Genomic DNA, 55,667 nt, shown 5'->3' with positions numbered 1-55,667 from the left:
TAACGCTGACTTTGATGGTGACCAAATGGCAGTCCACGTTCCGTTATCCGCAGAAGCACAAGCGGAAGCGCGTCTACTTATGCTAGCAGCACAAAACATTTTGAACCCGAAAGACGGAAAACCAGTCGTTACGCCTTCTCAGGATATGGTTTTAGGAAACTACTACCTTACACTGGAACGTAAAGGCGCGTCAGGAGAAGGTACTTCATTCCGTGATGCGGATGAAGCACTAATTGCTTATCATAACGGTTTCGTGCATCTTCATTCACGTATCGCTATTCAGGCAAGGTCTTTGAATAATCCTACTTTCACTGAGGAACAGAATGCAAAACTTCTTATAACGACAGTCGGAAAAGTGATTTTCAACGAGATTCTGCCGAAATCGTTCCCGTATATTAACGAACCGTCAGACTTCAACTTGCAAATTGAAACGCCAGACAAGTATTTTGTATCTGGAACTGTCAATATAAAAGAGCATGTTGCTGAACAGGAACTAATTGAACCGTTTAAGAAAAAAATCCTTGGAAATATCATTGCGGAGATCTTCAAACGTTTCCATATTACAGAAACGTCAAGAATGCTTGACCGCATGAAAAATCTTGGATTCAAATATTCTACTCGTGCAGGAATTACAATTGGTATATCCGACATTGTCGTTCTACCTAATAAAGATGATATCTTGCATGAAGCACAAGCAAAAGTGGATAAAGTGTTACAACAGTTCCGTCGTGGTCTCATTACAGAGGAAGAGCGATATGATCGCGTTATCTCTTACTGGAGCCATGCCAAGGATGTAATCCAAGACAAACTAATGGACTCACTTGACCACTCAAACCCGATTTATATGATGAGTGACTCGGGTGCCCGGGGTAACGCGTCAAACTTTACGCAGCTTGCTGGTATGCGTGGTCTGATGGCCAATCCGGCCGGTCGAATCATTGAACTACCAATCAAATCGTCATTCCGTGAAGGTCTGACAGTGCTTGAGTACTTCATCTCAACACACGGTGCTCGTAAAGGACTTGCGGATACTGCTCTTAAGACAGCCGACTCAGGTTACTTGACACGTCGACTTGTCGATGTTGCACAAGACGTAATTGTCCGTGAAGATGATTGTGGTACAGATCGCGGATTGGATATCGGAGCACTTATGGATGGAACGGAAGTAATCGAAGGTCTAGATGAACGTATCGAAGGCCGTCACACGAAGAAATCGATTTATCATCCTGAAACAGGCGCTTTGATTCTTAAACGAGATGGCTTGATTACTGCTGATGCAGCTCGTGCCATTTTGGATGCGGGACTTGAACAAATAACAATTCGTTCTGCGTTCACATGTAATACGAAACACGGCGTTTGTAAATTATGTTACGGCATTAACTTGGCAACAGGTGAAACAGTCGAGGTTGGTGAAGCGGTTGGTATTATCGCTGCACAATCTATCGGTGAGCCGGGTACACAGCTTACAATGCGTACGTTCCATACAGGTGGAGTTGCAGGGTCCGACATAACACAAGGTCTTCCACGTATCCAGGAAATTTTCGAATCGCGTAATCCTAAAGGGGTTGCAGTTATTTCGGAAATCAAAGGTCAAATCATTGAAATTGATGAAATACGTGAAGGTCAGAAAGAAATTACGATTGAAGGCGAAGTAGAAACGCGGAAATATCTGACGCCATACAACGCCCGTCTTAAAGTTGACGTCGGTGATATGATTGACCGAGGTGAAGTCATAACAGAAGGTTCTATCGATCCGAAAGAACTGATTGTTGTTAAAGACGTCGTTACCGTTCAAGTCTATCTCTTGAAAGAAGTTCAAAAAGTTTACCGTATGCAGGGTGTTGAAATCGGTGATAAGCACATTGAAGTAATGGTTCGCCAAATGCTTCGTAAAGTGCGCATCATCGAAGCAGGGGACACGGATCTATTGCCAGGTTCACTACTCGACATTCACCAATTCTCAGATGCGAATGCGGAAGTACTTAAAGTCAATAAAATTCCAGCGACTTGTCGTCCTGTTATTCTCGGTATTACGAAAGCTTCACTTGAAACGGAATCCTTCTTATCAGCAGCATCATTCCAAGAGACAACTCGTGTCTTGACAGATGCAGCTATTAAAGGGAAAACGGACGAGTTACTAGGCTTGAAAGAAAACGTTATTATCGGGAAACTTGTTCCAGCTGGAACAGGAATGCAGCGTTACCGTCATATTGTAATGGAACAAGAAAAAGAAAAAGCTACAACTAAGTAAGTTATGATTCTGTAACTTAAACTGAAAACGGGGGAATACGAAAGTAACTCCCCCGACTTTTCGTTTATGTGTTGACAGTTTACCTTACAGGTGATAAAATACAAAAGGTTGATAGTTGGATGTCTGTACTTTGGAGGATATGGAAATGTCTTATGAAAAAGTCGAGCAGGCAAAGAAGACAATCATTGGTACAAAGCAGGCAGTGAAAGCAATCCGTGCAGGGATAGTGATAGAGATTATTATTGCGCAGGATGCAGAAGAACGGATTATTGCTCCAGTAATGGAGGAAGCCAAACTTCGTGACATTCAAGTGACGTATGTTGATTCGAGAGATAAACTCGGAAATGCATGTGGCATTCAAGTCGGTGCAGCTGTGGTTGCGATTACTGATTAATAGTTTTTGTGCATTGAAGCACAAAGACTTTGTTTTTACCCCAAAAATGAACCACCTGGATGTGTGGTCTTACAAAAAGAAGTTCGAAAGGAGGAAAAACCGATGCCTACAATTAATCAATTGGTCCGTAAACCACGTAAATCAAAAGTGACGGGATCTAAATCACCAGCACTCGGAAAAAGCTATAACAGCTTCAAAAAGTCAATGACAAACGTAAACTCACCACAAAAAAGAGGTGTTTGTACGCGTGTTGGCACAATGACACCGAAAAAGCCAAACTCGGCTCTTCGTAAATATGCACGTGTACGCTTGACTAACCAATTGGAAGTCAATGCATACATCCCTGGTGAAGGCCACAACCTTCAAGAACACAGTGTTGTTCTACTTCGCGGAGGACGCGTAAAAGACTTACCAGGTGTTCGTTACCACATCGTTCGTGGAGCACTTGATACAGCTGGTGTAACTGGCCGTATGCAAAGCCGTTCTATGTACGGAGCTAAAAAACCTAAAGTTAAAAAAAGCTAATTAAAATAATCATGATTGATGGTTATTTAAGCGAAATCGCTTAAAAACCTTGAAAGGAGGAATACAACATGCCACGTAAAGGCCCTGTTGCAAAACGTGACGTACTTCCGGATCCGATTTACAATTCGAAGCTCGTTTCACGTCTTATTAATAAAATGATGGTTGACGGTAAAAAAGGTACATCTCAAAAAATCCTCTATGGTGCGTTCGAGCTTGTGAAAGAACGTTCTGGAAAAGATCCACTTGAAGTATTCGAAGCGGCACTTACTAATGTAATGCCAGTTCTTGAAGTTAAAGCACGCCGTGTAGGTGGAGCAAACTATCAAGTACCAGTTGAAGTACGTCCTGATCGCCGTACAACTCTTGGACTTCGTTACCTTGTTAACTACTCACGCACACGCGGAGAAAAAACAATGGAAGAACGTCTTGCGAATGAAATCCTTGATGCTTCTAACAACACTGGTGCTTCTGTGAAACGCCGTGAAGAAATGCACAAAATGGCTGATGCTAACAAAGCATTCGCTCACTATCGCTGGTAAGATTCAGCGATTCATTACTACTCTAATCCGAGACGGAAGGAGATCATATCATGGCTAGAAAATTCTCCTTAGAGAATACACGTAACATTGGTATCATGGCTCACATCGATGCTGGTAAAACAACAACGACTGAGCGGATCCTTTATTATACTGGTAAAATCCACAAAATCGGGGAAACGCACGAAGGTGCATCTCAAATGGACTGGATGGAGCAGGAGCAAGAACGCGGAATTACAATCACTTCAGCTGCTACAACTGCTGAGTGGAAAGACCACCGCGTAAACATCATTGATACTCCAGGTCACGTAGACTTCACTGTTGAAGTTGAACGTTCACTTCGTGTTCTTGATGGAGCTGTAACGGTACTTGATGCTCAATCGGGCGTTGAACCGCAAACAGAAACAGTATGGCGTCAAGCGACTAACTACGGCGTACCACGCCTAGTTTTCGTAAACAAAATGGACAAAACTGGTGCTGATTTCCTTTATTCAGTAGGTACACTTGTAGACCGTCTTGGAGCAAACGCTCATCCAATTCAATTGCCGATTGGTGCAGAAGATACTTTTGCAGCAATTATCGATTTAGTTGAAATGAAAGCAGTTTTCTATGAAGATGATACAGGTTTAAATGCTGAAACAAGAGAAATCCCAGAAGAATATCGTGAGCAAGCAGAAGAATACCGTGAAAAGTTAATTGAAGCGGTTGCTGAATTCGATGAAGCTCTTATGAACAAATTCTTGGATGAAGATGAAATTACAAACGCAGAAATCAAACAAGCGATTCGTAAAGCGACATTGGCTGTTGAGTTCTATCCGGTTGTATGCGGAACTGCTTTCAAAAACAAAGGTGTACAACTTGTTCTTGATGCTGTTATCGACTACCTTCCATCACCACTTGACATCCCACCTATGAAAGGTACAGATCCTGATACTGATGAAGAAATCGAGCGTCACTCAGACGACAGCGAGCCTTTCTCGGCACTTGCATTCAAAGTTATGACGGATCCTTATGTAGGTAAACTGACATTCTTCCGTGTGTATTCTGGAGTTCTTCAATCAGGATCATACGTACAAAACTCTTCAAAAGGTAAGCGTGAACGCGTAGGACGTATTCTACAAATGCATGCGAACTCTCGTGAAGAAATTTCTGAAGTACATTCAGGAGAAATTGCTGCTGCAGTTGGACTTAAAGATACAGGAACTGGCGACACACTTTGTGAGGCTGGTGCACTGATCATTCTTGAGTCAATGGACTTCCCGGAACCAGTAATTTCACTTTCTGTTGAACCGAAAACAAAAGCCGACCAAGATAAAATGGGTATGGCTCTTGCTAAGCTTCAAGAGGAAGACCCGACATTCCGCGCACATACAGACCAAGAAACTGGAGAAGTAATCATTGCTGGTATGGGTGAGTTGCATCTTGACGTTCTTGTAGACCGTATGCGCCGTGAATTCAACGTTGAAGCTAACGTCGGAGCTCCGCAAGTATCTTATCGTGAAACATTCCGCGCTTCGGCGGAAGTTGAAGGTAAGTTCGTGCGTCAATCCGGTGGACGTGGACAGTTTGGTCACGTTTGGATTGAATTCTCTCCTAACGAAGAAGGAAAAGGATTCGAATTCATTAACAACGTTGTCGGGGGATCAGTTCCACGTGAATATATTCCTGCAGTAGAAGCGGGTATCCGTGATTCACTTAATAATGGTGTAATCGCTGGTTATCCTTTGATCGACATTAAAGCTCGTCTATTCGACGGTTCTTATCATGATGTCGACTCAAACGAAATGGCATTTAAAATCGCTGCATCTATGGCGTTGAAAAATGCTGTATCAAAAGTTAACCCAGTTCTACTTGAACCAATGATGAAAGTAGAAGTTCAAATTCCTGAAGAATACATGGGCGATATCATGGGCGATGTTACATCACGCCGTGGCCGTGTAGAAGGTATGGACGCTCGTGGTAATTCACAAGTAGTTCGTGCAATGGTTCCACTTGCTAATATGTTTGGTTATGCAACATCTCTACGTTCTAACACACAAGGACGCGGAAACTTCTCAATGTCATTCGATCACTATGAAGAAGTGCCGAAATCAGTTGCAGAAGAAATTGTTAAGAAAAACAAAGGCGAATAATTTTTATTTTAGCCTGCTATCCATTAAATTAATGAATAGATAGATATGGGATGTTAGAGGGGGCCCCCTTTAGCACCTATATCTATATAAAAACAAAAAAACTTTTATATTTCGAGGAGGATTTCCATAATGGGAAAAGAAAAATTCGACCGCTCCAAGCAGCATGCTAACGTTGGTACAATCGGTCACGTCGACCATGGTAAAACTACACTAACTGCAGCAATCGCAACAGTTCTAGCAAAAAGACTAGGTGGAACAGCAGCATCTTATGCTGACGTTGATAACGCACCTGAAGAAAAAGAACGCGGTATTACAATCAATACTTCACACGTTGAGTATGAAACTGCAACTCGTCACTACGCACACGTTGACTGCCCAGGTCACGCCGATTACGTTAAAAACATGATCACTGGTGCAGCACAAATGGACGGCGGAATCCTAGTTGTTTCTGCAGCTGACGGCCCTATGCCACAAACACGTGAGCACATCTTGCTTTCACGTCAAGTAGGTGTTCCACATCTAGTTGTCTTCATGAACAAATGTGACATGGTTGATGACGAAGAGCTTCTTGAGCTTGTTGAAATGGAAATTCGCGACCTTCTTTCTGAATATGACTTCCCTGGCGATGACATTCCTGTCATTAAAGGTTCTGCTCTTAAAGCGCTTGAAGGCGACGAAGGCTATGAAGATAAAATTATGGAACTTATGGCTGCTGTTGACGAGTATATCCCAACACCACCACGTGATACTGAAAAACCATTCATGATGCCTGTTGAGGACGTATTCTCAATCACAGGACGTGGAACTGTTGCTACTGGTCGCGTTGAGCGTGGAGTAGTTAAAATCGGTGATGTTGTTGATATCATCGGTATCGTTGAAGAACCAAAAGCTACTACTGTAACAGGTGTAGAAATGTTCCGTAAACTTCTTGATTATGCAGAAGCTGGCGACAACATTGGTGCACTACTTCGTGGGGTATCACGTGATGACATCCAACGTGGGCAAGTTCTTGCTAAACCAGGAACTATCGTTCCACACACGAAATTTACATCTGAAGTTTATGTTCTTTCAAAAGAAGAGGGTGGACGTCATACTCCATTCTTCTCTAACTACCGTCCACAGTTCTACTTCCGTACAACTGACGTAACTGGTGTTATCGAACTTCCTGAAGGCGTAGAAATGGTTATGCCTGGAGATAACATTGAAATGACAATCGATTTGATTGCTCCAATCGCTCTTGAAGAAGGTACGAAGTTCTCTATCCGCGAAGGTGGACGTACTGTAGGCGCTGGCGTTGTAGCAACAATCCTTAAATAATTATTTCTTAAAACCGCCCTTTGTGGCGGTTTTTTTTTATTGCCTAGGAAACTATAAAATCTCGTTAAATGGACAAGCTAAGACATAAGGCTTATTCATTTGGCCCTTGACTCTGGTGCTGCGCTAAAAATTCATTGACAGAAGAAATAACCTCTGCTATCTTAATAACTGTGCTTCATCACTTTAGCTGGATAAAGAAACAAATCATAGGGGGAATACAAATGAATGCAGTTATTATCGCCATAGTCGTTATGTTGGCTTTAAGTTTATTACGGGTGAACGTTGTATTAGCCCTAGTTGTAGGTGCGATTGTGGGAGGATTTACAGGAGGCTTATCAGTTGATGAAACGATTGTCTCGTTTACTGGTGGTCTAGGTGAAGGAGCAACAATTGCCCTTAGTTATGCATTACTTGGTGGATTCGCGGTAGCTATATCGAAGACTGGCATTCCTCAATTGCTTGTTGAAGCTATGTTGCGGATTGTGAAGAAAGAGGGGGAGCCTGATCGTACAGCACTAGGAAAAGTACTGATTGTCTTAATGCTTCTAGCGATGGCCATATTCTCGCAAAATCTTATTCCAATCCATATTGCATTTATTCCTTTATTGGTGCCACCGATTATACATGTCTTAAATATGTTGAAAATAGATCGTCGTCTGATCGCCTCTGTTCTGACATTCGGGTTAACAGCACCATATATCTTGCTTCCATATGGATACGGATTCATCTTCCATGAAATTCTTGCTAAGCAAATGGCGGCAGCAGGTATGGTGATTGATATGGCGGACATACCGAAAGCGATGGCACTTCCTGTTCTTGGTCTGTTCGTAGGACTGCTAATTGCTATTTTCTTCTCTTATCGCAAGCCGAGAGAGTATGTGGACAAGCAATTAAAAATCACTGAAGAAGTGGTGGTTGTTAAAACACGTAATATCATCTTTACAGTACTAGCACTTATTGGCACACTTGCTGTACAGATACCGACACAGTCTATGATTGCAGGTGCAGTGACCGGGATTGCGATTCTGTATATTACGGGAGCACTTAAGTGGAAAGATGCTGATGGTTTAATCAATGAAGGAATGCGAATGATGGCATTCGTAGGATTTGTCATGATTACAGCAAATGGATTTGCTGCTGTGCTTCAAGAGACAGGAGATATTGTTAAGTTGGTGGAATACTCGAGCACTGCTCTAGGGGATAATAAGGGGATGGCAGCATTCGCTATGTTACTTGTCGGGTTAATCGTTACAATGGGTATTGGCTCATCATTTGCAACAATCCCAATTATTGCATCGATTTTCGTGCCGCTTAGTATGGCATTTGGATTCAGTCCGTTAGCCATCATTGCACTTGTTGGGACAGCAGCGGCTCTCGGTGATGCTGGTTCGCCTGCATCTGACTCTACGCTTGGGCCAACTGCGGGACTTGATGTCGATGGACAACATAATCATATATGGGATACATGTGTACCGACATTCATTCACTACAACATTCCGTTGTTGTTGTTTGGTTGGGTAACGGTCATGCTCTTTAATTAAGTAGTCAATAGTCCGAGTTGGTACTCTCGGACTTGCAATGAGTGAGAGAAAGAATTATAATAATAAAGTTGAGAAAAGAATTTCGCCAAGGCACTTGCGTTATTCTTTTTTTATGTGTATAATATTGAATGTTGGTCTTTGACTGCGATGAAGCGAGAGGTTGCCGACACACCAGGCCGCTTTGCCGTGGCATGTGTGTGGGAAATTTTCGTGGAGAATGTCTATAACAAAATAGGCGCAAGGGAGGGAAAATAATGGCAAAACAAAAGATTCGTATTCGTTTAAAAGCATATGATCATAGAATTCTTGATCAATCAGCTGAAAAGATCGTAGAAACAGCAAAACGTTCGGGTGCTAGTGTATCGGGTCCGATTCCACTACCGACTGAAAGAACTGTCTACACGATTCTTCGTGCGGTGCATAAATACAAAGATTCGCGTGAGCAGTTCGAAATGCGTACTCACAAACGTCTAATCGATATCGTTAATCCGACACCACAAACTGTCGATGCTTTAATGAAACTCGATTTACCATCAGGCGTTGACATTGAAATTAAACTTTAATCGATACTAAATAAAGCACACATTAATTCAGGAGGTGGACTAAATGACCAAAGGAATCTTGGGAAGAAAACTCGGTATGACGCAAATTTTTGCTGAAAACGGAGATCTTATCCCGGTAACAGTGATTGAGGCTGGACAAAACGTTGTTCTTCAAAAGAAGACTACGGAAACAGACGGCTACGAATCAATCCAAATCGGATTTGAAGATAAACGCGAAAAGCTTGCTAACAAACCTGAAAAAGGGCACGTTGCAAAAGCTGATACTGCACCTAAGCGCTTCATTCGCGAATTCCGCGAATTAGACGTTAGTGGCTACGAAGTTGGTCAAGAAGTCAAAGTTGATACTTTTGCTGAAGGCGATATCGTCGACATCACAGGTACATCAAAAGGTAAAGGGTTCCAGGGTGTTATCAAGCGTCACGGATATTCACGCGGACCTATGACCCACGGATCACGTCATCACCGCGCACCAGGTTCAATCGGATCTGTTGACGCTCAACGTGTATTCAAAGGTAAAAAAATGCCAGGTCGTATGGGTGGCAAAACAGTAACAGTTCAAAACCTTGAAATTATACGAGTTGATCTTGAACGCAACTTGCTACTAGTTAAAGGTAACGTTCCTGGAGCACGCAAATCACTTTTACAAGTGCGCAGCGCTATCAAAGGAAACTGACTACTAAAGAAAGGAGGAAACAGGAATGCCTAAAGTATCCGTATTAAATCAGGCAGGAACTTCTGTCGGAGACATCGAACTAAATGAAGCAATCTTTGGTATCGTACCAAACGAATCTGTTTTATTCGAAGCATTGGTTCAACAACGTGCTTCATTGCGTCAAGGGAATCATAAAGTAAAAAGTCGCGGCGAAGTTGCTGGTGGAGGACGTAAACCATGGCGTCAAAAAGGTACAGGTCGTGCCCGTCAAGGTTCAATCCGATCACCACAATGGCGTGGAGGTGGTATCGTATTCGGTCCATCACCAAGAAGCTATAGCTACAAATTACCGAAGAAAGTCCGCAGATTGGCTCTTCTTTCAGCTCTTTCTACGAAAGTTCGTGAAGAAGATGTAATCGTTCTTGAAGGACTAACATTCGATGCACCAAAAACAAAAGATTTTATCAAAGTACTTGCTGATCTTTCGATTAACAGAAAAGCGTTGATCGTAACAGCTGACTTAGATGAAACTTTGGCTTTGTCTGCACGTAACATCCCTGGAATCAGTGTCGTAACAGCGACAGGTATTAACGTACTTGATCTTATCGGTCACGATAAACTTGTTATGACTAAAGCAGCAGTTCAAAAAATAGAGGAGGTGCTAGGTTAATGGAAGCACGTGATATTATAAAACGTCCGGTCATTACCGAGCGTACTTCTGAACAAATGGAATTCAAAAAGTACACTTTTGAAGTTGACACGCGCGCTAATAAATCATTTATTAAGCAAGCTATCGAAGAAGTTTTCGGTGTTAAAGTTGAAAAAGTGAACGTACAGAATTACAAAGGTAAACTTAAGCGTATGGGCAAGCATTCTGGTTATACGAACAGACGCCGTAAAGCGATTGTTACACTAACTGCTGACTCAAAAGACATCGAACTTTTCGAAGTCTAAGTTAAACAACTAATAGATATCTAATTATATGAAGGAGGGAACACAAATGGCGATTAAGAAATACAAACCTACCTCCAACGGACGCCGTAACATGACTACATCCGATTTTGCTGAGATTACTGCTGACAAACCGGAAAAATCATTGCTTGCACCGCTTAAGCGGAAAGGCGGCCGTAACAACACTGGTAGGATTACTGTTCGTCACCATGGTGGAGGCCACAAGCGCCAATACCGTGTCATCGATTTCCAACGCCGGAAAGATGGCATACCAGGACGCGTTGCTACGATCGAATACGATCCAAACCGTTCAGCTAACATTGCTCTAATCAATTACGTAGACGGAGAGAAACGTTACATTCTCGCTCCAAAAGGTCTTGTAGTTGGAGCAACTATTATGTCAGGCCCGGAATCAGATATCAAAGTGGGTAACTCACTTCCACTAGAAAACATTCCAATGGGTACTACAATTCATAACATCGAAATGAAACCAGGTAAAGGCGGACAACTAGTACGTTCAGCAGGAACTTCTGCACAACTACTTGGCCGTGAAGATAAGTATGTTATTGTACGTCTTCAATCTGGAGAAGTTCGCATGATTCTTGCTGTATGCCGCGCGACAATTGGTCAAGTTGGTAATGAGCAACATGAACTAATCAACATTGGTAAAGCAGGACGTTCACGTTGGATGGGTAAACGCCCAACAGTTCGTGGTTCTGTCATGAACCCTAACGATCACCCACACGGTGGTGGTGAAGGTAAAACTGGTATCGGTATGAAGTCTCCAGTAACTCCATGGGGTAAACCGACACTTGGTTATAAAACACGTAAGAAAAACAACAAATCCGACAAGCTTATTGTACGTCGTCGTAAGAAGTAATAGTAATGCACTGCGGTTCAATGATTGGACCGTAGTACAAACACGGAGGGAGGTTCCGACATGGGCCGCAGCTTGAAAAAAGGACCATTTGTAGACGATCATCTAATGAAGAAGGTCGAAGCACAAAGTGGATCTGAGAAAAAACAGGTTATCAAAACATGGTCACGCCGTTCAACAATCTTCCCGACATTCATCGGAATGACAATTGCTGTATATGACGGACGTAAACACGTTCCCGTCTATGTAACTGAAGATATGGTTGGTCACAAACTTGGTGAATTTGCACCTACGCGCACATACAGAGGTCATGGCGCCGACGATAAGAAAACAAGACGTTAATTGAGAGGAGGTTATTCTGATGCAACAAGCAAAAGCTACTGCCCGCACAGTCCGTATTGCCTCTCGTAAAGTCCGTTTGGTCGTTGATCTTATCCGAGGCAAAAAAGTCGGTGAAGCTATCGCGATTCTACGCCTGACGCCAAAAGCGGCTTCTCCGGTTGTAGAAAAAGTTTTGAAATCAGCGATTGCAAATGCTGAACATAACTATGAAATGGATGTCGAAAACCTATTTATCAGCGAAGTATTCGTTGATGAAGGTCCGACTATGAAACGTTTCCGACCACGCGCACAAGGACGTGCGAGCGCAATTAATAAACGTACGAGCCACATCACATTAGTGGTATCTGAAAAGAAGGAGGGATAATTCGTGGGTCAAAAAGTACATCCTAACGGTTTACGGGTCGGTATCATCCGTGACTGGGAGTCTAAATGGTACGCAGAAAAAGACTATGCGACTCTCTTGCACGAAGATTTGAAAATCCGTGAGTTCATCGAAAAACGTCTTGTAGAAGCTTCTGTTTCTAAAGTTGAAATTGAACGTGCTGCAAAGCGTGTTAACATCAGCATCCACACTGCTAAACCAGGAATGGTTATTGGTAAAGGTGGTACTGAGGTCGAAACACTTCGTAAAATGTTGAACGACATCACTGGTAAACGCGTTCACATCAACATCATTGAAATTAAACGTGCGGATCTTGACGCTAAACTAGTTGCAGAGTCAATTGCTCGTCAACTAGAAACTCGCGTATCATACCGTCGTGCACAAAAACAAGCAATCCAACGCACAATGCGTTCTGGCGCTAAAGGAATTAAAACACAAGTTTCTGGACGTCTTGGCGGTGCTGACATCGCTCGGTCGGAACATTATAGTGAAGGTACTGTCCCTCTCCATACATTACGTGCAGATATTGATTATGCACATGCTGAAGCAGACACAACGTTTGGTAAGCTTGGCGTTAAAGTATGGATTTATCGTGGAGAAGTCCTTCCAGTGAAGAAACAGAAGAACTCTGAGGAAGGAGGCAACTAATATGTTAATGCCTAAACGAGTTAAATATCGTCGTGTATTCCGTGGTAAAATGCGTGGTACTACAAAAGGCGGAGCAACAGTTCAATTCGGAGAATACGGTCTACAAGCTCTTGATTCGGCATGGATTACAAACCGCCAAATCGAAGCAGCACGTATTTCAATGACACGTTACATGAAACGTGGCGGTAAAGTATGGATCAACATCTTCCCGCACAAACCATATACAAAGAAGCCTCTTGAAGTACGGATGGGTTCAGGTAAAGGTGCTGTAGAAGGCTGGGTAGCAGTTGTTAAACCTGGTCGTATTATGTTCGAAATAGCAGGTGTATCGGAAGAAGTTGCGCGTGAAGCGCTTCGCCTGGCATCTCACAAACTTCCTATTAAAACTAAGTTTGTAAAACGTGAAGAAATCGGTGGTGAATCTAATGAAAGCTAATGAAATCCGTGACTTAACAACTGCAGAGATTGAGCAAAAGGTGAAATCACTGAAAGAAGAGCTTTTCAACCTTCGCTTCCAACTTGCGACAGGTCAATTAGAAAACACTGCACGCATCCGAGAAGTTCGTAAATCGATTGCGCGCATGAAGACAGTTATACGTCAAAGAGAAATCAGTGCAAATAACTGATGAAGGAGGTTGCAGCCATGACTGAGGAGCGTAACCAGCGCAAAGTATATACAGGCCGCGTTGTATCCGACAAAATGGATAAAACAGTTACTGTTATGATCGAAACGCAAAAGAAGCATTCTAAATACGGTAAACGTGTTAAGTATTCTAAGAAATTCAAGGCCCACGATGAGCTGAACGAAGCTAAAATCGGAGATGTTGTTCGTATAATGGAAACTCGTCCATTGTCAGCAACAAAACGTTTCCGTCTACTTGAAGTAGTCGAAACAGCGGTCATCATTTAATTAACGTTCGGGTATATAAATCCGGGAGGAGGTAGCCTCAATGATCCAACAGGAAAGTCGTATGAAAGTCGCCGACAACTCAGGCGCTCGTGAAGTACTTACAATTAAGGTATTAGGCGGTTCAGGCCGTAAAGTAGCAAACATCGGTGATGTAGTCGTTGTAACGGTGAAAAAAGCAACACCAGGTGGCGTTGTTAAAAAAGGTGAAGTTGTCAAGGCTGTTATCGTTCGCACGAAGAGCGGAGTACGCCGTAAAGACGGTTCATATATTACATTTGATGAAAATGCTTGTGTTATTATCCGTGACGACAAGAGCCCACGTGGAACTCGTATTTTCGGACCAGTTGCTCGCGAACTTCGTGACAGCAACTTCATGAAAATTATTTCACTTGCTCCTGAAGTTCTTTAATCACATGATAGTGCCAAATCAAGGAGGTGCGACAGAATGAATGTTAAAAAAGGCGATAAAGTTATGGTCATCACAGGTAAAGACAAAGGTAAAACCGGTGTGATCCTAGTTGCTTTCCCTAAAAAGGATCGTGTGCTTGTTGAAGGTGTTAACATCGTCAAGAAACATACGAAACCTAACCAGGAAAATCCTCAAGGTGGAATCATCAGCCAAGAGGCAGCTATCCATGTATCAAACGTTATGGTGATCGATCCTAAGACAGGCGAGCCTACTCGTGTAGGATACAAGATCGAAAATGGCAAAAAAGTTCGTGTTGCTAAAAAATCCGGAGAATTGCTGGATAACTAAGTAACGGATGAAAGGAGGTCCAACAGATGAGCCGTTTAAAAGAAAAGTTTAAAAGCGAAATCACTCCTGCTCTTATGAGCAAGTTTGAATATACATCAGTTATGCAAGTACCAAAAGTCGACAAAATCGTCATTAACATGGGTGTTGGTGATGCTGTTCAAAACACGAAAGCACTAGATGCGGCAGTGGAAGACTTAACAATTATTTCAGGTCAAAAACCTGTTGTCACAAAAGCAAAGAAATCAATCGCGGGATTCCGTCTTCGTGAAGGTATGCCTATTGGAACGAAAGTTACACTACGCGGTGAGCGTATGTATGAATTCCTAGACAAACTGATTGCTGTTTCGTTGCCTCGTGTACGTGACTTCCGTGGTGTTTCTAAAAAAGCATTCGATGGTCGCGGTAACTATACGCTTGGCGTAAAAGAGCAACTAATTTTCCCGGAAATTGATTATGATAAAGTTTCTAAAATACGCGGTATGGATATCGTCATCGTTACGACTGCAAACTCGGACGAAGAAGCACATGAGTTACTAACGCAGTTCGGCATGCCGTTCCAAAAGTAAATAAGAGGGAGGCGTAAACGTGGCTAAAAAATCAATGATTGCTAAACAAAAACGCACACCAAAATTCGCGGTACAAGCATACACACGCTGTGAGCGTTGTGGTCGTCCGCATTCGGTATATCGTAAGTTCAAGCTTTGCCGTATTTGTTTCCGCGAGTTAGCATATAAGGGACAAATTCCTGGCGTCAAAAAAGCCAGCTGGTAAACCCCTAAATTTGGGAAGGAGGTAAATGTAATGACAATGAGTGATCCGATCGCAGACATGCTTACACGCATTCGTAACGCCAATATGGTTCGTCACGAAAAGCTTGAAGTACCTGCTTCAAACATGAAAAAAGAAATCGCAGAAATCTTGAAACGTGAAGGTTTCGTACGTGATGTTGAATATGTCGAGGATAGCAAACAAGGTATCATCCGCATTTTCCTTAAGTACGGTCAAAATAACGAACGTGTTATTACTGGTCTTAAACGTATTTCAAAACCTGGTCTTCGTGTTTATGCTAAAACTAGCGAAGTTCCTAAAGTTTTGAACGGTCTTGGTATAGCCCTCGTTTCTACATCAAATGGCGTACTTACAGACAAAGAAGCACGCGCTAAACAAGTAGGCGGAGAAGTAGTAGCTTACGTCTGGTAATTCGTAACAAATGAATGGAGGTGCACTTGAATGTCCCGTATTGGCAAAAAGCCGATTGAGGTACCTGAAAACGTGACAGTTACTATCGCAGAAGGTAACTTCGTTACAGTTAAAGGTCCTAAAGGCGAACTTACAAACACATTTAACTCGGATATTAAAATTGAACAGGAGAACAACGTGATCACTTTGATCCGTCCTTCTGAATCCAAAGAACACCGTTCTATTCATGGAACGACACGTTCACTTATCAATAACATGGTGGTTGGCGTTTCAGAAGGTTTCGAACGCAAACTTGAACTAGTTGGTGTTGGTTACCGTGCTTCACTTCAAGGTTCGAAATTAGTGTTGAACATTGGTTTCTCTCACCCAGTTGAATTTACACCTGAAGAAGGAATTGAAGTTGAAGTTCCTGCTAACACTAAAATTACTGTTCGTGGTATCAACAAAGAACGCGTTGGTGCTCTTGCATCGAACATCAGAAAAGTACGCCCACCAGAGCCGTATAAAGGCAAAGGGATTCGCTACGAAGGAGAAGTTGTCCGTCGTAAAGAAGGTAAAACTGGTAAATAATGCCGCTTAAGGCATCTGGAAGGAGTGATCACGATGATTACGAAAAAAGACAAGAATGCTACTCGTAAGAAACGTCATGCACGCGTACGTCGTAAAATCAGCGGGACTGCAGCTCGTCCACGCCTAAACGTATTCCGTTCAAACAAGCATATCTATGCTCAGTTGATTGATGACGTGAATGCAGTAACGATTGTAAGTGCTTCTTCAATGGAAAAAGATTTCGGATCTGAATCCAAAGCAGACACTGCAGCAGCAGTAAAAGTCGGCGAGATGATCGCAAAGAAAGCTGTTGAAAAGGACGTTAAGTCAGTAGTATTTGACCGTGGCGGATACCTATTTCACGGCCGTGTGAAAGCTCTTGCAGACTCAGCACGTGAAAACGGTCTGGAATTTTAATTAAGAAGGAGGTATACATTTCATGCGTCGTAATGATCAGAATAAAAGCGAATTCGAAGAACGCGTAGTTACCATTAACCGCGTAGCGAAAGTTGTGAAAGGCGGACGTCGTTTCCGTTTCACTGCTCTCGTAGTTGTCGGAGATAAAAATGGCCGTGTCGGTTTTGGTACTGGTAAAGCACAAGAAGTTCCAGATGCAATCCGTAAAGCTATCGAAGATGCGAAGAAGAATTTAATCGTTGTACCAATGGTTAAAGGAACTACTCCGCACCTAGTGCTTGGACATTTTGGAGCAGGTAAAATCCTTATCAAACCAGCAGCTCCAGGTACTGGAGTTATCGCAGGCGGACCTGTCCGTGCGGTACTAGAACTTGCAGGCATCACGGATATCCTTTCGAAATCACTTGGTTCAAGCACACCAATCAACATGGTTCGTGCGACATTCGAAGGATTATCGAATTTGAAACGCGCTGAAGATGTTGCTAAATTGCGCGGTAAATCCTTGAAAGAACTGTATAGTTAAGGGGGGAAATGCAATGGCGAACAAACTTGAAGTCACCCTTACAAAAAGTGTAATCGGCTCGAAGCCAGCACAGCGTAAAACTGTGGAGGCGCTTGGACTACGTAAATTACACCAAATGGTCGAACATCAAGATAATGTTGCAATTCGTGGCATGATCAACAAAGTAGACCACCTAGTAACAGTTAAAGAACTATAATTACGATTTTTTGAATAAGGAGGTGCCAATGAGATGAAATTACACACTATGAAGCCTGCTGCAGGTTCACGTACTAAGCGTAAGCGTATTGGTCGCGGAATCGGTTCAGGTTTTGGTAAAACTTCTGGTAGAGGTCACGGTGGACAAAACTCCCGTTCGGGTGGTGGCGTACGTCTTGGATTCGAGGGTGGTCAAATTCCACTTTTCCAAAGACTTCCTAAACGTGGTTTTACGAACATCAACCGTAAGGATTATGCAATCGTAAACCTAGACACACTTAATCGTTTCGACGAAGGTACTGAAGTTACGCCTGAGCTACTAATTGAATCAGGCATCGTGAGCAATGCTAAATCAGGTATTAAGATTCTGGGTAACGGAATTCTTGAGAAAAAGATCACTGTCAAAGCTCACAAATTCTCTGCTTCTGCTAAAGAGGCAATCGAGAAGGCGGGCGGACAGACCGAGGTGGTTTAATGTTTCAGACAATCGCCAACTTTATGCGAGTAAAAGATATACGGTCTAAAATCTTTTACACACTACTGGTACTCATTGTTTTTAGACTAGGAACATTTATTCCAGTCCCAAACGTTGATGCAACTGCACTACAGCAAACTGATAATAATCTTATTGGCTTACTGAACGTGTTTGGTGGGGGTGCCCTTGCGAACTTCTCGATCCTTGCAATGGGAATTATGCCTTACATCACTGCATCTATCATCGTGCAATTATTGCAGATGGATGTCGTACCTAAATTTACTGAATGGGCGAAACAAGGAGACGTTGGAAGACGGAAACTTGCGCAGTTCACGAGGTATTTCACAATAATCCTAGCCTTTATTCAAGCAATTGCTATGTCATTTGGTTTCAACCAAATGTATGGTGGTACGCTGATAAAAGACGAAGGTGTTTCGACATACGTGGTTATCGCGATCGTATTGACGGCAGGAACTGCATTTCTTTTATGGCTTGGTGAACAGATTACAGCAAAAGGTGTTGGGAATGGTATTTCCATCATAATCTTCGCTGGTATCGTCGCAGCAATCCCAAATGCAGTCAACCAACTTTACGCAACTCAGATTCAAGATGCGGGCGACGCACTGTTCATTAAACTGGCAGTTATGGCTCTTCTACTCGTCTTGGTCATTGCGATTACTGTCGGAATTATTTACTTCCAAGAAGCACTACGGAAAATTCCGATCCAATATGCGAAACGTGTCACTGGACGAGGTCAAACGACTGCAGGCCAACAGACACACTTGCCCTTGAAACTTAATGCGGCAGGGGTTATCCCGGTAATCTTTGCTTCTGCATTTTTTATTACACCACAATCAATAGCGACCTTCTTTGGCACTAACAGTGTAACAACTACAATTACAAACGTTTTCGATTATACGAAACCGGTTGGAATGGTATTTTACCTGATATTGATCATTGCATTCACATACTTCTACGCATTCATCCAGGTGAATCCGGAGAATATTGCGGATAATTTGAAAAAGCAAGGCGCTTATATCCCGGGCATTCGTCCAGGACAAAATACACAAAATTACCTAACGAGCACTTTGTATCGATTGACATTTGTGGGGGCAATATTCCTCGCTACAGTGGCAATCATGCCGATATTCTTCATCAATATCGCAAACCTTCCACAGTCTGCGCAAATTGGAGGAACAAGTTTAATCATCGTCGTCGGGGTTGCACTTGAAACGATGAAACAACTTGAATCACAACTTGTGAAAAGGCATTACAAAGGATTCATGAAGTAATAATCACAAAGGTTCATCTCTATGTGATGTGAATATGAATGGGAGTGCAATACGTATGAATATCGTATTAATGGGTCTGCCAGGAGCCGGTAAAGGTACACAGGCAGACAGAATTGTCGAAAAGTACGGAACCCCTCATATTTCTACAGGCGATATGTTCCGTGCTGCTATCCAAGAAGGCACGGAACTTGGAGTCAAAGCAAAATCGTTCATGGATCAGGGAGCACTTGTCCCTGATGAAGTGACAATCGGAATTGTTCGTGAAAGACTAAGCAAATCCGATTGCGATAATGGATTCCTACTCGATGGTTTCCCACGTACAGTTCCACAAGCTGAAGCACTTGATCAGCTTTTGGCTGACATGGGTCGGAGAATTGAGCATGTTCTCAATATCCAAGTCGAGAAAGAAGAACTTATCGCGAGGCTGACAGGCCGCCGCATCTGTAAAGTTTGCGGTACATCCTATCATTTGCTTTTTAATCCTCCACAGGTTGAAGGTAAATGTGATAAGGATGGCGGAGAACTTTATCAGCGAGCCGATGACAATCCGGAAACTGTCACGAACCGTCTGGAAGTAAATATGAAACAAACTGCACCACTCTTGGCGTTTTACGATTCCAAAGAGGTGTTGGTAAATATCGATGGACAAAAAGACATCAAAGACGTTTTCAAGGATCTGGACGTAATTCTGCAAGGAAGCGGACAATAATCCTTTTCGAACTTAGATATTATACGCATTTTTTGGGCAGTATAGCATAGAAGCATAGAAGGACGTTTCAACGAGCTGCAAAAGCATATGATGCCCGGTATAACAACTAGATGGTTTTTAGCAGGGTTATGGTTCTGAAACATAGTAAATGCATTTTCTTGCTTTGGTAGGTATAATGGATTTCGTGGAAAGAACTGTATAACGTAACTGGGAACTCATCCACGGCATTCTGGACAGTCGTGTCCATTTCGACGCGATTTTCCATAACAAGAAGTCGAGGACGGACTTAAGGGAAACGGAATGTGGCAGACCTCTTTCGAACATCACTCATGCAATCCGGACATATGTTGAAGGAAGCTTTAAAGGCGACTGATGCCGCTCGATGGTGAGAACCTTTATTGGATATAGAAGGGAGACTGGGTTGATGGCGAAAGATGATGTAATTGAAGTTGAAGGAACCGTACTCGAAACACTGCCAAACGCAATGTTTAAAGTAGAGCTGGAAAACGGCCATACGATTCTTGCGCATGTTTCTGGCAAAATTCGTATGCACTTTATCCGTATTCTACCTGGCGATAAAGTGACAATGGAACTCTCGCCTTATGATTTAACACGTGGTCGTATCACATACCGTTTTAAATAAACTTTTGTAACTCCGGAATACTGAAGGAGGTTGGGTAAGATGAAAGTTAGACCATCTGTAAAACCGATGTGCGAAAAATGTAAAATTATTCGCAGACGCGGCCGAGTAATGGTAATCTGTGAAAATCCAAAACATAAACAAAGACAAGGCTAATTCTGAAGGAGGTGCACAATATATATGGCACGTATTGCTGGTGTAGACGTTCCGCGCGATAAGCGCGTAGTCATTTCATTAACTTACATTTTCGGAATCGGAAAAACAACTGCTCAAAAAGTATTGGCGGCAGCTGGAGTATCTGAGGACGCACGAGTTCGCGATCTTACTGACGCAGAGCTTGATAAAATCCGTGAACAAATGGACACGCTTAAAGTTGAAGGTGACCTTCGACGTGAAACTTCCCTTAACATCAAACGTTTGATGGAAATCGGTAGCTTCCGTGGTATCCGTCATCGTCGCGGACTTCCTGTTCGTGGACAAAACACGAAAAATAACGCACGTACTCGTAAAGGTCCTAAACGGACAGTAGCGAACAAGAAAAAATAATAGGTAAAGGAGGTATCTTCTTAACATGGCACGTAAACAACAAACTCGTAAACGTCGTGTGAAAAAGAATATTGAATCCGGTATTGCACATATCCGTTCGACGTTCAATAATACAATTGTTACAATCACTGACATGCAAGGGAACGCAATATCTTGGTCAAGTGCAGGTGCATTAGGCTTTAAGGGTTCTCGTAAATCAACACCTTTCGCTGCACAGATGGCTGCTGAAGCGGCTGCTAAATCATCTATGGAGCACGGTCTGAAAACTTTGGAAGTTACTGTTAAAGGTCCAGGTGGTGGACGTGAAGCAGCAATTCGTTCATTACAGGCTGCAGGTCTTGAAGTTACTGCAATCAGAGACGTTACCCCGGTTCCACATAACGGATGCCGCCCGCCAAAACGCCGTCGTGTATAATGGCTTCTTCTCCATATGATTGAGAAACACAATTTATGTCAACAATGATTGTGCGATTGCAATTTGCCGTCTATGAAAATCGATTTCAATATGGAACGGCCTATACATTGATGTTTTGAAGGAGGGTAAATGAATGATCGAGATTGAGAAACCGAAGATTGAAACAATTATGATCGCCGAAGACATCAAGTTCGGTAAGTTTATCATCGAACCACTTGAACGCGGATACGGAAATACGTTAGGAAACTCCCTACGTCGCATCCTTCTATCTTCACTGCCAGGAGCTGCTGTTACATCTATCCAGATTGATGGTGTGCTTCATGAATTCTCAACAATTGAAGGTGTCGTCGAAGACGTCGCATCAATTATTTTGAACGTGAAAAAACTGGCTCTCAAAATCTATTCAGATGAAGAGAAAGTGATTGAGATAGACGTGAAAGGCGAAGGAGTTATCACAGCTGCGGACATTACACATGATAGTGACGTAGAAGTGTTGAATCCTGAACTTCCTATCGCGACACTTGGTAAAAACGGTCACTTGCGCATGCGTATGTATGCTGTACGTGGACGTGGTTACGCACCTTCTGATCAAAACAAACGTGAGGATCTCGCAATTGGCGTTATTCCAATCGACTCTATTTACACTCCGGTTTCACGAGTTAACTTCCAAGTGGAGAATACTCGGGTTGGCCAAATGGCGAACTTTGATAAGTTGACACTTGATGTTTGGACAGATGGTAGCATCGGTCCTAAAGAAGCTGTTTCACTTGGGGCAAAAATCCTAACTGAGCATCTAAATATATTTGTCGGCATGACAGATGAAGCACAAACTGCAGAAATCATGGTAGAAAAAGAGGAAGATCAGAAAGAGAAAGTACTCGAGATGACTATTGAGGAACTTGACCTTTCAGTTAGATCTTACAATTGCCTAAAACGTGCAGGCATCAATACAGTTCTTGAACTTGCTAGCAAGTCAGAGGACGAAATGATGAAAGTACGAAATCTTGGCCGTAAATCACTTGAAGAAGTGAAAGCGAAATTGGACGAGCTTAACCTAGTGTTACGCACCGAAGATTGAGCGAATTTATAGATTGAAGGAGGGAAACTTCTATGGGATACAGAAAACTTGGACGTACAAGTTCACAACGTAAAGCAATGCTTCGCGACCTAGCGACAGATCTAATCGTACACGAACGTATTCAAACGACAGAAGCTCGTGCGAAAGAATTGCGTTCAGTTGTTGAGAAAATGATTACGCTTGGTAAACGTGGAGACTTGCATGCACGTCGTCAAGTTGCACAATTTATCCGTCGCGAACTGGTTACAGTGGCAGACGGTGAAGGCAACGAGAAAGAAATCTACGCAATCCAAAAACTTTTTGATAATGTTGCACCACGTTACGCTGAGCGTCAAGGTGGATATACACGTATCATGAAAATGGGACCTCGTCGCGGCGACGGAGCACCTGTCGTTGTAATCGAACTCGTTTAATATATACAATGGCAATTGATTAAATCTTCAAGGGGTGTGTCTGGCGTACCCAGAGCCGCACCCTTTTTTTAAAAATTTATACGACAACTTTAAAAGCTGAGTGTTACGATCGTCGGTTTATACCGTCTGGTCTAGCTCTACGCACCTCATCCGCGGTACCGGATTGAGCACCTGGTACCAGTCATAGATATGAGCGCATTTCTTCGGATGAGGTGCGCGCTTTTTTTTATCCAAAAATAATGTCCAGATTTTTCAATATATAAGTTTTTGACTAATATGATGTCTAGGCACCAGACGCACGGGTCATAAGAGGGCAAGCTAGGAAGGATTAAACTTGCTTTTCTTTTACGCCTTCCTTGGCAAAGAACGCCGCTTCGCCGGTCCCTCTGATGCCTGCCGCGGGCCTACAAGATGTAGGTCATGCAGCTTTTACCCCTGGAAATGGTGTTCTTAAGCTGCGTTCATTTGTGACGGTGCCTTGCGCATTTTTAAAAAGGATTCCTTGTCAATTGGCAGGGGATCCTTCGTAGTATACATAATGTGAATGTAGCCGGAGGTGGTAGGCGATGAAGGAAATTCTGTCGATGGATAATGTGTCTTATTCCTATGACTCTGAGGACGAGGTAGCAAAGAAAGCAGTCGACGGCGTGTCGTTTACGGTACAAGAAGATGAATGGATTGCTATTGTTGGCCATAATGGTTCCGGTAAATCGACACTTGCGAAATTGATGATTGGACTTTTGTTCCCAGAAGAAGGGGACGTTAACGTATTTATTGAAAAACTGACTGAGAACAATATATGGGAAATTCGTTCACGGATGGGTTTTGTTTTTCAAAATCCAGATAACCAGTTTGTTGGTTCGACAGTTCAAGATGATGTTGCATTTGCGCTAGAGAACAATGGAGTTCCCTTCGAAGAAATGGTGACTCGGGTTCATGATGCACTTGCGCAAGTAAACATGAGTGATTTCCTCGACCATGAGCCTCACCATCTCTCAGGCGGACAAAAGCAACGAGTTGCAATAGCAGGAGCGCTCGCTTTGCATCCAAAGCTTCTCATTATGGATGAGGCGACGTCGATGCTTGATCCACAAGGACGTAATGAAGTAATTCATTTAGTTGAAGAATTAAAGCGTAAGACGGGCCTCACGGTCATTTCCATTACACATGATTTGGAAGAGGCGCTGTTGGCAGATCGTATTATTGTCATGAACAAGGGGAAAGTTCTGACTGTTGGTACGCCGGAGCAGATATTTGCTCGGGGAAATGAACTTGAGGAAATTGGTTTGGACTTACCATTCGCTTTAAGAGTATCCAGTTTGTTACGTGAAAATGGGCTGGATCTTGTCGGTGAGCATATGACGGAAGAAGAGTTGGTGAATGAATTATGGACATCTCACTTCAGCAAGTAGGCTATTTGTATGGAAAAGATACTCCTTTTGAGAAAAGGGCATTGCAGAGTGTAGATGCGACAATACATTCTGGCTCTTATTCTGCAATAATTGGACATACCGGATCAGGAAAATCGACACTTCTTATGCATCTGAATGGTTTGTTAAAGCCTTCAGAAGGGATTGTGAAAATTGGAGATACGACAATTACTGCCGGTACGAAAGCGAAAGGACTGAAAGATGTCCGAAGGCATGTGGGTATTGTATTCCAGTTTCCAGAGCATCAGCTTTTTGAAGAGACTGTTGAAAAAGATATTATGTTCGGTCCTATGAACTTTGGTGTACCTGAAGAAGAGGCAAGGAGACGAGCGCATCAACTGATAGAATTGCTAGGACTTCCTCCAGAGGTTGCCCAGCAGTCTCCTTTCGATCTTTCGGGAGGGCAGATGCGCCGGGTTGCGATTGCGGGTGTACTCGCGTTTAAACCGTCTGTGCTCGTTTTGGACGAGCCAACTGCGGGACTTGATCCGCGGGGGCGGCTCGAAATTATGGAGCTTTTCAATCGTCTCCATGTGGAAGAAAAACTAACGACAATTCTTGTGACGCATAGTATGGAAGATGCTGCACGTTATGCGGACAATATTATCGTTATGCATAACGGAAGCTCAGTCATGTCTGGGACGCCTCAGGAAGTGTTCGCTGATGAAGAGAAGCTGACCTCCTTTAGATTAGGTCTACCGCGCTCAGTAAAGTTCCAGCGTGACATTGAGAAGTTAATTGGTCGTCCTCTCCAGGGACTGGCATTAACGGAAGCTCAGCTTGCGAAGGCAATTGCGTTTGCCGCTACGGAAGAAGGTGGCCGTTAATGTTGGAAAAGATGATTTTCGGACGCTATATTCCTGGCAATTCATTTGTCCACAAGCTCGACCCTCGTTCGAAGCTGTCATTTGTTTTTCTTTTCATCATTGGAGTCTTCCTTGCAAATAATACTGTTACGTACGCCGTGTTATTAGGATTTACGTTACTCGTTATTTTAAGTTCAAGGATTCGATTGTATTTCCTATTTAACGGATTGAAACCAATTCTTTTCTTGATTATTTTCACGCTACTCATGCATATCTTTTTTACGAAAGAAGGAGCACTTCTCGTCGATTGGAAGTTCATCAAGATATATGAAGAAGGGTTGAGGCAAGGTATTTTTATTTCCATTCGTTTTCTTGTATTGGTTTTGCTGACGTCTATCTTGACGTTGACGACATCGCCGATTTCAATCACGGATGGTATGGAAGACTTGCTGGGACCATTTAAGCGAATTAAATTGCCTGTTCATGAGCTTGCGCTGATGATGTCAATTTCCCTGCGCTTCATCCCCACATTGATGGATGAGACGGATAAGATATTGAAAGCGCAATTGGCGAGAGGTTCGGACATTAGTACGGGTTCTATTAAGCAGCGAATTCGTGCAGTCATTCCTTTGCTCGTACCTCTCTTTGTGAGTGCGTTCAAACGCGCTGAAGACCTTGCAGTCGCCATGGAGGTTCGTGGCTATCGTGGAGGCGAGGGGAGGACGAGGTACAGGCAGCTGAAGTGGCACTGGCGTGATACCACGATAATGGTATTGCTTGCTGTTCTAGTTGTCGTCCTCTTTCTGCTTAGGGCATAGGAGGTGGATACAAATGCAACGTGTTAAAGCAATTGTTTCGTATGATGGTACTCGATTTTCTGGATACCAGATACAGCCGGGAATGCGAACGGTGCAATTGGAAATTGATAAAGCATTAGTGAAAATGCATAAAGACAAGGAAATTTTTTCGGTCGCAAGCGGCCGGACGGATTCGGGTGTACACGCAAATGGCCAAGTGATTCACTTTGATACACCGCTGAACTTGCCGATAGATCGATGGAAGCTGGCGTTAAACGTCCTTTTGCCTACAGATATCCGACTGGTTGAAGTTGAATACGTCAGCGAAGATTTCCATGCGCGTTATTCTGCTATTGGCAAGACGTACGTTTATAAGTGGTCCTATAGCGAAGTGCATAGTCCGTTTGAGCGTGATTTTTCCGTTCATCTCGGTAGATCACATCCTGATATTGAGTTGATGAAGGAAGCTGCTGCCTATTTAATTGGGACGCATGATTTCACAAGTTTCTGTTCATCAAAAACCGCGACTTCCAATAAAGTCAGAACGGTGAGAATGCTGACACTCGAAAAAAAAGGCGATTATCTCATCATGACAATTGAAGGAAATGGCTTTTTATATAATATGGTAAGAAGCATTGCAGGTATGCTTCTTGTCGTAGGGAACGGCTGGAAAACGCCGGAAGACGTCAAGCAAATACTTGAATCTTGCAGCCGTAAAGCGAACGTTAAAACCGCGCCAGCACACGGTTTGTATCTAGATGAAGTGAGCTACAAAGACTAAGGCAACTTTTCCTAGCGTATTTAGAGGAATCGCTTGACTTAATGTGGAATTCGGTATAAGATGAGTAATGGTATTTCAATAACCCCACAAATAAGCCCCGGAAGGTAAACTTGTGTTTAGGGATAGAGAAAACGGGAACTAATAGAGATTCATTTAGGAGGATAAAATTATGCGTACAACATTCATGGCTAAAGGTCACGAAGTAGAGCGTAAATGGCTCGTTGTCGACGCTGAAGGACAGACGCTTGGTCGTCTTGCTTCTGAAGTTGCATCACTTTTGCGCGGCAAACATAAACCTACGTTCACACCACACGTTGATACAGGTGACCACGTCATCATCATCAATGCAGAAAAGATTCATCTTACAGGTAACAAATTGAAAGACAAAATTTACTACCGTCACTCAGGTTACACGGGTAGCATGAAACAACGTACGGCTCTTGAAATGCGTACAAACTTCCCTACAAAAATGCTTGAACTTGCAATTAAAGGAATGCTTCCAAAAGGTCCTTTAGGCCGTCAAACATACAGAAAACTTAACGTATACGCTGGACCGGATCACCCGCACGCAGCACAACAACCAGAAGTATTCGTACTTCGCGGTTAATTAAAGAGGAGGAAACAACTTGGCACAAGTACAATATCTCGGCACAGGCCGTCGTAAAAGCTCAGTAGCTCGTGTACGTCTAGTTCCTGGAGATGGCACAATTATCATCAACAAACGCGACGTAGAAGACTACGTACCATTCGCGACACTTCGCGAAATCATCAAACAACCACTTGTAATTACAGAAACTCTTGGAAGCTACGATATCCTTGTAAACGTTGATGGCGGTGGATACACTGGACAAGCAGGAGCAATCCGTCACGGAGTTGCACGTGCTCTACTTCAAGTAGACCCTGACTTCCGTCCAGCGCTTAAATCAGCAGGACTTCTTACTCGTGATGCAAGAATGAAAGAACGTAAAAAACCAGGTCTTAAAGGCGCACGTCGTGCACCACAGTTCTCAAAACGTTAATCTTTCAATTAAAAAAAGCCCTTTTCCATTCGTGGAAGAGGGCTTTTTTATGATTTTATCTTGAGAAGGCAGTTAGTTAATTAAGAAAATCACTTGACCTACAGTATATGGCAATTCATAATTAGAACTATTAGAGCATAACTGGATATAACTAGTTATATCCAGTTATAATAGACATGAGAAAAGGGAGGCTTAAGATGATGAAAAAGATTAGTTGTTTCCTTGTATTACTATGCTTGCTATTGATTTCAGTAGGATGTTCCAATGGTCAACAACCAATTGTCAGTGGTTCAGATGATGAAGTTGAATTAACAATTTCAGCCGCGGCCAGTTTAACAGATGCATTGAATGAACTGAAAACTAGTTTTGAAAGTGAACATTCGACCATTACCTTGTCGTTCAATTCCGGGGGCTCAGGTAAATTAGCGCAACAAATCGAGCAAGGTGCACCCTCAGATGTGTTCCTATCGGCAAGTAAAATAGATATGGATAAGCTGCAGGAGGGAAATCTGCTACTTGAAGATACACGACTAGATTTTGCTACAAACGAGCTGGTGTTAATTACGAATAAAGAAAAACCATTCAATTTGTCCTCATTTGAAGATATAGATCCATCAACTATTGATCATTTTGCTATCGGCGAGCCAGAAAGCGTGCCTGTTGGCCGTTATTCGAAAGAAGTACTTGAAACATTGAAGCTTTGGGAGCCGTTACAAAGTAAGTTGGTTTTGAGTTCGGATGTACGCCAAGTTCTGACACATGTTGAAATGGGCAATGCGGATATTGGCGTTGTGTATGCCAGTGATGCATTGATTTCAGATAAGGTAAAAGTAGTGGCTACGGCTAAACCTGAATGGCATGATCAAATTGTTTATCCGGGGGCCGTCATTGCCGACTCGAAGCACCCTGAAGAAGCGAAAGCATTTTTAGCGTTTCTCGCAGGCGAGCAAGGCAAAGAAATCTTGAAGAAATACGGATTCAAGTAAGTAGAAAGAGGGATGCATGTGAATGAGACGGATTATACGCCATTACTTTTATCGTTAAAAGTAGCGGGCATCTCCACTCTTTTCGTTTTTATAGGAGGAGTCTTCTTCGCACGAATACTGGCACGCAAAACGTTCTTTGGAAAAGGGTTTATCGAAACGTTATTCCTTTTGCCACTCGTTTTACCTCCGACTGTCGTTGGGTTTGGATTACTGATACTTTTTGGGAAGAATGGGTTTATCGGAAGTTGGCTATATTCCGTGTTCGGTATTCAAATCATTTTCTCATGGCTTGGCGCGGTTATAGCTTCAATTGTCGTCTCATTTCCTTTGATGTATCAAAGTGCAAGTGCGGCTTTCGAAAACTTGGATTCAAAGTTGGAGAATGTGGCTAGAACAATGGGAGCTTCGGAGTGGCGTGTTTTTTGGACCATTTCGTTTCGTCTTGCTTGGCCGGGTCTTCTTGCTGGTTTAGTCCTCTCTTTTGCAAGGGGACTCGGGGAATTCGGGGCTACGTTGATGTTGGCGGGCTATATTCCTGGAAAAACAGATACGATTCCGATGGCCATCTACTTTGCGGTAGAATCCGGGCAAATGGAGAAGGCTACCTTTTGGGTAGTTATTATCGTTACTTTAGGATTTAGTACAATCATGTGGTTAAATTGGTGGAGCAGGCGGAACATGCGTCGCTATAAAAATGACAATGGATAAGAGGATGATTGTATGCTCGAAGTTCACATCAAAAAAAAGCTACCTCACTTTTTGTTGGATATTGAATTGAAGGTAGAAGATGAAATTCTTGTTTTATTTGGACCCTCTGGATCCGGGAAAACATCAATCTTAAATAATATAGCAGGGTTGGACAAACCCGACGCAGGATATATCAAGTTAAATGGAAAAACGTACTTCAGTGAAGGAGGCAAACCGCTACCGACTAAAAACAGAAACATCGGCTATCTCTTTCAGGATTATGCACTTTTCCCTCATATGATTGTGGAAAAAAATATTGCCTATGGAATGAAAAAGAAAAAAGAGGGTGAGCCCCCGTTTCGGATCGAACACTTAGTAAGCGTGTTAGGGATAGAGCATTTGTTACAAAAATATCCCCACCAAATTTCTGGCGGAGAGAAGCAAAGGGTTGCACTGGCGCGTGCCTTAGCAACAGAACCATCCATTTTATTACTTGACGAGCCTTTGTCTGCGTTAGATCATGAAACGCGGATTGAGTGCCAGGACGAACTGTTAAGACTCCATGAGATTTGGCGAATTCCGTTCATTATCGTTACGCATGACATGAATGAGGCGGAGAAGCTTGGAGATACAATCCTGTATCTTGAAAAGGGGTCGGTAATAAAGACTGTCGATAATTTGCATAAAAGGATAGCTGTTTCAAATTGAAAAAAGTTCCTCCCTTCAACTGAGTCAAATCGTTGAAGGGAGGAACTTTTTTAGACTTCGTTAAAATGTTTCATAGATGATTTTCCCTGTTTTGGATAAATCATAACCGCCAATTGATTGGATCTCTTTCTGAAATGAATCTGAATGTAAAATATGTGTTATCAAATTAATAAGCCCTTCATTTTGTGGAGTTTTCAATATGACGAGATCATACTGTTCTTGGATGAGGGGAATAAAGTCAACGTCAACGAGGTGGGCAGTTTTCTCAGTTCCTATCCCTACATCAGCTTCTTCGCTTGCAACTTTGCTGGCAACTCCTATGTGGTTCAATACTTCTACTTCATAGCCAGATACATGTTGAGGAGAAATGCCTTCTATCCGAAACTTCTCGTCAATTAAAACCCGTACACCGGATCCTTTTTCTCGGTTGACCATTGTAATTCCTGGTTTCGTTAAATCGGTCCAAGATTGAATATTTTTAGGGTTTCCCTTTCTCACGTAAAAGCCTTCCCAGCGTGATAGGAAATTGATGATGAGGTAAGGTTGTCCGACGAGGATTTTGCGGATGTACGGAATATTATATTCCCCTGTGTCTCCGTCAAACAGATGAGTACTTACGACATCTGCCTCCCCTTGGTACATGGAAACTAAACTATTCAAACTGCCTGTATACGAGCGAAGCGGGCGATACCCGGTCGAATTCTTCTCAATGTAATTAGCCAATATGTCTAAGCTCAAATCCTGCCCGCTAATTATGATTTGTCTAGTTGGTGTGGTAAATGACTTACTTTCATCGGAAGGGTTTCCGTTAAAGTGCACGTCCACTCTATTTACGTTTCTTCTACTTTTAGTTTGTTCTTTATAATCAGCCAAGTCATGGGCGTCTACTCGTATTTGTCGTCCAACCCGGTACGAGGGCAATTGTTCTTTTTTGATCAAATCGTAGACCGTCAATTTGGACACTTTCAAAATCTGAGCAATTTCTTCGGTCGTGTATGAAATATTTTCTTTCATGCTCGATTCGTCCTCCTTCGTGCTGCATGATAATCTAGATTCCACTGAGGTATTAAAGACAGGGTATAAATAGAGTACAAGCCTCTTTAAAGCACCGTAGTGGATTTGAAAGGAGTCTTAATTTCAATTTATACTAGTTCTCAAATCATTTCTAACTATATATGTTGGACAAATGAATACCTATATAAACTGAGCGGAGGCATCCCCGAGCGCCGAAGCGGATTCAATGGGATTCTTCATTTCAATATATGTAGTATACCAAAGCTTTTAGGCAGAACCTAATTGAGCTTCAGCTGGAACTTGTCGTTGAAGGCAGCTGTTTTTCGTGAATATCACCGCTTCTATGGTAAAGTAGAAAGGATAAAATGTGAGGAGGATTTGCTATGAAAGAAATCACAACTACCGAATTACAAGAACGGATAGAAAAAGGTGAGCAGCTTAACTTGGTCGACGTGCGCGAGGCAGATGAAGTAGCGGCAGGGATGATCCCTGGTGCAATTCACATCCCTCTAGGCGACGTACCGGTGCGTATGAGTGAACTTGATAGCTCTAAGCCATATATACTGATTTGCCGTTCAAGCGGCCGTAGTGGGCGTGCGCAAGAGTTCCTAGCGGATGAAGGCTATGATGTAACAAACATGCTAGGCGGCATGCTGGAATGGGAAGGCGCTACTGAATAAGTACTTTTTGAAAGGGACCTTGCGGGGTTCCTTTTTTGGTTTTAGGAATATAGGGATACAGTTGAATTGTTGTTTAGTTTCGGTAAAGCGTTGTTACGTTTCGCTGTAGCGTCGTTTGGTTTTGGCAAAGCATTGCTTAGTTCAGTAAAAACTAATTCTACCCCCAATCTCTACTCAAAGTAGGACATATCTGCCGCTGAATCTGCGTATAGTGAAGGAAAAAGGCGGTGTCCATATGAAACGGTGGTTTGTGATCTGTTTATTATTTGTGTGTTCTCTTGGAATTGTCATGTATGGCGTTAAGGCTTCGTCAGATCGGAATTTTTTCATGCCCGCAGAGCTTGGTGGGGTGAAGATACTTATCGACCCGGGACATGGAGGGATGGACGGGGGCGCTTCATCCGGAGATGTCGTAGAACGGGATATTACACTGAGTATCTCTCATGAATTGAAGAAGCGGCTTGAAAAGAAAGGGGCGACAGTTATCATGACGCGGACACAAGATGGCGACGCGTTGGCCGAACATGCCCCGGCTGAGAAATTCGGAACAACTCGCGAACGCAAAATGGCTGATTTGAAATTGAGGGAAAGCATTGCAATCAGTGAAAAACCTGATATGTTCATCAGCGTTCACGTTAACGCAATACCAGAGGAAAGATGGCGCGGGTCTCAAGTTTTTTATCATCCGGGGGGAGATCCTAATGGTGAATTTCTGGCAAAAGCTATTCAAGAATCATTCCAGACTAATTTAAAAAATACGGAACGAGTAGCAATGGCAATTAAGGGTGTCTATTTGCTGAAAAAAGTACCGACTCCAGCAGTTCTCGTTGAAACAGGTTTTCTGTCAAACAATGAAGAAAGGGCCCTCCTAATTGACCCTGCTTATCAAGGCAAGGTAGCTGATGCGATCATGGAAGGTATCGTTGAATTTCATACTGCAGATGAAAAGTGAGAGCCTTAATGGGATTTGCAGGTAGCTTATTATGGTATACTTGGAGGTGAATGAATAAACCTCCAAGGGGTGTCTACATTGATGAATGAAGAAACAGTACGTGAATTGTTGGGGCAACTGAAAGATCCGTTTTTACATAAAACGCTTGCGGAGACGAGTGGAATTACAGGCGTAACAATCAAGCCAGAGAAGAAGCATGTTAGCGTGAAGATAGCTATCGCTAAAATTAATACTGCTGAACAGATGGGTCTTCAAACACAAGTGGTCGATGCATTGAAAGGAGCAGGTGCTGATTCTGTTGGTATCCGTTTCGAAGAATTACCGGCAGAAGTACTGGAACAGTTCCGTGGAAAAGTGACGGAATCGGAAGCACAAGATTTATTGTCACCGCTGAATGACGTTGAATTTATTTCAATAGCGTCTGGTAAAGGTGGCGTAGGGAAATCGACTGTGTCGGTTAACCTTGCTGTAGCGCTTGCGCGTCTAGGGAAAAAGGTCGGTTTAATTGATGCTGATATTTATGGCTTTAGTGTACCAGATATGATGGGTGTAACTGATTTGCCAGTTGTTCGGGGTGACCGGATTATCCCAGTTGAACGTCTAGGCGTAAAAGTTATTTCTATGGGCTTCTTCGTTGAGGATAACGCACCAGTTGTATGGCGCGGTCCAATGCTTGGGAAAGCACTCGACCAGTTCTTCCGCGACGTTGAGTGGGGAGATCTTGACTACCTATTCCTCGATTTGCCGCCAGGTACAGGGGATGTTGCGCTTGATATCCACCAGATGATTCCGACGTCTAAAGAAATCGTTGTAACGACTCCGCATCCGACAGCTGCATTTGTTGCTGCGCGTGCAGGAGCAATGGCGCTTCAGACCGACCATGAATTGCTTGGTGTAATTGAAAATATGTCTTGGTTCGAATCAAAAACGTCAGGTGAACGTGAATTCGTATTCGGTCAAGGCGGCGGCGTAAAATTAGCTGAGGAACTCCGTACAGAGTTACTTGGGCAAATTCCTCTTGGCCAACCGGACTGGGATGAAGAAGATTTTGCACCTTCCGTCTATGCAGAAGATCATCCTATCGGGAAAATTTACATGGGTATTGCGGAAAATATTATTAAAAAAACTACGAAACAATAATGGATGTAAAAAGGTGGAGAAGGCTATTTGCCTCCTCCGCCATTACTTTTTTCCTGCTTGTCTTCTCCGCCACTTCCGCCAGCACCTCCACCACTACCTCCACCGCTCTCCTCTGGTTTCGGTTCACCGGCTTTTAAAATCAGTTCTTGCCATTTCGTTTGCAGTAAAGGGCTGTTAATGGTTTCTTCAACAACTTTTTCAAGATGTTTCTTCATATTTGCCGACTGGGTAACGGTTTCTAGCTGCTTTAACATGTCGGGCTGGGTGAAAAACTCTTCCAACTGTTTTTGGAATGATGAATCATCCATCAGTTGTTTCATGATATCTTGCTGCTGTTCCTTCATGCTTTTTGCAATGGTTTCAGTGAACTTTGGATCTTCGAACGTTTTTTTCCAAAAATCTTCCCCTTTTTTAGAAAGGAGAGTGTCTTCGACGGATTTCTTTACTTCAGGTTGTTCTAGAATAAGTAGTTCCTTAAATTCCGGATCTGCGAACATTTGCCGAACCGCTTTTTTCCCCTCCTCCGTCTGGAGTGCATCGGTCATCATTTTTTTTGTTTCGTCGTATGTCGGAGCAGCCTGCTGCATGCTACATCCAGTCAATAAAAGGGCCGAAAACAGGAATAGACCAATTCTTTTTTTCATGGAAATCAAATTCCCTCCCAGATGCATTTTCATTTATTGTTCACAATACGACGTAGAATATGCATGAATCGTTTAATGAAATAGATTTTTCATCAAAACGTTGTTACACTATTGGAAGGAAAAACAAAACGGAGGATCACTATCGTGACAATACGAAATTGGGTCAAATTCTTTTTTACAGCATTACTAATCGGAGGCTTCATGACGGCGGTTGTAGGATTAATTGTCCGCTGGGAGTTCTTCTCTCAATATTTATCCAATGGTGAATACGGTCAATTCATTGGTGCATTTCTTTGGATGATCTTCCTTGGGTTTACGATGAGCGTCGTTGCGCAAATGGGCTTTTTTGCTTATTTAACGGTCCATCAATTCGGTGTGAATATCTTTAAGACACTCACATTGTGGAATTGGGTTCAGCTATTAATCATTGCGATTGTCCTATTTGACCTTATCTTCTTCAGATTCCAATTGACGTCAGATGAGACGGGTCGTACAGTTCTGTACCTAGGATTACTTGCAACACTAGTAGGTGTTTCCGCGGTAACCGCTTATTTCAAGGCGAAATGGACGAAGAAACACACGCTCATTTCAGCACTATTCTTCATGATCGTTATTACAACGCTTGAATGGTTACCTGCGTTGATGGTACGTTCAGGTAATATCGATTCATGGGTCACAATCCTGCTCTTCCCGCTTCTTGCAGTGAATGCGTATCAAATCTTAGTACTGCCGAAGTTCAACAAGCAGTCTGATGAAGATAAGGTGAAGCTGGAAGCACGCAGAAAAGCACGAGGCAAAGTTACGAAGTCTGCTAAAGCAAAATAAAAAAACAGCACACCAGCCAGTTGATAATGGCGGATTGTGCTGTTTTTTTATAAGAGTAGGTGAGGCGGTTGGGTTATTCGGGTATTTTTTTGACATTCACCTTAGTTCCGAATAACATGGCTTCGACGGATATAAAAGTTCGATCTTTATCTAACTTTTTTAACTCAGCCAAATTAACACGGTTTTCCCGGTGATGGGGGACAGAAATAATTTCTCCTTTAGTGACAGAAGGGAGATCGCCACCATTCCAAACAACAGATGAACCCAGTGCATTAACTTCCGCATCCCAGAGCATACTATGCAAGTTCGCTGGAAAAACTTCATCAATGGTACGAAACCAAAGAGGTTTTACCCCGAAAGTTTTTTCGAACTGCTCAAGTTGTTCTGTGAACAAAATTGTGTTTTGTTCATAGGTTACACCCTTATCGCCGAGTAACCCTATAGAAATATTTTTTTCTTTGATGAGTTGCACGGTTTCTGGAAAACGACCAGCCCATTTCATATCAACGAGTAGAAGTGGATAAGGTTTACTGAGTTCTTGGATCCATTGTTCCACTTCTATATCCCCGAATGAAATATTTACGGTCAGTGCGGAACCACTAGCGCCGCGTACAATAACAGCAGGTTCCTCCGTTACGCGGAAGACGGATACAAGAGATAGTTGTTTAGGTAAAGCGGGAAGGAGCAGGAAGAGCGCGCAGCAAATAATGGCAGTGATCATGTACTTGTTTCGCATATGTTGTCCCCTTTTTGCACAATCTACCGTAAGTTTATGAAAGTGTGTTGACAAATATGCAAAAGACGTGATAATATATATAAGTTGCTGTCGGGAACAAAACAAACTTTTAAAAAAGGTCTTGAAAAATATTTAATGTTTGTTATAATGGAGTTTGTCCTGAACGACATGAACAAATTTAAATGAATACTTATTATTCCGCAGTAGCTCAGTGGTAGAGCAATCGGCTGTTAACCGATCGGTCGTAGGTTCGAGTCCTACCTGCGGAGCCATATGCTTCCATAGCTCAGTAGGTAGAGTGCTTCCATGGTAAGGAAGAGGTCACCGGTTCGAATCCGGTTGGAAGCTCCAGAGCAACTTTAAGAATGAGGCCCCTTGGTCAAGCGGTTAAGACACCGCCCTTTCACGGCGGTATCACGGGTTCGAATCCCGTAGGGGTCATTAAAACTTTTTCAGCGTGAAATGTTGAAAGAAGTTTGCTTGTTACTTAAGGTTTTGAATCTAATAATACATATTTTAACATGGTGGGGTAGCGAAGTGGCTAAACGCGGCGGACTGTAAATCCGCTCCTTCGGGTTCGGCAGTTCGAATCTGCCCCCCACCACCAATACTTTTTCAACACTTGCGTTGAAAACAGTATTCCTTGATTTTAACGTTTCGCGTTAAAAAGAGTTTACTTTTAGGTTGTTATGTAAAGCATTGAATAGAGTAGATTTTACTTTAATGCAAAGCACCGAAAAGAATTAAACTTAAATACTAATGGGGTATAGCCAAGTGGTAAGGCAACGGACTTTGACTCCGTTACTCGTTGGTTCGAATCCAGCTACCCCAGCCATTTTCTTGCTTTACCAAACCATGTGAATTGCAAATAGCTTTATTAACCCTTTCGCCAAAATGAAAGGGTTTTTTTCTATTTTCAACTAGATATAAATCTCTATATTGAACAAATGAAATATCGATATGAACTGAGTGAAGGCGCCATAAAAAAGATAGCTGAAGCCGGCAGATATCCCTTAGCTCCGAAGCGAATTTACTGGAGTTCTTTATTTCACCATATATAGCCCGAAAGAACGGATTTATAGTAGAGTAAATGGGGTTATAATTATTTTTGCAGGCCAACGTAGGTTGAAAAAGGTTTTTAGGAAAGAAGTGATTTTATGCAAGGAAATAATAAAATGGTAGATGATTTAATTCGCCATGATGGTAGTCATAGTCCGGAAAAAATGCTTAGGGACATTGCCTATGCACTTGATCAGTCAGCTATTGTTGCTGTCACAGACCAGACTGGGAAAATAGTGTATGTGAATGAGTTGTTTACAAAAATAGCGCAATACAGTGTGGAGGAACTTGTGGGGGCAGACCATCGGATTATCAATTCAGGCTTTCATCCTTCTTCGTTTTTCAAAGAGCTATGGGCGACAATCGGCAGGGGAAATACATGGCATGGTGAAATCTGTAATAAAGCCAAGGATGGATCTTATTATTGGGTCGACACGATGATCGTTCCATTTTTAAATGATAACGGAAAGCCCTATCAATATATATCCATCCGCTATGACATCACTAAGAGTAAAGAGTCTGAGCGGATGATACGCGACCTTGCTTATAATGACCAATTGACCAGTTTACCTAACCGAACTTCATTTCGGAAAATGTTTTATCAAGAAATAGAAGTAGCGAAAAAACAGAGAACAAAACGAGCCTGTATCTATATGAATGTCGACCGTCTTCGCTATGTGAATGATTCGCTTGGCCATGAGGTAGGTGATTATATTTTGTCTGTTATTGCGAAGAGGTTAAGGACAATTCTAAAAGAAAAAACTGTTATTGGCAGACTTTCAGGTGATGAATTTGCATTCCTCCTTCTAGATGTACGTGATGCACAACACGCTGAACAACTGACAAAAGAAGTTCAGCAATATATTGAAGAACCTATTGAAGTAAAGGACCAAATGCACACACCATCTTTAAGTTTCGGGATTGCCTTGTATCCGGAGCATGCTAAAAAACCTTCAGAGCTTGCAATGAAAGCAGAAAAAGCTCTTTCTATCGCCAGAACGCATGGCGGCGGAGGATGTGAGATGTATCAGCACGGAACAGCGGCCAAAACATTGGAGCGGATCTTGCTGGAGAATGAATTACGGAAAAGCGTTCATTTGGGTCATCTCCATCTTGATTATCAGCCTAAAGTGAACTTGAAGACAGGGAAGTTGATAGGTGTTGAAGCGTTAGTGCGTTGGAATCATCCTGATCTTGGCAGAATACCACCCGATAAGTTCATTCCCGTGGCGGAAGAGACGAAAATCATCATACCTCTCGGGGAATGGGTACTGCGTGAAGCTTGCGGGCAGGCGAAAAAGTGGCAAGATAATGGATATGGACCGTTTCGGGTGGCTATCAATATGTCAGCCGTGCAATTGGAAGAACCAACTATTTTGCATACGATTAAAACAATTCTTGAAGAGACGGGTGTCACAACAGATTTGATTGAAATCGAATTAACTGAAAGTGCATTTGCCAACCGGGAAGATATGCAGGGAAGAATTCGTGAAATAAGGGCGTTGGGTATTACGGTGTCTATCGATGACTTTGGAACAGGTTATAGTACGTTTAGTTATATCAAAGAACTACCAGCTGATACGATTAAAATCGATATGTCCTTTGTGCGCGATATACACCTGAATGAAGATAGCCAGGCAATCGTTAAGGCTATTGTAACTTTAGCAGATACTGTGGGCTTAAACGTCATTGCGGAAGGTGTGGAGTATGAAGAACAAGCCGTTATCCTAATGAATTTAGGTTGTCGTGAGGGTCAAGGCTATTACTATAGCAAACCAACGTCTCCTGATGCATGTGAACAGTTCATGGGAAAAAGATTGTAAACGAATAAATATTCAGATACTTGTTGAGTTGAGCCAAACCTTCTCATGGACTTATACTAGAGATATAGATAAGGGGAGGTAATTTGACATGCAACATTTGAATATTTCATTAATCGGTGTACCACTCGATTTTGGACAAAGTCGTCGTGGGGTGGATATGGGGCCAAGTGCAATCCGATATGCAGGTGCTGTAGGGAGAATTGAATCGATTGGCCATCAGGTTACGGATGAGGGCGATGTTCAGGTAAGTGCTGTGGAAAGAAAAAAACATAGTGATACGAATTTGAAGAACTTAGATGAAGTCATTCAAGCGACTACGGAGCTTGCGCGAAAAGTTGCTGAAGTTGTGGATGCAGGTAGATTCCCACTTGTTTTAGGAGGCGATCACAGCATCGCTATTGGAACGCTTGCTGGCTTGTCGGAAAAGTATAAAAATCTTGGTGTCATCTGGTATGATGCGCATGCAGATTTTAATACTGCAGAGACATCGCCTTCCGGTAATATTCATGGAATGCCTCTTGCCGTAAGTGTTGGGCTAGGGCATGAAAGTCTCGTTAATATACATAGTGAAGGTCAAAAAGTAAAACCGAAGAATGTTGTCATCATCGGAGCACGTTCTGTGGATCCGGAAGAACGTCAATTGCTCAAGGAGCAAGGTGTTAAGGTGTTCACGATGCATGAAATCGATCGCTACGGAATGACTTCGGTTATGGAAGACGCTCTCGCCTATCTACGTTCACGTGATGTCGACGGTGTCCACTTGTCGCTTGACTTAGATGGACTTGATCCGCTGTATACACCAGGAGTCGGAACGCCGGTACCGGGGGGAATTAGTTATCGGGAAAGCCATCTAGCGATGGAAATGCTGGAAGACTCAGGCATGATTACTTCGGCTGAATTTGTAGAAGTAAATCCGATTTTGGATGAGAAGAATAAAACAGCTGATGTTGCGGTAGGTTTAATGGGCTCACTGTTTGGAGAAAAACTAATTTAATCAGTTCTTGAAAGCCCGTCTAGTAACTTAGATGGGCTTTTTTCACACCTGTTGATTAACCAAAAAATAACCAGTGAATAACATGATCACCTACTGGCGCTACGTGTATAGTTGACTTTGGATTGAATGACTTCTATAGGATTACCAAGATGTCTGGATGTGTAGGGATACAACTTTGTCGCATAACTACACATTATTTCGGTAATCGTATGGTGGTCCTTCATCCGTCGCCCTCCAAGTTCATAAGTACACGAAGTGCAAAAGCTTATTGGGACGAAAGAATAGAGGGGTATCTATCTACCTGGATAAAAGCCGCCAAAGATGCAATTTTGGCGGCTGAAACTTTCTTTGAGTGTTTTCTCTTTTTTACTAGTAAAGAAGTATCGCTTTCTATTTATGCATCACATGATTAGATGCATACTCTTTGTTAAAAGTAAGCAAGAAGCACATTATACAACGTGCAAGAGTGCCCGAAATTGCATCGTCGGGCACTTACACTCGCCATAGAATGTCATCTACTCTTTTCTTCTAAAACAACTGCATTTTACACTTGAACATTGTAGGTAAGCGACAGGCAATTATTCGCAACAGTATTACTGAAAAGAGTGTGGCTAGGAATGACGAATTCATTTCTAGCCACACTCAGACCCCCCTCAGTAAATCTGTCATGAATAGTTAGCCGTAAGCGGGCCGAAAAAAATCCAGTGAAAATGAAGGTCATCAAGCCCTTCTCACTAGTGTTTTATGCAAATAAATGGTTAATCAATAGAAGTGGATTTTTTTCTGGAGAATCGCAGGTAATCCCAAAAACGCCATGTGTCACTGACACAAAAGTTTCGAATCCCACATCCCACTTTAATCAAAAGCCATTTACTTTTCCAATCATTAAATATAGTGAGGAAATAACTAGCAATATCTGTTAAAATAAAATTAATGAAAAAAAATGAAACCTGTCGACACCTTCAAACGTATAGAAGGGACAGCCGCATAGAGCGGAGGGTGAAATACATTGGATGAACTGATCAATAAACGAATAAATGAAGTCTTGAAAGGCGACCAAAATGCATTTGAAGAAGTAGTGACTTTATTTCAGCATCGCCTATACCAAGTATGTTACAGGATGCTTGGCAACGCACAAGAAGCAGAAGATATTGCGCAGGAAGCATTTGTCCGTGCCTATATCAATATTCATACATTCGATCAAAAACGGAAGTTTTCAACGTGGCTGTTTCGGATTGCGACGAATTTATGCATCGACCGAATTCGAAAGAAGAAACCTGATTATTATCTCGATGCAAATGTACCGGGTACAGATGGTCTGAATATGTACTCACAAATTGCCGCATCCGGCGAGCTACCTGAAGATGAAGTCGAAAGAATGGAATTACAGGAACGAATCCATTACGAAATCGGAAGACTTCCTGATAAATACCGTTCCGTCATTATTTTAAGGTATATCGAGGAATTACCGCTCCAAGAAATTGGTGACATTTTGGAATTACCACTAGGGACCGTAAAGACCCGTGTCCATAGAGGGCGGGAAGCACTTCGGAAACAGATAGGTAATATGTAGGAGGGAATTAATATGAATACGTGTCCGGAACAAATCGTTCACTATATGCACGCGTATTTAGACGGTGATATTAGCCGTGACGAAGAGCGGCTATTGAAAGAACACCTAGATAGCTGCAAAGAATGTAAGGAAATTATGAATGGATTGACTGAGTCTATTGCTTTTATAGGAAGTGCTTCAAAAATAAAGGCGCCGGACAGCTTTGTCAACGGTGTTATGGCACGACTTCCCAAAGAAAAATCCCAAGCGGGTGTTCAACGCTGGTTGCGTAGCCATCCACTTTTGGCAGCTGCAGCCATGTTTTTAATCCTTATGAGTGCAACACTATTTTCAAGTTATGGAAATGACCAGCAGTTTTCGGTGACGAAACAGCCGAATCTTGTTGTCGAGGGTCAAACGGTACTCGTGCCCGCCGGTGAAACAGTTAAAGGTGATATAGTCGTTAAAAATGGCACCCTCCGTATCGAAGGAGAAGTGGATGGCAACGTAACAGTTATTAGAGGTTCTAAATACATGGCCTCTACAGCGATTGTAACTGGTAAGAGCGAGGAAATTGACAAAGTGTTCGACTGGCTTTGGTATAAAATGAAAACAACAGCTAAAGACATCTTTCCATCATCAAAAGATGACAAGCAGCAAGATGACAAGCAGCAAGATGAAAAGTAGACAGGGCGACCCCGCGACCGTTTAGAGTTGGTAACCGGTCGCTCTTTTTCATTGCTTAGGAAACTATAAAATCACGTACAGTGGATTGGCTGCAATATAGAGACTTCACGCAGACATTGCCGCAGGACGTGGCATACTTTGGCTGTGTTCATTTATAACAGCTGCTTGCGCTTTTGTTCTTTTCTAAGAAAGGACAGTGCAGTGCTGTTATGCTATACTATACGCATAAGAAACTGTTTATGAAGGTAGGCGAAGCACATGCCAAAATGGCAAGAATTAGTTGATTTCAGTCCAGTAGCGGCATTTATTAATATTGTAGATGTGCTTCTCGTCTGGTTTGTTTTTTATAAATTGATTACGATTATAAAAGGAACGAAAGCGGTTCAACTTTTAAAAGGGATTTTTGTCCTTCTCATTGCTCGTATTCTGACTGAGTTTTTTGGACTTGATACGCTTCAATGGATGATGGATCAGGTTCTTCCGTTTGGATTTCTGGCTATTATTATCATCTTCCAACCCGAGCTGCGGCGTGCGCTTGAACAGATTGGTAGAGGACGGCTATTTGCTCGTACAATGATGCAGGAAGAAGAGGAACGTGATCGTCTGATTGAAGCGTTTGTGAAATCTGTTAGCTATATGGCGAAACGGCGAATTGGTGCGCTTATTTCAATTGAAAAGGAAACAGGTCTAAGTGAATATATTGAAACCGGTACAGGTATGGATTCGCTGATTACGTCAGAACTTCTTATCAATATCTTCATCCCGAACACGCCACTCCATGATGGTGCAGTCATTGTCCAGCGTAATCGCATTGCGGCAGCAGGATGCTATTTGCCGCTGTCGGAGAGTCCGTTCATCTCAAAGGAGCTTGGAACACGACATCGTGCAGCCCTTGGAATTAGTGAAGTAACGGATGCTGTCACGATTATCGTGTCAGAAGAAACTGGAGCAGTAAGCCTTACTGCAAATGGGGATATAGATCGGAATCTTGATATGGAGGAATTTGAAGCGCGGTTGCGGAGAGTCTGGTTCGGTTTAACAACTGAAAAGCAGGATTCTTCCATCTGGAAGTGGAGGTGGAGAAAAAATGGATAAGTTTATGAATAGCCCATGGTTTCTTCGCTTGACAGCCTTATTCCTTGCAATTATTCTTTTTTTTACTGTGCAGGCAGAAGAAAAAAAGGGTAGCAAAGCAGTTGGAGATGCGCGGGACATCATTCAGGATTTCCCTGTACAAGTGTTTTATGACAATGAAAATCTTGTCGTGACTGGAGTTCCAGAAACGGTCAATATGACCATTGAAGGCCCAGCGAATATTGTCCAGACAACGAAATTATTAAAAGACTTTACGCTACGAGTCGATTTGTCTAGTTTGCCAATGGGTAAGCATACAGTTGAGATTCAAAGTGAGAATGTTTCTGAGAAGCTGAAAGTCATCTTCGATCCCGCGACAATCGAAGTCGTAATCGAAGAGAAAATCACACAAACATTCCGTGTTGATCCTGAACTGAATGAACGTCTGCTTGCTGAAGAGTTCAATGTCGTTAAGATAGATGTCGATCCGTCAACTATCGAAGTGACGGGGGCGAAGAGTGTTATTGAATCGATTAGTTTTGTAAAAGCCTCAATAACAGGAGACAAGGAAATTAACAAATCATTCGAGCAGCAAGCACGGGTTCGGGTCTTAGATAAAGATTTAACGAAGCTGAATGTGACGATTGTTCCTGAACAAGTGACTGTCAAAGTTGAGATTTCCGAATATAGTAAAGAAGTGCCAATCGTACTTAAATCGCGTGGAGTTCCTGTTACTGGTGTCACTGTCGATGCCCTTTCTACTCAGGATAAAACGATTAGTTTATTCGGTCCACGGAAAGTGCTGGATCAAATTAAAGAATTCAGCGTTGATGTGGATGTATCCGAAGTAAAAGGACAAGGAACAATGGCGATTGATTTGAAAAAACCTAAAGGTGTTACAAAGATGTCTTTAGATAAAGTTAAAGTGAAAATAGATGCAACAGTGATTGATTCAGACTTGGAAGTAATCAATCCGGAGCCGCCTGTTGAGGATGTAAAAGTAGTTACGAAGGAATTTAAAGACATACCTGTTACTGTAAAAGGACTTGATGAAAGTTTCACGAGTTCATTTCAAAAACCGGCGGCCGGTTTGGTTGTACTAACTGTCACGGCGGAACAGGATGTAATTGATACATTGGAGAAATCAGATTTCACCGTTTATATCGATGCGTCTGAAACCACGGACGAAGGAGAACAGAATTTCTCAGTCTTGGTTGAAGGACCCCTAGATGTGAAATGGATACTATCAGATAAAGAAGTAACGATGCATATTGAACTTGCCTGACATACAGTTGAATGTGCAGGATTGAAAGGGAGAATGAAAATGACAAAGTATTTCGGGACCGATGGCGTCCGTGGGGTTGCAAATAAGGAATTGACACCGGAAATCGCATTTAGATTGGGTAGAATTGGTGGGCATGTGTTAACAAAAGAATCATCAGGGAAGTCACAAGTACTCGTCGGCAGGGATACGCGTATCTCGGGTCAGATGCTTGAAAATGCCCTAATTGCGGGTCTTTTATCGACGGGGATTGAAGTGATGACTCTTGGGGTTATTAGCACACCAGGTGTCGCTTACTTGACGCGCGTCATGAATGCACAGGCCGGAGTCATGATCTCAGCTTCACATAATCCTGTCGAAGACAATGGCATCAAGTTTTTTGGTGCAGATGGTTATAAACTGACGGATGAACAGGAAGAAGAAATTGAGCAACTGTTAAACGTACAAGAAGACTCGTTGCCGCGTCCGACTGGAGCAGACGTTGGTTTTATAACAGAGTATTTTGAAGGCGGACATAAATATATTCAGTACTTAAAACAGACGGTCGACGAGGAATTCGCGGGAATTCATGTTGCACTCGATTGTGCACATGGTGCGACATCTACACTGGCAACACATTTGTTTGCTGATCTTGATGCAGACCTAACAACAATGGGAGCATCGCCAAACGGCTTGAATATTAATGACGGTGTCGGTTCGACTCATCCTGAAGAATTGGGTAAACTCGTTGTTGAAAAAGGTGCCCATATTGGTTTAGCGTTTGACGGAGACGGAGATCGTCTTATCGCTGTAGATGAACGTGGAGAAGTTGTTGATGGTGACCAGATTATGTTCATCATCGCACGTCATTTACATGAAGGAGGCCGCCTTAAATCAGGAACGATTGTCTCAACGATTATGAGCAATCTAGGTTTCTATAAAGCATTGACGGAACACGGCATGAAGAGCATTCAGACAGCCGTTGGTGATCGGTATGTTGTAGAAGAAATGAGAAAAGGAAATTATAATCTTGGCGGTGAGCAATCAGGCCATATTATCTTCCACGATTACAATACAACAGGCGATGGGCTTCTTACAGGACTTCAGCTCGTTAACATTATGAAAATAACTGGACGTAAGCTATCTGAACTTGCGGCAGGCATGAAAATTTATCCACAAAAACTTGTTAATGTACGTGTTACGGATAAGAATGCTGTGACGGATAATGCATTAGTAGCAGAAGTAATAGCAGAAGTAGAAAAAGAGATGGCAGGCAATGGCCGCGTTTTGGTTCGTCCTTCGGGCACTGAACCGCTTGTGCGCGTCATGGTAGAAGCGCCTTCTGAAGAAGATTGTGTACGTCTTGTTCAGCGTATTGTTGACGTTGTGCAAGCAGAAATGGGAACTGAATAAGAGACTAAACCATTGATCGAAGATGTCGTTATTGACGATATCTTCGGTTTTTTATTTTGCCGAAAACAAAAAGGCATCTCAAGATAGTGAGGAAAACACTAACTCGAGATGCCCTTTTTGTTTACCAAATGAGATTATCAACCGAATCGCCCGTTGATGTAGTCATCGGTGCGTTCGTCTGTCGGCGTACTAAATAGTGTGGATGTACGATCGCATTCTACTATTTCTCCGTTTAGGAAAAATGCAGTGCGGTCGGAAATTCGTGCTGCCTGTTGCATGTTATGTGTAACGATTGCTATTGTTACATCGTTTTTGATGTTGCGAATCAATTCTTCGACTTTATGTGTCGATACCGGGTCTAGTGCTGAAGTTGGCTCATCCATTAGGATTACTTCTGGGTCAACTGCGAGGCAGCGTGCTATACAGAGCCGTTGTTGCTGTCCGCCGGAAAGTCCATATGCGCTTTTGTTCAGACGGTCTTTTACTTCATCCCATAAGGCTGCTTTACGTAAGCTGTCTTCAACAATTGTATCTAACATTGCTTTATTACGGATACCGTGAATCTTCGGCCCGTATGCAACGTTTTCATAGATGGATTTCGGGAATGGATTGGGTTTTTGGAATACCATGCCGACTTTTGAACGAAGCAATTCCACGGACATCGCTTTGCCAAGAATATTATTGCCCATAAATGTAACATTACCAGAAATGGTTACGTCGCCTACGTTTTCTACCATCCGGTTTAGTGTTTTTAAATACGTAGATTTTCCGCAGCCGGAAGGGCCGATGATTGCTGTTACTTCTTTTTCATTGATGGACAAGTCGATGTTTTTAAGTGCGTGCGCCGTGCCGTACCAGAGATTTAAACCGTTTGTTTCATAAACTGCTTTTGTCCAATTTTCATTTTTCATGACACGAAGCTTAGCATCTTCAGTAGGTCGAACGAGTGTTTTTGTCATAATAATCCTCCTATCAATTTTTAAGCTTTTTTTGTGATCTATTTCTAAAGTAAATCGCAAATCCGTTCATTGTAATGAGTAAGATCATAAGCACGATAATTCCTGCTGAGGCAGCATCTGCAAATTCGGGTTGTGGGCGTTTAGCCCAGTCGTAAATTTGCATCGGAAGAGCTGTAAATGTACTAAGCGGTCCAGTTGGTAGGAATTGAACGATAACCGGTATCCCAAGAACAATGAGCGGTGCTGTTTCACCGATGGCACGTGAGAAGGATAAGATGCTACCTGTCAAAATAGAACCTGCTGCGGACGGTAAAATCACATGAATGATTGTTTGCCATTTTGTTGCACCCATGCCATATGAAGCTTCTCGAAGTGTGTCTGGAACGGAACGAAGTGCTTCTTGGGAAGCTACGATGGTGATTGGTAAGATTAGCAAACTCATCGTCAATCCAGCAGCCAAGATACTATTGCCTAATGATGATGCACGGACAAAAACAGTTAGACCAAGAAGCCCGAAGACAACGGAAGGAACGCCGGCAAGGTTACTGATATTCATTTCAATAAAAGAGGTCCATTTATTTTTTTTAGCATATTCTTCAAGGTAAATAGCGGAACAAAGGCCTAGGAACATGGATACCGGAATAACGACGGCCATGAGAGCCAGTGTACCGACAAGAGCTGCTTTAATGCCCGCCTTTTCAGGGAAGCGGGATCCGAAATTCGTAAAGAATGAAAAGTTCAACCGTCCGACGCCATCTGCACCAATGCCGTAAAACAGGAAGAATGTAATTCCGAGGACGGCGGCAGCGATTGCACCGAACAGCCATTTCATCGCTGAATCTTTTGTAAGTCGACGATTTGTTTTTGACTGAAGAACGCGGTCCATATTAGTATTCCTCCCTGAATTTCGTCTTGATGTACAAAGCGGCCCGGTTCATTAGGAATGTGAACAAGAATAGCATGAACCCAACAGCGTAAATGGAATAATAGATTGTTGTGCCATAGCCTGCGTCGCCTGTTGCGACTTGAACGATATAAGAAGTCATCGTTTGAATTGAACCTGTAAAGTCCATATTGAATATTGGCGTGGAACCTGCGGCAAGTGAGACAATCATTGTTTCTCCTACAGCCCGTGAAGCAGCAAGGATAATCGATGCTGCAATACCGGAAATTGCTGCTGGAAAGACGACTTTGATAGCTGTTTCAAATTTTGTAGACCCAAGCGCGTAAGACCCCTCGCGGAATGAAGCAGGAACAGCAGAAAGTGCATCTTCCGAAAGCGAGATTATCATTGGTAAAATCATAATACCGACTACAATACCGGCACTTAGTGCGTTAAATAACTTCAATTGTGGAATGAAAGACTGGAGCCATGGTGTCACGACTGTTAAGGCAAAAAATCCGTAAACAATCGTTGGAATTCCAGCCAGTAACTCAATAATTGGTTTGATGAACTTTTTGATTTTTGGTGACGCATATTCACTGAGGAAAATTGCACACGCAAGTCCGAAAGGGACCCCGATAAGAAGCGCAACACCTGCGATTTTTAAAGTCCCGACGATTAAGGGAAGTACACCGAATGCCTGATCAGCATTGGAGAAAGGTGCCCATTCAGTTCCAAAAATGAAGTCAGTGATCTTTATTTCTTGGAAAAAGATGAATGTTTCTTTCAGTAATGTGTAGATAATCCCAAATGTTGCCAGTACAGTGATGGAAGTGACAGCGAGTAAAAGATGCGGGATGAGTTTGCCAAACTTCTCATTCTTTTTAGCAGCAGCAATGACATCGCGTGTTCGCAACTTATCTGTCGGTTTTATTGAAGTCAATCTATGGACCTCCTATTGGATAACGTTGTTTAGTTACGGTGTTGAAAGGATAATGGCTGCCCTACTATGCAGGACAGCCAGGAATCGTTCTATTATTTCAGAGAATCCAATGCTTTACGTCCTTCTTCATAGTCTGCTTCAGGCAGTTGTACATAACCAACTGCTTCGGCCATTTCTGCTGAGTTGTCGATAACAAACTCCATGAAGTTACGAACTTCTTTTTTCTCTTTAACTGCATCGTTGCTGACATAAATGAATAGTGGGCGAGAGAATGGAGTGTATTCGCCAGACTCGATTGTTTGTGCATTCGGTTCAATACCATCTATTAATACTGCATTTAGCGCGTCTTTATTTGATTCGTAGTAAGCATAACCGAAAAATCCAATCGCATTTTTGTCACCTTTAATTCCTGTAACAAGAACGTTGTCATCTTCAGAAAGTGTTGCAGATTTTACAAGGTCAGCATCTTCCAAGACAACTTCATTGAAGTAGTCATATGTGCCAGAATCTGTACCTGGTGAATAGAAGACGATTTCTTCAGCTGGCCAGCTTGGGTTGATATCAGACCATTTTTTTGCTGATCCATCTTCTGCCCACATTTTCGCGAGATCTTCAACAGTAAGTGAATCGACCCAAGTGTTTTCTTTATTTACAACGATTGTTAAACCGTCGTTTGCAATTTTAAGTTCTGTATAGTCAACGCCTGCTTCGTCAAGCTTTGCTTTCTCTTCATCTTTAATGGGGCGGGATGCATTTGAGAAGTCTGTTGAACCAGCGATGAATTTTTCAAATCCGCCACCTGTACCGGAAACACCTACGGATACTTTAACGTCTTTTTCAGCTTGTGCATATTCTTCAACAATCGCTTCCATGATTGGCGCAACAGTCGACGATCCGTCCCCTGCTACACTACCGCTTAAGCCTTCGCTAGTTTTAGCTGATGTATTACCGTCCGCTCCACCGCAAGCAGCGAGAAAGATCGAGCATGCAAGTCCGAGTGTTGCGAGTGTTTTCATGTTTTTCATCTGTTGTTGCCCCCCTAGAGTGTTTTGACTACAATTCAAATGATAGAGGAGAATTGTTGAGCGGGTATGAAGGAATCGTTAAGGTTTTGTAAACGAGATAGGGGGATATGATCGGTGTGGAAGGGGATATGATTGTTCTTCGCGGTTGTATGATCGGTATCGGTGTAGGAACGCCATTAAAAAAGACTGCCCTGATGAGGACAGCCCGTGGAATGGTATTTTAAAAGGTATAAGTTTTTTCAACCTGGAGCAGTGTCTAGGCTCCAGGCGCTTTTCTTAGTTCATTCGAAAATATAATGCAGTGCTTTTACAGCCTGATCGACAGTTTCGACGGTAGCGTTTGCTTTGCGGGACAATTCCTTTAGTGCATGATGATGTGCTTCATTACGAATTAGGATGAGTGGTTTGCCGAATGCGACGGCGGCACTCGCGTCCATCGCGGTATTCCACTGCTTATATTTCTCCCCAAATAAAGCGATGACAAGATCGGCTTGCTTCATTAATAGCTCCGTACGCAAATTATTAAAGCTAGATGCCGCAGCATCTTTGGAAATTGCATTCGGCTGCTTGCCTAGAATATCTTCCCCGATGTTATCAGAACGGTCATGGTCTTCCATGGGACCGACGAAATCGATTGGCAACTTAAGTGCAGCCACTTTCATCTTTACTTCCTCACGCCATGAACTATGGATTTCCCCTGCCAGGTAAACAGTTAATCTCAACTTAACCCCTCCTAATCATTAATCTTAATTGTAGCATTGATAATCAAAATGTTGCTCGTGAATGACCGAAAGTTTAGACTATAACTAGAGAGATAGGGGGAATTGAGATGAAAACACTTTGGCATAATGGCACGATGTATACGATGGAGCAAGAAGGCGACCAAGTTGAGGCGCTGCTCACAGAAAACGGTAAGATTAGTGCAGTTGGTACGTATGAGGATTTAAAAGAACGAGCAGATAATGAAATTGACTTACAGGGTTCCGTTCTTTATCCAGGATTCGTCGATAGTCATATGCATATGATTGGTCACGGCGAAAAATTACTAAGTTTGGACTTATCGAAGGCAACGTCCGCTGATGACATGATGGATATGCTGATAAATGCTCATCCTGATTTGAAATCTGACGAATGGTTTATCGGAGAGGGATGGAATGAAAATAACTTCCCAGATAAAAAGATCCTCACGCGACATGAATTGGATAAGGTGACGGATTCCCCTATGATTTTGAAACGGACATGTAGACATGCGGCGCTCGCCAATTCAAAAGCGCTTGAGCTGGCAGGTATTTCAAAAGATACACTTGATCCCGAAGATGGTGTCATTATGCGTGATGCGAACGGGGAACCTACGGGCTACTTGAAAGAAGGAGCGCAGGAGATTGTACTTGCCCTTATTCCAGAGCCGACAGAAGAATCATTGACTCGGGCCTTACAAAAGTCAGTCGATGATTTGCTGTCACTTGGACTGACAGGGGGAGTGACAGATGACCTCGGGTATTACGGGGATTATAAAAACCCGCTACAAGCATTCAAAAACGTTATTGGTGAACAGAAGAAATTCCGCGCACATTTATTACGACGGTCAACTGTTTTCCAGCAATTGACGGAAGAGCAAGCTACTTATAATGAACCTTGGATTGAGCCTGGCGAGATGAAATTTTTCATCGACGGAGCGCTTGGAGGTAAAACGGCTTTGTTAAGTAAACCGTATGCAGATACGACCGAAACATTCGGCATGACAGTCATTACGGATGAAGAAATTGGTGCGATAGTGTCGCTCGCACGCAAGTATGGCGAAGCAATTGCTGTTCATGTCATTGGGGATGCAGCTGTTGAAAAAGCACTCGATGCGATAGAGAAGTACCCGGTACCTACTGGCAAACGTGATCGACTTATCCATGTAAATGTCTTGCGTGAAGATCTAGTCGAGCGGATGGAAAAGTTGCCAGTCATCCTTGATATACAGCCGGTGTTTGTATCATCAGACTTCCCATGGGTCATGGATCGTTTAGGGGAAGACCGTCTTGATTGGGCCTATGCGTGGAAAAAGCTGCTTGACCGTGGATTCATTTGCGGCGGCGGTTCGGATGCGCCAATCGAGGAGGTCGACCCATTGCTTGGCATCTATGCAGCGGCGACGCGTCGGAAGCCTGGGGAAACCCACGAAGGCTATTTACCAGATGAAAAACTAAGTCGCTTTGAAGCGGTCGGCCTCTTTACGACGGGGAGTGCGGGAACAATCGGAAAAGCGGACGTCCGCGGTAAGCTTGCGCCCGGGTTCGATGCTGATTTCACTGTGCTCGACAAGGATTTATTCCGAGTGGAAGATGAAGAGATCGTGAACGCGAATGTTGTGATGACCGTTATTGCGGGTGAAGTGATGTATAGAGGGTGAAATGGGACTCGCCTAATCCATAATTCATGTTTAAAGGAGGGGTGGAATTTGCGACCAATCGAAAAAGCAGAAATCTGGGTGCAGCAAGAAGTTGGAAGTGCCGTCCATTGGATGAAACGGCTTCCAGGCAGTACGTCCTCTCTTCTTTATGAATTGAAAACGGAAGACTCGGAAATGGTTTTACGACAATTTGACAATGAGGAGTGGCTTCTTGAAGAACCTGATCTCGTCAAGCACGAAGCGGCGAGCCTTCGAAAAGCTTCGGATAGTGGGCTGCCGACTCCAGAGCTGATTGGGTCTGATGAAACAGGAAAGCTGAGCGGTTTGCCGTCTATCCTTATGACGAAAGTTGAAGGGAAAGTAGAGCTTCTGCCAGATGATTTCAACCAATGGACGGATGGGTTGGCAAAAGCACTTGTGCAAATTCATCAAGTTAAAGCGAATGATTTTACATGGAAATATGCGCCATATACAAAACGAGCGGACGTCAAATTCCCCGAATGGACGAAGAAATGGGATGTGTGGCAGGCGGCATTTGAACGTTTCCATGGAACGGAGCCTGAATTTCTCGAGACGTTTATTCACCGCGACTTTCATCCTGCAAACGTGTTGTGGACTAACAAAGAAGTCAGTGGGATTGTCGATTGGCCGAATGCATGCCGCGGTCCAGCGGGTATCGACGTGGGTCATTGTCGTGTGAACCTCGCGCTGTTGCATAGCGTCGAAGTGGCGGACCTATTTTTACAAGCTTATCAAAGACATGCTGAACCCTCATTTTCGTATGAGCCCTATTGGGATATTGTCTCCGTTTTTGATTTTTTGGATGGTCCTCCTGTTGTATATAGTGGCTGGGCGGCATTTGGTGTTACAGGTTTGACGGATGAAATGATGGCAGCACGATTGGATCAATATTTGGAGAGTATCAGTAACAAAGAGTAGAATCATTAAAAAAGCGTCCGTTCCCCACAAAAGGAACGGACGCTTTACGTATTATATCAACCTCTGAACGGCCACCATACCCCTCTGCCAAACGATACAGTAATCGCTGGAATGAGTAATGGAAGAATGATGAGTCCATACAGAAGGAGTCCTGTAATGACAATTGTAGCGATTTGTACGAGACTCAACACGCCTGAAGGCATCATTGCACCAAATGTTCCGGCGAGTATGATGGATGCAGTAATGATAACCGTACCCATTTTAGCCATCGACATCGTAAGGGCCTCTCGTATATTCAGCCCATTAATGCTCTCCTCACGGAAGCGGTCGAGTAAGAAAATGGAGTAATCCACACCGAGCGCAATAAGCAGAATGAAGCCAAAGAATGGAACTGCCCAGCTGATACCATCATAACCCAACATATTGACAAAGATGAGTTCAGTTACAGCGATAGATGTGTAATATGTGAGCAGCAAGGAGCCAATCATATACAAAGGCATGATTGCGGAACGGAACAAGAACGTCAAGACGACGAACAAACTGGCAAGCATAATAATGACTGTGCGCTTGAAGTCTTTTGACGAAATATCATACAGATCCGAATTCATGCTGGATACACCGCTATACGCAAGCTCTGCGTCAAAGAAAGGTGTTCCGATAACTGAACGGCTTACACTGTCTTTAATGTCATGCACCGTTTGGATCGCTTCCCTTGAATAAGGATCATAGTCCAAAATCACTTCAAGTAAAATCCCTGATTCGGCTCCGAACGTATAACGGTCAATCACCGGCTTGAACGTTTCATTGCTGAGCGTGCCTGACGGGATGAACAAACCGGTAGCACGCACACTGTCCGACTCACTCATTTCTTTTAATGACGCGGATAATTCGCCAAGACCGGAACCGATTTCATCCAGGCCTTTAGTAGAAGCACCAACACCTGCAGAAAGTTGGCCGATACCACCTGCGGCTTGTGCAAGTCCAGCACCATTGACTTCAGCTGCAGATCCGGTAGAAAACATGCCGGTCACTTGGTCCAATCCGCCTTGAACTTCTGTCAGTCCTTTTTGTACCTTATCCAGTCCACCAGTCGCATCACCAAGACCCTCTGACATAAGACCAAGCTGATGGTCGACATACAAGTCTTCGATAATTTCACCAGTTGGACGCGTGATCGTCCGGACCGTTTTCACGCCGTCAATCTTCTCGATATCCCGGCTGATTGCTTCGAGATAGGTTACGTCAGTTTCGTTGACAATCGGGCCGTCTTTTTTCAATAAAACCTGAATTGGCAACGAATCTCCTTTCCCGAATGCTTCAGAAATAGCATTGAGACCCATGACCGATTCTTTACTCTTATCAATCTCATCGACTGTGTTGAATGACAAATCATTATCATATGTCAATAGAAGAGGGACTGTAATAACTGCCACGATTAGCATAGAAATGAGCGGCCGCTTGACCGAAACTTTACTGAAGGCAACCCATATTTTACTGTCTTTATGCGATGCAGCTTGTTTTGAAGGCCAAAACAATTTGTCTTTCAATAAAACCATGAACAATGGAACAACTGTAAATAGCACGACCATCAACACGGCAATTCCGACCGCGACAGCCACAGCTGATTTAAAAATCGGGAAGTCTGCAAATCCGATTGCTGCAAATCCGATAAAGACGGCAAGACCGCTGATGAACAGTGTACGGCCAGCAGTTTTATACGTATTAACGACTGCATCCTCGACGCTATGACCTGCTAGCAATTCTTCTTTATAACGGCTGAGCAACAGAATACAATAATCCGTTCCTAGTCCGAAGAGGATAGCTACAAGGAAAATCTGTGTGTAATTAGAAACAGGGAATCCGAACCAGTCAATGAAAAAGGCAACAAATGATTGACTGAGTAAATAGGAGATCCCTACCGCAATAAGCGGTATAAATGGTGTGACAATTGAGCGGAATACGATGAGAAGCAAACCGAAAATAAGCACGACGGTAATAATTTCTGTTTTTTTCAAGCCGTCTTGTGCGCTTTGGTTTACATCATTGCCGATAATCGCTTCACCTGTTAAATAGACTGTCTGGTTTTTGGGTAAAATATCACTATGAATTTTATCAGCAAGAGCAATAATTTCATCAAATGTACCGTCCACAGTAATTGGTACGAGGACTGTCTTCTGATCTTTTGAAACAAGTTGCGCTTCCAGTTCTTTACTTTCAAAAGG

67 protein-coding genes and 5 tRNA genes (2 of these 72 cut by a window edge) are annotated in these 55,667 nt (G+C 42.9%); 63 read left to right on the top strand and 9 right to left on the bottom strand.

Annotated elements, in window-relative coordinates; genetic code table 11:
- From rpoC to MKZ26_RS13215, 45 genes are all read left to right on the top strand, one after another.
- A protein-coding gene (gene rpoC, locus MKZ26_RS13435; RefSeq protein ID WP_067204724.1) for a DNA-directed RNA polymerase subunit beta' crosses the window boundary here: on the top strand, positions 1-2,251 show its 3' portion. It extends 1,337 nt beyond the left edge of the window; only the last 2,251 of its 3,588 coding nucleotides appear in the window; its start codon lies beyond the left edge, outside the window; the stop codon is at positions 2,249-2,251.
- Between the two features lie 145 nt (positions 2,252-2,396).
- Positions 2,397-2,645 (top strand): ribosomal L7Ae/L30e/S12e/Gadd45 family protein, encoded by a 249-nt coding sequence (locus MKZ26_RS13430; protein WP_067204727.1) that lies wholly within the window; start codon positions 2,397-2,399, stop codon positions 2,643-2,645.
- Between the two features lie 102 nt (positions 2,646-2,747).
- Positions 2,748-3,170, top strand: a complete 423-nt coding sequence (gene rpsL / locus MKZ26_RS13425) for a 30S ribosomal protein S12 (RefSeq protein ID WP_067204730.1) — start codon at positions 2,748-2,750, stop codon at positions 3,168-3,170.
- A 68-nt stretch (positions 3,171-3,238) separates the two neighbouring features.
- Positions 3,239-3,709, top strand: a complete 471-nt coding sequence (rpsG, locus tag MKZ26_RS13420) for a 30S ribosomal protein S7 (protein ID WP_067204733.1) — start codon at positions 3,239-3,241, stop codon at positions 3,707-3,709.
- A gap of 50 nt (positions 3,710-3,759) precedes the next feature.
- A complete protein-coding gene (gene fusA, locus MKZ26_RS13415; protein WP_067204735.1) occupies positions 3,760-5,838 on the top strand; it encodes an elongation factor G in 2,079 nt (692 codons plus the stop codon).
- Positions 5,839-5,967: 129 nt separating this feature from the next.
- Complete coding sequence (tuf, locus tag MKZ26_RS13410; protein ID WP_067204738.1) at positions 5,968-7,155, top strand: elongation factor Tu; 1,188 nt, start codon at positions 5,968-5,970, stop codon at positions 7,153-7,155.
- 221 nt (positions 7,156-7,376) lie between these two features.
- Complete coding sequence (locus MKZ26_RS13405; RefSeq protein ID WP_340766483.1) at positions 7,377-8,696, top strand: Na+/H+ antiporter family protein; 1,320 nt, start codon at positions 7,377-7,379, stop codon at positions 8,694-8,696.
- A 254-nt stretch (positions 8,697-8,950) separates the two neighbouring features.
- Positions 8,951-9,259 (top strand): 30S ribosomal protein S10, encoded by a 309-nt coding sequence (gene rpsJ, locus MKZ26_RS13400; RefSeq protein ID WP_067204744.1) that lies wholly within the window; start codon positions 8,951-8,953, stop codon positions 9,257-9,259.
- 43 nt (positions 9,260-9,302) lie between these two features.
- The gene (gene rplC / locus MKZ26_RS13395) at positions 9,303-9,932 is read left to right on the top strand and encodes a 50S ribosomal protein L3 (protein ID WP_067204747.1); all 630 of its coding nucleotides are present in this window, start codon (positions 9,303-9,305) and stop codon (positions 9,930-9,932) included.
- Between the two features lie 25 nt (positions 9,933-9,957).
- Complete coding sequence (gene rplD / locus MKZ26_RS13390; RefSeq protein ID WP_340766482.1) at positions 9,958-10,581, top strand: 50S ribosomal protein L4; 624 nt, start codon at positions 9,958-9,960, stop codon at positions 10,579-10,581.
- Positions 10,581-10,865 (top strand): 50S ribosomal protein L23, encoded by a 285-nt coding sequence (gene rplW / locus MKZ26_RS13385; RefSeq protein ID WP_067204752.1) that lies wholly within the window; start codon positions 10,581-10,583, stop codon positions 10,863-10,865. The genes rplD and rplW overlap by 1 nt, the downstream gene beginning before the upstream one ends.
- 46 nt (positions 10,866-10,911) lie before the next feature.
- Positions 10,912-11,742, top strand: a complete 831-nt coding sequence (gene rplB, locus MKZ26_RS13380; protein ID WP_067204755.1) for a 50S ribosomal protein L2 — start codon at positions 10,912-10,914, stop codon at positions 11,740-11,742.
- A 60-nt stretch (positions 11,743-11,802) separates the two neighbouring features.
- Positions 11,803-12,081, top strand: coding sequence for a 30S ribosomal protein S19 (gene rpsS, locus MKZ26_RS13375; RefSeq protein ID WP_067204757.1), 279 nt, complete (start codon positions 11,803-11,805; stop codon positions 12,079-12,081).
- 19 nt (positions 12,082-12,100) lie between these two features.
- On the top strand, positions 12,101-12,445 hold the full coding sequence (gene rplV / locus MKZ26_RS13370) for a 50S ribosomal protein L22 (RefSeq protein WP_067204760.1): 345 nt from the start codon (positions 12,101-12,103) through the stop codon (positions 12,443-12,445).
- A gap of 3 nt (positions 12,446-12,448) precedes the next feature.
- Positions 12,449-13,111, top strand: a complete 663-nt coding sequence (rpsC, locus tag MKZ26_RS13365) for a 30S ribosomal protein S3 (RefSeq protein ID WP_067204763.1) — start codon at positions 12,449-12,451, stop codon at positions 13,109-13,111.
- A gap of 1 nt (position 13,112) precedes the next feature.
- Positions 13,113-13,547 (top strand): 50S ribosomal protein L16, encoded by a 435-nt coding sequence (gene rplP, locus MKZ26_RS13360; protein ID WP_067204766.1) that lies wholly within the window; start codon positions 13,113-13,115, stop codon positions 13,545-13,547.
- Complete coding sequence (gene rpmC / locus MKZ26_RS13355; protein ID WP_025783856.1) at positions 13,537-13,737, top strand: 50S ribosomal protein L29; 201 nt, start codon at positions 13,537-13,539, stop codon at positions 13,735-13,737. The genes rplP and rpmC overlap by 11 nt, the downstream gene beginning before the upstream one ends.
- A 17-nt stretch (positions 13,738-13,754) precedes the next feature.
- On the top strand, positions 13,755-14,021 hold the full coding sequence (gene rpsQ, locus MKZ26_RS13350; protein ID WP_067204770.1) for a 30S ribosomal protein S17: 267 nt from the start codon (positions 13,755-13,757) through the stop codon (positions 14,019-14,021).
- 40 nt (positions 14,022-14,061) lie between these two features.
- Positions 14,062-14,430, top strand: a complete 369-nt coding sequence (gene rplN, locus MKZ26_RS13345; RefSeq protein WP_067204773.1) for a 50S ribosomal protein L14 — start codon at positions 14,062-14,064, stop codon at positions 14,428-14,430.
- Between the two features lie 36 nt (positions 14,431-14,466).
- Positions 14,467-14,778: a 50S ribosomal protein L24 gene (rplX, locus tag MKZ26_RS13340; protein ID WP_067204776.1), complete on the top strand. Its 312-nt coding sequence runs from the start codon at positions 14,467-14,469 to the stop codon at positions 14,776-14,778.
- A gap of 26 nt (positions 14,779-14,804) precedes the next feature.
- Complete coding sequence (gene rplE, locus MKZ26_RS13335) at positions 14,805-15,344, top strand: 50S ribosomal protein L5 (RefSeq protein WP_067204779.1); 540 nt, start codon at positions 14,805-14,807, stop codon at positions 15,342-15,344.
- A gap of 19 nt (positions 15,345-15,363) precedes the next feature.
- The gene (locus tag MKZ26_RS13330; RefSeq protein ID WP_067204781.1) at positions 15,364-15,549 is read left to right on the top strand and encodes a type Z 30S ribosomal protein S14; all 186 of its coding nucleotides are present in this window, start codon (positions 15,364-15,366) and stop codon (positions 15,547-15,549) included.
- 30 nt (positions 15,550-15,579) lie between these two features.
- Positions 15,580-15,978, top strand: coding sequence for a 30S ribosomal protein S8 (gene rpsH, locus MKZ26_RS13325; protein ID WP_067204783.1), 399 nt, complete (start codon positions 15,580-15,582; stop codon positions 15,976-15,978).
- Between the two features lie 30 nt (positions 15,979-16,008).
- Complete coding sequence (rplF, locus tag MKZ26_RS13320; RefSeq protein WP_067204786.1) at positions 16,009-16,548, top strand: 50S ribosomal protein L6; 540 nt, start codon at positions 16,009-16,011, stop codon at positions 16,546-16,548.
- Positions 16,549-16,581: 33 nt separating this feature from the next.
- On the top strand, positions 16,582-16,944 hold the full coding sequence (gene rplR / locus MKZ26_RS13315; protein ID WP_067204790.1) for a 50S ribosomal protein L18: 363 nt from the start codon (positions 16,582-16,584) through the stop codon (positions 16,942-16,944).
- 22 nt (positions 16,945-16,966) lie between these two features.
- Positions 16,967-17,467: a 30S ribosomal protein S5 gene (rpsE, locus tag MKZ26_RS13310; RefSeq protein ID WP_067204791.1), complete on the top strand. Its 501-nt coding sequence runs from the start codon at positions 16,967-16,969 to the stop codon at positions 17,465-17,467.
- A gap of 13 nt (positions 17,468-17,480) precedes the next feature.
- Positions 17,481-17,663 carry a 50S ribosomal protein L30 gene (gene rpmD / locus MKZ26_RS13305; RefSeq protein WP_067204794.1) on the top strand — a complete coding sequence of 61 codons (183 nt, stop codon included), beginning with the start codon at positions 17,481-17,483 and terminating at the stop codon, positions 17,661-17,663.
- Positions 17,664-17,696: 33 nt separating this feature from the next.
- The gene (gene rplO, locus MKZ26_RS13300; RefSeq protein WP_067204796.1) at positions 17,697-18,137 is read left to right on the top strand and encodes a 50S ribosomal protein L15; all 441 of its coding nucleotides are present in this window, start codon (positions 17,697-17,699) and stop codon (positions 18,135-18,137) included.
- Positions 18,137-19,429, top strand: coding sequence for a preprotein translocase subunit SecY (gene secY, locus MKZ26_RS13295; RefSeq protein ID WP_067204799.1), 1,293 nt, complete (start codon positions 18,137-18,139; stop codon positions 19,427-19,429). Before rplO ends, secY begins: the two co-directional genes overlap by 1 nt.
- A gap of 55 nt (positions 19,430-19,484) precedes the next feature.
- On the top strand, positions 19,485-20,138 hold the full coding sequence (locus MKZ26_RS13290) for an adenylate kinase (RefSeq protein WP_067204801.1): 654 nt from the start codon (positions 19,485-19,487) through the stop codon (positions 20,136-20,138).
- Positions 20,139-20,562: 424 nt separating this feature from the next.
- A complete protein-coding gene (infA, locus tag MKZ26_RS13285) occupies positions 20,563-20,781 on the top strand; it encodes a translation initiation factor IF-1 (protein WP_067204804.1) in 219 nt (72 codons plus the stop codon).
- Positions 20,782-20,820: 39 nt separating this feature from the next.
- The gene (gene rpmJ, locus MKZ26_RS13280; protein ID WP_067204807.1) at positions 20,821-20,934 is read left to right on the top strand and encodes a 50S ribosomal protein L36; all 114 of its coding nucleotides are present in this window, start codon (positions 20,821-20,823) and stop codon (positions 20,932-20,934) included.
- Between the two features lie 24 nt (positions 20,935-20,958).
- Entirely contained in the window at positions 20,959-21,324 is a 366-nt protein-coding gene (gene rpsM, locus MKZ26_RS13275; RefSeq protein ID WP_067204810.1) for a 30S ribosomal protein S13, read from the top strand.
- Between the two features lie 25 nt (positions 21,325-21,349).
- On the top strand, positions 21,350-21,739 hold the full coding sequence (gene rpsK / locus MKZ26_RS13270) for a 30S ribosomal protein S11 (protein WP_067204813.1): 390 nt from the start codon (positions 21,350-21,352) through the stop codon (positions 21,737-21,739).
- Positions 21,740-21,872: 133 nt separating this feature from the next.
- Positions 21,873-22,817, top strand: coding sequence for a DNA-directed RNA polymerase subunit alpha (locus tag MKZ26_RS13265; RefSeq protein WP_067204816.1), 945 nt, complete (start codon positions 21,873-21,875; stop codon positions 22,815-22,817).
- A 32-nt stretch (positions 22,818-22,849) separates the two neighbouring features.
- On the top strand, positions 22,850-23,230 hold the full coding sequence (gene rplQ, locus MKZ26_RS13260; RefSeq protein WP_067204818.1) for a 50S ribosomal protein L17: 381 nt from the start codon (positions 22,850-22,852) through the stop codon (positions 23,228-23,230).
- Positions 23,231-23,796: 566 nt separating this feature from the next.
- Positions 23,797-24,642, top strand: coding sequence for an energy-coupling factor ABC transporter ATP-binding protein (locus MKZ26_RS13255; RefSeq protein ID WP_340766481.1), 846 nt, complete (start codon positions 23,797-23,799; stop codon positions 24,640-24,642).
- Complete coding sequence (locus MKZ26_RS13250; RefSeq protein ID WP_340766480.1) at positions 24,618-25,487, top strand: energy-coupling factor ABC transporter ATP-binding protein; 870 nt, start codon at positions 24,618-24,620, stop codon at positions 25,485-25,487. Before MKZ26_RS13255 ends, MKZ26_RS13250 begins: the two co-directional genes overlap by 25 nt.
- Positions 25,487-26,284, top strand: coding sequence for an energy-coupling factor transporter transmembrane component T family protein (locus tag MKZ26_RS13245; RefSeq protein WP_067204827.1), 798 nt, complete (start codon positions 25,487-25,489; stop codon positions 26,282-26,284). Before MKZ26_RS13250 ends, MKZ26_RS13245 begins: the two co-directional genes overlap by 1 nt.
- Before the next feature lie 13 nt (positions 26,285-26,297).
- Positions 26,298-27,044, top strand: coding sequence for a tRNA pseudouridine(38-40) synthase TruA (gene truA, locus MKZ26_RS13240; protein ID WP_340766479.1), 747 nt, complete (start codon positions 26,298-26,300; stop codon positions 27,042-27,044).
- A gap of 169 nt (positions 27,045-27,213) precedes the next feature.
- Positions 27,214-27,651 (top strand): 50S ribosomal protein L13, encoded by a 438-nt coding sequence (rplM, locus tag MKZ26_RS13235; protein ID WP_067204834.1) that lies wholly within the window; start codon positions 27,214-27,216, stop codon positions 27,649-27,651.
- Positions 27,652-27,670: 19 nt separating this feature from the next.
- Entirely contained in the window at positions 27,671-28,063 is a 393-nt protein-coding gene (rpsI, locus tag MKZ26_RS13230) for a 30S ribosomal protein S9 (RefSeq protein ID WP_340766478.1), read from the top strand.
- A gap of 197 nt (positions 28,064-28,260) precedes the next feature.
- On the top strand, positions 28,261-29,049 hold the full coding sequence (gene modA, locus MKZ26_RS13225) for a molybdate ABC transporter substrate-binding protein (RefSeq protein WP_340766477.1): 789 nt from the start codon (positions 28,261-28,263) through the stop codon (positions 29,047-29,049).
- Between the two features lie 18 nt (positions 29,050-29,067).
- The gene (gene modB / locus MKZ26_RS13220; RefSeq protein ID WP_445683423.1) at positions 29,068-29,757 is read left to right on the top strand and encodes a molybdate ABC transporter permease subunit; all 690 of its coding nucleotides are present in this window, start codon (positions 29,068-29,070) and stop codon (positions 29,755-29,757) included.
- A gap of 12 nt (positions 29,758-29,769) precedes the next feature.
- On the top strand, positions 29,770-30,444 hold the full coding sequence (locus MKZ26_RS13215) for an ATP-binding cassette domain-containing protein (protein WP_067204845.1): 675 nt from the start codon (positions 29,770-29,772) through the stop codon (positions 30,442-30,444).
- Positions 30,445-30,504: 60 nt separating this feature from the next.
- Here MKZ26_RS13215 and MKZ26_RS13210 read toward each other — a convergent pair whose 3' ends face one another.
- Positions 30,505-31,458: a helix-turn-helix transcriptional regulator gene (locus MKZ26_RS13210; protein WP_340766475.1), complete on the bottom strand. Its 954-nt coding sequence runs from the start codon at positions 31,456-31,458 to the stop codon at positions 30,505-30,507.
- Between the two features lie 383 nt (positions 31,459-31,841).
- Between MKZ26_RS13210 and MKZ26_RS13205 the strand changes: the two genes are divergently transcribed.
- The 3 genes from MKZ26_RS13205 (at position 31,842) to MKZ26_RS13195 (ending at position 34,230) form a co-directional block, all read left to right on the top strand.
- Positions 31,842-32,138: a rhodanese-like domain-containing protein gene (locus MKZ26_RS13205; protein WP_340766474.1), complete on the top strand. Its 297-nt coding sequence runs from the start codon at positions 31,842-31,844 to the stop codon at positions 32,136-32,138.
- Positions 32,139-32,373: 235 nt separating this feature from the next.
- The gene (locus MKZ26_RS13200) at positions 32,374-33,090 is read left to right on the top strand and encodes an N-acetylmuramoyl-L-alanine amidase (protein WP_067204853.1); all 717 of its coding nucleotides are present in this window, start codon (positions 32,374-32,376) and stop codon (positions 33,088-33,090) included.
- An 81-nt stretch (positions 33,091-33,171) separates the two neighbouring features.
- A complete protein-coding gene (locus tag MKZ26_RS13195; RefSeq protein ID WP_445683422.1) occupies positions 33,172-34,230 on the top strand; it encodes an Mrp/NBP35 family ATP-binding protein in 1,059 nt (352 codons plus the stop codon).
- A gap of 23 nt (positions 34,231-34,253) precedes the next feature.
- On the opposite strand, the gene gerD is transcribed toward MKZ26_RS13195, so the two are convergent.
- Entirely contained in the window at positions 34,254-34,874 is a 621-nt protein-coding gene (gene gerD, locus MKZ26_RS13190) for a spore germination lipoprotein GerD (RefSeq protein ID WP_338653935.1), read from the bottom strand.
- Positions 34,875-35,018: 144 nt separating this feature from the next.
- Here gerD and MKZ26_RS13185 point away from each other — a divergent pair, with 144 nt between their 5' ends.
- Positions 35,019-35,699 carry a KinB-signaling pathway activation protein gene (locus tag MKZ26_RS13185; RefSeq protein ID WP_067204859.1) on the top strand — a complete coding sequence of 227 codons (681 nt, stop codon included), beginning with the start codon at positions 35,019-35,021 and terminating at the stop codon, positions 35,697-35,699.
- Positions 35,700-35,772: 73 nt separating this feature from the next.
- Here the strand turns inward: MKZ26_RS13185 and MKZ26_RS13180 are convergent, their stop codons facing one another.
- Positions 35,773-36,435, bottom strand: coding sequence for a hypothetical protein (locus MKZ26_RS13180; RefSeq protein WP_187046462.1), 663 nt, complete (start codon positions 36,433-36,435; stop codon positions 35,773-35,775).
- 197 nt (positions 36,436-36,632) lie between these two features.
- Here MKZ26_RS13180 and MKZ26_RS13175 point away from each other — a divergent pair.
- From MKZ26_RS13175 to glmM, 12 genes are all read left to right on the top strand, one after another.
- Positions 36,633-36,707, top strand: a tRNA-Asn gene (locus MKZ26_RS13175).
- Between the two features lie 3 nt (positions 36,708-36,710).
- Positions 36,711-36,786 (top strand) — tRNA-Thr (locus MKZ26_RS13170).
- Between the two features lie 18 nt (positions 36,787-36,804).
- Positions 36,805-36,876 (top strand) — tRNA-Glu (locus MKZ26_RS13165).
- Between the two features lie 82 nt (positions 36,877-36,958).
- A tRNA-Tyr gene (locus tag MKZ26_RS13160) sits at positions 36,959-37,042 on the top strand.
- A 153-nt stretch (positions 37,043-37,195) separates the two neighbouring features.
- Positions 37,196-37,270: transfer RNA gene (locus MKZ26_RS13155), tRNA-Gln, on the top strand.
- Positions 37,271-37,592: 322 nt separating this feature from the next.
- Positions 37,593-39,317, top strand: a complete 1,725-nt coding sequence (locus MKZ26_RS13150; protein ID WP_340766472.1) for a bifunctional diguanylate cyclase/phosphodiesterase — start codon at positions 37,593-37,595, stop codon at positions 39,315-39,317.
- 88 nt (positions 39,318-39,405) lie between these two features.
- Positions 39,406-40,311 carry an arginase gene (rocF, locus tag MKZ26_RS13145; protein WP_067204869.1) on the top strand — a complete coding sequence of 302 codons (906 nt, stop codon included), beginning with the start codon at positions 39,406-39,408 and terminating at the stop codon, positions 40,309-40,311.
- A gap of 1,009 nt (positions 40,312-41,320) precedes the next feature.
- A complete protein-coding gene (gene sigW / locus MKZ26_RS13140; protein WP_067204872.1) occupies positions 41,321-41,884 on the top strand; it encodes an RNA polymerase sigma factor SigW in 564 nt (187 codons plus the stop codon).
- Positions 41,885-41,896: 12 nt separating this feature from the next.
- Entirely contained in the window at positions 41,897-42,550 is a 654-nt protein-coding gene (locus MKZ26_RS13135; protein WP_340766470.1) for an anti-sigma factor, read from the top strand.
- 258 nt (positions 42,551-42,808) lie between these two features.
- Complete coding sequence (gene cdaA, locus MKZ26_RS13130) at positions 42,809-43,645, top strand: diadenylate cyclase CdaA (protein ID WP_067204877.1); 837 nt, start codon at positions 42,809-42,811, stop codon at positions 43,643-43,645.
- Positions 43,638-44,909 carry a CdaR family protein gene (locus MKZ26_RS13125; protein WP_340766469.1) on the top strand — a complete coding sequence of 424 codons (1,272 nt, stop codon included), beginning with the start codon at positions 43,638-43,640 and terminating at the stop codon, positions 44,907-44,909. The genes cdaA and MKZ26_RS13125 overlap by 8 nt, the downstream gene beginning before the upstream one ends.
- Before the next feature lie 39 nt (positions 44,910-44,948).
- Positions 44,949-46,298 carry a phosphoglucosamine mutase gene (gene glmM, locus MKZ26_RS13120; RefSeq protein ID WP_187046466.1) on the top strand — a complete coding sequence of 450 codons (1,350 nt, stop codon included), beginning with the start codon at positions 44,949-44,951 and terminating at the stop codon, positions 46,296-46,298.
- A 137-nt stretch (positions 46,299-46,435) separates the two neighbouring features.
- Here glmM and pstB read toward each other — a convergent pair whose 3' ends face one another.
- The 5 genes from pstB to MKZ26_RS13095 form a co-directional block, all read right to left on the bottom strand.
- The gene (gene pstB / locus MKZ26_RS13115) at positions 46,436-47,209 is read right to left on the bottom strand and encodes a phosphate ABC transporter ATP-binding protein PstB (protein ID WP_231885811.1); all 774 of its coding nucleotides are present in this window, start codon (positions 47,207-47,209) and stop codon (positions 46,436-46,438) included.
- 61 nt (positions 47,210-47,270) lie between these two features.
- Positions 47,271-48,143, bottom strand: a complete 873-nt coding sequence (gene pstA / locus MKZ26_RS13110) for a phosphate ABC transporter permease PstA (protein WP_340766468.1) — start codon at positions 48,141-48,143, stop codon at positions 47,271-47,273.
- A gap of 1 nt (position 48,144) precedes the next feature.
- Entirely contained in the window at positions 48,145-49,083 is a 939-nt protein-coding gene (gene pstC / locus MKZ26_RS13105; RefSeq protein WP_156475937.1) for a phosphate ABC transporter permease subunit PstC, read from the bottom strand.
- Between the two features lie 92 nt (positions 49,084-49,175).
- A complete protein-coding gene (locus tag MKZ26_RS13100; RefSeq protein WP_067204890.1) occupies positions 49,176-50,108 on the bottom strand; it encodes a PstS family phosphate ABC transporter substrate-binding protein in 933 nt (310 codons plus the stop codon).
- Positions 50,109-50,389: 281 nt separating this feature from the next.
- On the bottom strand, positions 50,390-50,830 hold the full coding sequence (locus MKZ26_RS13095; RefSeq protein ID WP_067204893.1) for a YtoQ family protein: 441 nt from the start codon (positions 50,828-50,830) through the stop codon (positions 50,390-50,392).
- Between the two features lie 107 nt (positions 50,831-50,937).
- On the opposite strand from MKZ26_RS13095, the gene MKZ26_RS13090 reads away from it, so the two are divergent.
- Both MKZ26_RS13090 and MKZ26_RS13085 read left to right on the top strand, forming a co-directional pair.
- Entirely contained in the window at positions 50,938-52,506 is a 1,569-nt protein-coding gene (locus MKZ26_RS13090) for an amidohydrolase (RefSeq protein ID WP_340766467.1), read from the top strand.
- 48 nt (positions 52,507-52,554) lie between these two features.
- Positions 52,555-53,445: an aminoglycoside phosphotransferase family protein gene (locus MKZ26_RS13085; RefSeq protein WP_340766466.1), complete on the top strand. Its 891-nt coding sequence runs from the start codon at positions 52,555-52,557 to the stop codon at positions 53,443-53,445.
- A 56-nt stretch (positions 53,446-53,501) separates the two neighbouring features.
- Here MKZ26_RS13085 and MKZ26_RS13080 read toward each other — a convergent pair whose 3' ends face one another.
- Positions 53,502-55,667, bottom strand: partial view of an MMPL family transporter gene (locus MKZ26_RS13080; protein WP_340766465.1) — the 3' portion only. It continues 303 nt past the right edge of the window; only the last 2,166 of its 2,469 coding nucleotides appear in the window; its start codon lies beyond the right edge, outside the window; it ends in the stop codon at positions 53,502-53,504.

The sequence above is a fragment of the Sporosarcina sp. FSL K6-6792 genome, from assembly GCF_038004885.1.
Lineage (GTDB): Bacteria > Bacillota > Bacilli > Bacillales_A > Planococcaceae > Sporosarcina > Sporosarcina psychrophila.
This window is presented reverse-complemented; position numbering and strand designations above follow the sequence as displayed.

What these genes read in the sequence shown, in the direction of transcription:
- cdaA (WP_067204877.1), top strand. Translation starts at nt 42,809, where the DNA reads ATGCCAAAATGGCAAGAATTAGTTGATTTCAGTCCAGTAGCGGCATTT.
- rplB (WP_067204755.1), top strand. Translation starts at nt 10,912, where the DNA reads ATGGCGATTAAGAAATACAAACCTACCTCCAACGGACGCCGTAACATG.
- rpmC (WP_025783856.1), top strand. Translation starts at nt 13,537, where the DNA reads ATGAAAGCTAATGAAATCCGTGACTTAACAACTGCAGAGATTGAGCAA.
- gerD (WP_338653935.1), bottom strand. Translation starts at nt 34,874, where the DNA reads ATGAAAAAAAGAATTGGTCTATTCCTGTTTTCGGCCCTTTTATTGACT.
- rpsJ (WP_067204744.1), top strand. Translation starts at nt 8,951, where the DNA reads ATGGCAAAACAAAAGATTCGTATTCGTTTAAAAGCATATGATCATAGA.
- modA (WP_340766477.1), top strand. Translation starts at nt 28,261, where the DNA reads ATGATGAAAAAGATTAGTTGTTTCCTTGTATTACTATGCTTGCTATTG.
- MKZ26_RS13125 (WP_340766469.1), top strand. Translation starts at nt 43,638, where the DNA reads ATGGATAAGTTTATGAATAGCCCATGGTTTCTTCGCTTGACAGCCTTA.
- rplQ (WP_067204818.1), top strand. Translation starts at nt 22,850, where the DNA reads ATGGGATACAGAAAACTTGGACGTACAAGTTCACAACGTAAAGCAATG.
- MKZ26_RS13205 (WP_340766474.1), top strand. Translation starts at nt 31,842, where the DNA reads ATGAAAGAAATCACAACTACCGAATTACAAGAACGGATAGAAAAAGGT.
- rpsQ (WP_067204770.1), top strand. Translation starts at nt 13,755, where the DNA reads ATGACTGAGGAGCGTAACCAGCGCAAAGTATATACAGGCCGCGTTGTA.
- MKZ26_RS13100 (WP_067204890.1), bottom strand. Translation starts at nt 50,108, where the DNA reads ATGAAAAACATGAAAACACTCGCAACACTCGGACTTGCATGCTCGATC.
- MKZ26_RS13200 (WP_067204853.1), top strand. Translation starts at nt 32,374, where the DNA reads ATGAAACGGTGGTTTGTGATCTGTTTATTATTTGTGTGTTCTCTTGGA.
- fusA (WP_067204735.1), top strand. Translation starts at nt 3,760, where the DNA reads ATGGCTAGAAAATTCTCCTTAGAGAATACACGTAACATTGGTATCATG.
- rpsE (WP_067204791.1), top strand. Translation starts at nt 16,967, where the DNA reads ATGCGTCGTAATGATCAGAATAAAAGCGAATTCGAAGAACGCGTAGTT.
- MKZ26_RS13135 (WP_340766470.1), top strand. Translation starts at nt 41,897, where the DNA reads ATGAATACGTGTCCGGAACAAATCGTTCACTATATGCACGCGTATTTA.
- MKZ26_RS13215 (WP_067204845.1), top strand. Translation starts at nt 29,770, where the DNA reads ATGCTCGAAGTTCACATCAAAAAAAAGCTACCTCACTTTTTGTTGGAT.
- rplF (WP_067204786.1), top strand. Translation starts at nt 16,009, where the DNA reads ATGTCCCGTATTGGCAAAAAGCCGATTGAGGTACCTGAAAACGTGACA.
- MKZ26_RS13090 (WP_340766467.1), top strand. Translation starts at nt 50,938, where the DNA reads ATGAAAACACTTTGGCATAATGGCACGATGTATACGATGGAGCAAGAA.
- pstB (WP_231885811.1), bottom strand. Translation starts at nt 47,209, where the DNA reads ATGAAAAATGAAAATTGGACAAAAGCAGTTTATGAAACAAACGGTTTA.
- rplW (WP_067204752.1), top strand. Translation starts at nt 10,581, where the DNA reads ATGGAAGCACGTGATATTATAAAACGTCCGGTCATTACCGAGCGTACT.
- glmM (WP_187046466.1), top strand. Translation starts at nt 44,949, where the DNA reads ATGACAAAGTATTTCGGGACCGATGGCGTCCGTGGGGTTGCAAATAAG.
- rpsS (WP_067204757.1), top strand. Translation starts at nt 11,803, where the DNA reads ATGGGCCGCAGCTTGAAAAAAGGACCATTTGTAGACGATCATCTAATG.
- truA (WP_340766479.1), top strand. Translation starts at nt 26,298, where the DNA reads ATGCAACGTGTTAAAGCAATTGTTTCGTATGATGGTACTCGATTTTCT.
- rocF (WP_067204869.1), top strand. Translation starts at nt 39,406, where the DNA reads ATGCAACATTTGAATATTTCATTAATCGGTGTACCACTCGATTTTGGA.
- tuf (WP_067204738.1), top strand. Translation starts at nt 5,968, where the DNA reads ATGGGAAAAGAAAAATTCGACCGCTCCAAGCAGCATGCTAACGTTGGT.
- rpmJ (WP_067204807.1), top strand. Translation starts at nt 20,821, where the DNA reads ATGAAAGTTAGACCATCTGTAAAACCGATGTGCGAAAAATGTAAAATT.
- rpsH (WP_067204783.1), top strand. Translation starts at nt 15,580, where the DNA reads ATGACAATGAGTGATCCGATCGCAGACATGCTTACACGCATTCGTAAC.
- pstA (WP_340766468.1), bottom strand. Translation starts at nt 48,143, where the DNA reads ATGGACCGCGTTCTTCAGTCAAAAACAAATCGTCGACTTACAAAAGAT.
- rplE (WP_067204779.1), top strand. Translation starts at nt 14,805, where the DNA reads ATGAGCCGTTTAAAAGAAAAGTTTAAAAGCGAAATCACTCCTGCTCTT.
- rplO (WP_067204796.1), top strand. Translation starts at nt 17,697, where the DNA reads ATGAAATTACACACTATGAAGCCTGCTGCAGGTTCACGTACTAAGCGT.
- MKZ26_RS13210 (WP_340766475.1), bottom strand. Translation starts at nt 31,458, where the DNA reads ATGAAAGAAAATATTTCATACACGACCGAAGAAATTGCTCAGATTTTG.
- rpmD (WP_067204794.1), top strand. Translation starts at nt 17,481, where the DNA reads ATGGCGAACAAACTTGAAGTCACCCTTACAAAAAGTGTAATCGGCTCG.
- MKZ26_RS13150 (WP_340766472.1), top strand. Translation starts at nt 37,593, where the DNA reads ATGCAAGGAAATAATAAAATGGTAGATGATTTAATTCGCCATGATGGT.
- MKZ26_RS13255 (WP_340766481.1), top strand. Translation starts at nt 23,797, where the DNA reads ATGAAGGAAATTCTGTCGATGGATAATGTGTCTTATTCCTATGACTCT.
- MKZ26_RS13430 (WP_067204727.1), top strand. Translation starts at nt 2,397, where the DNA reads ATGTCTTATGAAAAAGTCGAGCAGGCAAAGAAGACAATCATTGGTACA.
- rpsK (WP_067204813.1), top strand. Translation starts at nt 21,350, where the DNA reads ATGGCACGTAAACAACAAACTCGTAAACGTCGTGTGAAAAAGAATATT.
- rpsL (WP_067204730.1), top strand. Translation starts at nt 2,748, where the DNA reads ATGCCTACAATTAATCAATTGGTCCGTAAACCACGTAAATCAAAAGTG.
- rplM (WP_067204834.1), top strand. Translation starts at nt 27,214, where the DNA reads ATGCGTACAACATTCATGGCTAAAGGTCACGAAGTAGAGCGTAAATGG.
- MKZ26_RS13245 (WP_067204827.1), top strand. Translation starts at nt 25,487, where the DNA reads ATGTTGGAAAAGATGATTTTCGGACGCTATATTCCTGGCAATTCATTT.
- secY (WP_067204799.1), top strand. Translation starts at nt 18,137, where the DNA reads ATGTTTCAGACAATCGCCAACTTTATGCGAGTAAAAGATATACGGTCT.
- rplN (WP_067204773.1), top strand. Translation starts at nt 14,062, where the DNA reads ATGATCCAACAGGAAAGTCGTATGAAAGTCGCCGACAACTCAGGCGCT.
- MKZ26_RS13405 (WP_340766483.1), top strand. Translation starts at nt 7,377, where the DNA reads ATGAATGCAGTTATTATCGCCATAGTCGTTATGTTGGCTTTAAGTTTA.
- MKZ26_RS13180 (WP_187046462.1), bottom strand. Translation starts at nt 36,435, where the DNA reads ATGCGAAACAAGTACATGATCACTGCCATTATTTGCTGCGCGCTCTTC.
- MKZ26_RS13265 (WP_067204816.1), top strand. Translation starts at nt 21,873, where the DNA reads ATGATCGAGATTGAGAAACCGAAGATTGAAACAATTATGATCGCCGAA.
- MKZ26_RS13195 (WP_445683422.1), top strand. Translation starts at nt 33,172, where the DNA reads ATGAATGAAGAAACAGTACGTGAATTGTTGGGGCAACTGAAAGATCCG.
- infA (WP_067204804.1), top strand. Translation starts at nt 20,563, where the DNA reads ATGGCGAAAGATGATGTAATTGAAGTTGAAGGAACCGTACTCGAAACA.
- rplC (WP_067204747.1), top strand. Translation starts at nt 9,303, where the DNA reads ATGACCAAAGGAATCTTGGGAAGAAAACTCGGTATGACGCAAATTTTT.
- rplX (WP_067204776.1), top strand. Translation starts at nt 14,467, where the DNA reads ATGAATGTTAAAAAAGGCGATAAAGTTATGGTCATCACAGGTAAAGAC.
- rpsG (WP_067204733.1), top strand. Translation starts at nt 3,239, where the DNA reads ATGCCACGTAAAGGCCCTGTTGCAAAACGTGACGTACTTCCGGATCCG.
- rpsM (WP_067204810.1), top strand. Translation starts at nt 20,959, where the DNA reads ATGGCACGTATTGCTGGTGTAGACGTTCCGCGCGATAAGCGCGTAGTC.
- MKZ26_RS13250 (WP_340766480.1), top strand. Translation starts at nt 24,618, where the DNA reads ATGGACATCTCACTTCAGCAAGTAGGCTATTTGTATGGAAAAGATACT.
- rplD (WP_340766482.1), top strand. Translation starts at nt 9,958, where the DNA reads ATGCCTAAAGTATCCGTATTAAATCAGGCAGGAACTTCTGTCGGAGAC.
- rplP (WP_067204766.1), top strand. Translation starts at nt 13,113, where the DNA reads ATGTTAATGCCTAAACGAGTTAAATATCGTCGTGTATTCCGTGGTAAA.
- rplV (WP_067204760.1), top strand. Translation starts at nt 12,101, where the DNA reads ATGCAACAAGCAAAAGCTACTGCCCGCACAGTCCGTATTGCCTCTCGT.
- rplR (WP_067204790.1), top strand. Translation starts at nt 16,582, where the DNA reads ATGATTACGAAAAAAGACAAGAATGCTACTCGTAAGAAACGTCATGCA.
- MKZ26_RS13290 (WP_067204801.1), top strand. Translation starts at nt 19,485, where the DNA reads ATGAATATCGTATTAATGGGTCTGCCAGGAGCCGGTAAAGGTACACAG.